Here is a 57,671-nt window from a genome sequence, read left to right on the forward strand (position 1 = left end):
AAGCGGGCAGCTTTGTCTCGCCACATCTGGTGCCGCAAATGGCCGACTCCGCGGTGGTGGTGAGCAAAGCACTGGCCCTGCCCGGGCTGCAGGTCTACGGTCTGGCGGCCAATCTCAGAGGGGCCATGGCGGCCTATGAGGCGGGTGCCCATGTCATCGTGATCCCGCTGTCGGTCAGCGACCGCCACAGCCGCGCCAATGTCAACAAGGGCACGCTGGAGCATATAGCCGCCATCGGCCAGATCATCGACTGGCTGCGCGCACAGCTCCGCGCGGTGCGCATCGACTGCGTGGCCGCGTCGGCCTTTGGCTGCTCCATCAGCGGAGAAGTCGCCCTCACCGATGTGGTGGACGCCGCCAAAGCCCTGGCGCTGGCCGGCGCCGACCGCATCACCCTGGCCGACACGGTGGGCTATGCCCACCCGGCCCTGGTGCAAAGCACCGTGCGTGCCGTACAAGATGCCGTGGGCCAGCGCCTGCAAAAACTGCATTTGCACGACACCATGGGCCTGGGCATTGCCAACGCGCTGGTGGGATTGCAGCAAGGCATTCGCGAGTTCGACGCCTGCCTGGGCGGTCTGGGCGGCTGCCCTTTTGCGCCCGGGGCTTCAGGCAATATCGTCACGGAAGACCTGGTTTTCATGCTGGAAAGCATGGGCTACAGCACCGGTATAGACCTTGCCAAGCTCTTGTCGGCACGCCCGGCCATTGCCCCTTACCTGCCCGCAGGGACACTGCGCGGCGGCGTGCCGGCAGCGGGCATTCCCGCAAGTTATCGCCCTGCAACAGCAGCTAAGCCCGGAACCGGCCCCAAGCATTGATAATCTGGGCGCATGAAGACTGCCCCGCTGCCCCGCCTTGCGCTCTACGAAGAAGTGGCCGAATTGCTGCGCCAACGCATTTTCAGCCACTTGCTGGAGCCTGGCAGCTGGATTGACGAGCTCAAGATCGCAGAGGAGATCGGCATCAGCCGCACACCGCTGCGCGAAGCGTTGAAGGTACTGGCCGCCGAAGGCCTGGTGACCATGAAGCCACGCCGTGGCGCCTATGTGGCCGAAGCCTCGGAGGCCGACCTCAAAGAGGTCTACCACTTGCTGTCCCTGCTGGAAAGCGATGCCGCCAGCGTGGTGGCAGCGCAGGCCACCGATGCCCAGTTGGCCGAGCTGCGCGCCCTGCATGAAGCCTTGGAAGCGGCCGTCGACCATGCCGAGCGCTTTTTCTCCATCAACGAAGGCTTTCACATGGCCTTGCTCACCATGGCCAACAACCGCTGGCGCAACCAGGTCGTGGGTGATTTGCGCAAGGTGATGAAGCTCAACCGCCACCAGTCGCTGTTCAAGACCGGCCGCATCCATGACAGCCTGAGCGAGCACCGCGCCATCTTGCAAGCCCTGCTGCAACGCAACCCCGAAGCCGCACGCCTGGCCATGCACACCCATTTCGCCAACGGCTTGCAGGCTGCGGCCTGAGAGCACTACTGGATCAGGCCTGCACGCCTGCCGCCATGCGCGGCGCCTGCTCCTAAAATAAAGGCATGGACGCTGTGCCTTCCTCCCCTTCCCAGCCCGAGCTCGCCCCTGCCCCGCCCCTGGGCATGGAGGCTTTTGCGCATTGGCTGGATGCCTGCGGCCAGCACCACTGGATGCCGCTGTCCCCGGCCGCTGCCAGCCCCTATCGCTTTATTTGGGGGGCTTGGCTGAAATTCATAGCAGCGCAAGCCGATTCCGCCAGCGCTGAAGCTGATGCCGGTATCTACAGCGATGCACTGGAAGAGCAGCCCTGGCTGTCGGCCACACCCGAGCAGGTGCTGCAGTTTCTGACCCAGGCCACCCGCAGCCAAAAACAGCTGAGCCAGCCCAGTGCCATCACCCAGCGCCGCTACTGGCGGGTGCTGGACCGCATCTACCAGCATGCCCAGCTCCACGGCTGGGTGGAGCACAACCCCGTGCAAGGCCTGGCCGCCCAGGACCGCCCGCCCAGCGAAGACCCGCAGGGCGCCATCCTCAGCCCCCGCATGTGGCGGGCGCTGCAGCAGCAAATCCCCACGGCCACCGACCTGATCAGTGCCCGCGACCGCGCCGTGCTGCTGGTGTTGATGCAACTGGGCCTGTCCTCCGAAGAGGTGCGCAGCCTGGTGCTGGAAGACCTGGTGTGGCAGGAAGAGGAAGCAGCGCTTCAGCCCCCTGCGGTCGGCACAGCAAGCAAACTGGAAGCCAAGCCGCAGCAAGCCCGCATCACCGCCCTGCGCATTAGCGGTACACGCGCCATGCAGCCACGCACGCTGGAGGTGGCCCCGCTTCTGGCAGAAGCCCTGCACAGCTGGCTGGCCTACCGTGCGGGCTACGCCCCCATGGCCCAACAACCTGCACTTTTCTGCACCCGCAAGGCACCGGCGCTCTCCACCCACACCGTGCTGCACCTGGTCAGCAAAACCCTGCAAGCTGCTAGTGCCCTGCATCCGCAGGAGTTACCCCCTCGCATGGGCCCACAGGTGGTTCGCAACACCGTCATCGTGCAATGGCTGCAGTCCGGCATCAGCGAGACAGAGGTGCTGCAACGCGCCGGATTGAAGACCCCGCATGCCTTGGGCCACTTGCAGCAGTTTGTGGACTGGGAATAAAGCACGCACCCTTTTATCTGGCGGTATAAAATTTCATGTAAGCTGGATTCAAGTGATGAACTACAGCGCCACATAAGAATGATGCGCGATGCGGTAGCCGCTTCGCGCGGTATGCAAGGTAGAGGTATAGGCTGGCACACAGGTTTGCGCGTATGGACAGACCTATACCAGTTCACAGCGGTGACCTGGCCAGAGCAGGCAGCGCCTCCCCCGGCACTGCACAGCCTACGGCGCGGCACGCATGCCGCCATCCAAGCTCAGCGCTGGGCCAAGGCCTTTTGCGCTGGGGCATAGCCCTGGTCTGCGGCACGTTGCAGCCAGCGCTTTGCCTCTTTGGCATTCTTCTTCACGCCCTCTCCATCCCGGTACAAGGTGCCCAGCGCGTACTGGGCTTGCGCGTCCTGCTGTTCAGCAGCCATGTGGTACCACTTCACGGCCTGGGCCATGTCCTGGGGCACGCCCTTCCCGTTCTCATACAGCGTGCCCAGGTTGTACTGGGCCTTGGCATAGCCTTGATCGGCTGCACGGGTGAACCATTTGGCTGCCTCGGCGTAATTGGGCTGGGGAAAGCCTTTGCCCAGGTACTGGAAGACGCCGACGTTGTACTGGGCCAGCATATTGCCGCGTACTGCGGAGTCGAGATTGGCCATGTATTCCATGGAATGCACCGCCTCGCCCGCGCTGGCGGACGCCGCCGAAAGCGCTGCCAGGCGCTGTGTTGCCCCTGCATGCTGGAGCTTGGCAGCCTGGGTGTAATAGGCAATCGCTTCTTTTTCGTTGCGGTACTCGCCTTCACCCTGCTCGAACAGCCGTCCCAGCTCAAAAAAAGCCTGGCCCGAGCCACGGATGGCCGCATCGTGCAGCAGCAGCACGGCCTGTTTGTAATCCGGGGTCACGCCCTGGTCTTCAAAATAGATCTTGCCCAGCAGCAGCTTGGCGCTTTGCGCGCCTTTTTCCACCAGCGGCGCCAGCCATTTCACGGCCTCGGCATGGTCTTGCGCCACACCTTCGCCCAGGTAATACATCTCGCCCACCAGGAACTGGGCCTGCATGTCGGACTGCTCAGCAGCGGCCATATTCCAGCGGAACGCCGCCTTCAGATCCTGCGCGACCAGCTCCCCTTGGCGATAGACAAAGGCCAGGGTTTTTTGTGCCTTGACCGATCCCTGTTGTGCTGCACGCTCCAGCCACCCCATGCCAGCCGCCACGTCACGCGGCACCTCCTTGCCTTGCAAATACAGGCTGGCCAGCATGTTCTGGGCATCCGCATGACCCTGGGCGGCCGATTTCTGCAGCCACTCCACGCCTTGCGGCAGATTTTGCTCCACGCCCTCCACCCCCAGCAGGTGGAACAGGCCCAGCATGTACTGGGCCTGGGGCTGATCCTGCTGCGCAGCCAGACGGAACCAGCGCAAGGCCTCGGGTGCGTTTTTTTCCGTACCCTTGCCAATGAGGTAGGCCGAGCCCAGCTCGTACTGGGCCGTAGGCTGACCGGCTTCTGCGGCGCTGAGCAGCTCGCTGGGCTGGGCTTGCGCACCTGTTGCAACCACCCAAGCAGACAGGGCCCAGACATGGAACCATCGCACGCGCATTTTCATCTTTCGCCACCCATAAAACCTATAGCTTATATGAAGTGCAGTGCTTATCCAGACTACATGAGCAGCTATCAAAATTAATACATCCTGCGCAACTGCGTCCTGCAAGCACCAATACCGCACGTGCCCAAACCAAGCGGGCCGTCAACCATCCGCACAAAGCCTTGGCCCTGAAAGCCCGGGCCGCAATGGGCACAATAACGCCCTGCTTTGGGATGCCAGCTCGCCCCTACACCACAGACCGGCGCTGCGCCCTCCACGCTTTCAGGCCCATGAACCTCCAAGAATCTCCACAGACCCCGTCAGCTGTCTCGCCCTGGCGCATGTCGGTTGCGCCCATGCTGGACTGGCTCTACAAAATTTCAGTGTATTGATTTCAAAGGGATTTCCTACTCCCGCAAGATGATACGTAGCACTTCTGTAGCACCATCAATAAAAATGCCCCGACACCAACCAAGATGCCGGGGCATTTTCAATGCACAAGGAATGACGGGATTCGAACCTGCGAGGCGCTACAGCGAAACCATGCGACCTCTTCTGCCACATGCTCGGGAGTCGGCTTTGCCCATGAAAACCCCCTGCAGATTTTCACCTGCAGGGACTCTCAATCAAGTACGCGCTGCGCTTTAGAAGGCCCAGCGGACCTTCACGTTCGCAGCATGATCACGCTGGCCACTACCCACCTCACCGCGGTAGCCCACCACCAGGGCGGCGCTGCGACTCAAGGCCATTTCTGCTTCCAGGCCAAGCAGCGCCGTGTTGCGCGCCAGCGGCGCGCCGGCCACGGTGAAGTTCTGGCCGCCTTCAAACGCCATGGTTTTTTGCGGGTTCACGTCGCCAAAGGCGTGGCGCCAGCCCACGGTGGCACGCAGACGGCTTTCCTTGCCGGCCAGCTCAAAGTCGCTGTGCATGCGCAGGCCCAGCGTGGTGCTGGTCAGGTCGTCGGTATTGCTGCGCCCTTGCAGTGCGGCAAACCCGCCGTGCTCCTGGAAGCTACCGGTGCGCTGCTTCCCCAGGCTCACACCCACAAAGGGCTCAAAGCCAAACTTGTCGTACTGGCCGATGGCATAGCCCACTTCGGCAAACAGCTGGGCCGTGTGGGCGCTGTAGTCGGACTTCAAGGTTTGGCCCAGGCTGGCCACGTTGCGGCTTGTCTGGATGTCATGCCAGGTATAGGCCAGGCCACCCAGCACATTGATGCGCGGGCCGCTGCCTGTGCCCAAGCTCTTGCCGCCGTAGACGGCTGCGCTGTAGCTGTCGACCTTGGAGGTGGAGGCGCGATCGGCTACGCGGCCATCGGCATGGGTATAGCCCAGCGAGCCACCCAAACGCCAGCCGCTGCCAGCCACTTCCTGGTCCATGCCCACAAACAGGCCTGCGGTGTTTTGCTTCAGGCGCGCGGCATTGCCGTCGCCGTTATAGGCTTGCCAGTGTCCCACCACCTCGGCCCAGGCCGGCAAGGCCTTGGACGAGGGCCAGGCGGATGCCGGCAGCGAACCACTGCCTTGGGCAATGGGTGCACCAGAGCGCATGCCTGCGGTCAGGTTGCTGTACAGGTGCTGGCTGCTGATGCGGGGCGCACGCGCTCCCAGGCTGACCAGGCTGCCAGCGACGCTGGCATGGGTGTCGCCAGAGAGGCTGCTGAATGCCTCTGCAGGGGTGCCCTTGGGCAAACCTTGCACGTACTGGTACAGCGGGTGACTGCTGGGCAGGCTTTCAATACCGTTGGCCACAGCAGCCTGGTTGCTGGTGTTGGCCAGCTCTGCAAATGCGGTGTCGTTGCGTTGCAGCTTCAGCGTCACATCGGTGGCGCTGTGGCCCAAGCTGGCGTCCAGGTAGGCGTAGTTCGAGGTGACAGTATCAAACGCACCAAGGATATTGCTGGCTTTCAGGATGGTGTAGGTCTGGCCCACCCGGAAGTCGGTGCTGGCGTTGGACTCACTGCCAACATGCAGCACGCTGCCAGCCAAGGTAGCCGTGCCTGCCACCTGAATCAGGCTACTGCTGGCAGCGTTGGGGTCGGCCTTCACCTGGTAGGTTGCGCCTTGTTCCAACTTCAGGTCGCCCGCCACATGCAGCGTTCCGTAGGGTGTAGAGGCGTCTCCTGCCGCAATCACCGCACCACTTTGCACCGTAGTTGTGGTGCCTAGGCTGCCCACCGTGCCGGAGCCTACTAGAGTGGCGCCGCTGGCGACGGTGACGGTACCGCCCAACTGGCCGGTGTTGGCCAGCAGCAAACTGCCTCCTTCGACCTGGGTGCTTCCGGTATAGCCGCTGCTGTTGCCGCTCAGCGTCAGTGCACCCGTGCCGGACTTGGTCAGCCCACCTGTGCCGCTGATGCTGCCCGCGTAGGTGGTGGATTGGTTGTTTCCACCAGCGTCCAGCGTGAGACTGCCCAAAGCCAGCGCACCCGCGCCGGCCAAAGAGCCCACCGCTTGGTTGCCGCCCGACTGGCTGATGTCAAAAGTGGCACCACTGCCCACGTTCAGCGCGGTGCTGGCGGACAGGCTGCCACCGCTACCCAAGGCCAAGGTGCCGCCGCTGACAGTGGTGCTACCGGTGTAGGTGTTGATGCCGGCCAACACCAGCGTGCCTACGCCGGTCTTGGTCAGGCTACCGGTGCCTGACAAAGCGCTGCCCAAGGTAAAGCGGTTGGCTGCATCGGCAATATCGATGCCGCCACCCGCATTTCCCAGCATCCAGTTGCGGTTGCCATTGCTGGTCAAACCCGTGCCGGTAATTTGCAAGCTCCCCCCATCCAGTGCCACGCCCTCACCAGAGCCCCCTAGGTTGGAATCTTGGCTCACCGACAACGTGCCTGCGGCCACCGTGGTGCCACCGCTGTAGGTGTTGATGCCGTTCAACACCAAGGTGCCTGCGCCCGTCTTCTTCAAGCCATCGCTGCCCGCGATCTCATTGTTCAGCGTGGCAGTCCACCCGCTGCTGGCCGCGCTGCCGTCGCCGACCCGTATTTCCACGGGCGCGACGACGGTGCTGGTATCCGCCACCAGGGTCAGTGCATTGCCCGCCAGCTGGTAACCGTCACTGGCAAATTGCAGGCCGGTGGTTTGAACGGGCCCAGCGAAGTTGTTCACCGTGACAGTGCCTGCAGCGCCGCCAAAAATCGCAAAACCCGGCTGAGGCGACATGGCGCTCATGACCGAGCCCTGCTCGTCACTCCAGTTCAGTGCTCTGGTGCTCCAAGTGCCCGAGCCACCACCCTGCGCCGTACTGGAGGCCAGGCCATCGGCGTTCCAGAAACTCAACGTCTGGCCCTGGGTGCTGACCAGATTGATCTGCTTGTCGTTCGAGAGGAACTGCAACCCAGTACCGACCGGTATCGCCGCAAAGCCGCCATGGTTCAGCGTCAGCTTGCCGCCATAGTCAAACAAGCGGTACAAACCGGGGCCAAAGCCTGCGCCCTGAGACACGCGCAAGCGGACACCATCCAACGACAAATCGCCTGCAACGCTCACGCTGGTGCCTTGACCTGGGGTTTGAACGTTGGCACCAGGCACCCCTGCCGTGATAGCCAACGTACTGCCATTGACCATCTGCAGATTACCACCCACGGTCAATGTGCCCACACCGCCGATGCCAGGTTCCAAAATAGCACCATCTTGCACGGTCGTGGTGGTACCCACGCTGCCCACACTGCCTGAACCTGCTAGCGTGGTACCTCTATCCGCCGTCACAGGGCCTACAACTTGCCCCTTCACAGCCAGCTTACCGCCCTGGATGGTGGTGCCGCCGCTGTAGTTACTGGCAGCATTCAAGGTCAGGGTACCAGCCCCAGCTTTGATCAGCGAGCCGCCGCCAGAGACAGTACCGTTCAGGGTCAGCTCGAAACTACCACCCATAAACAGCATGCTGTTGAGCTGGATGTTGTTGGCGAGCGCCATCGATACAGCGTTTTGCAGGAGGGAAACGCCGTTGACGGTGACCTCGCCGCTGCTAAGCGCCCCGGCGTTGCCCAGTTGTGTGACACCGCCCGCGAGGGTAGTGGACGCGTAGCTATTCGAGCCATTCAGGATCAAAGTGCCGGTGCCGCTCTTTTTTAGTGCTCCGCCGCCAGTGATTGCTCCGTCCAGGATCAAGGTGTTGCTGCCAGAGACGTCCAGGCCGATGCCGGTGATGCTGATGGCGTTGTTCAGCGCCACCGTTGAAGCACCGGCCTGCAGGTTGCCGCCAGTGCCAGCGCTGGTGATGGCTCCGGAACCCAGGGCCGCATTATTGTCGACCGACAGGATGCCGCCGTTGAGCACGGTAGACGTGATACCGGTCAGCACCGCACCGGACATCCGCCAGGTACCAGCATCGACGATCAGGTTGCTGAAGTTGGTGAAGTTGTCACTGGAAATACTTCCGCTGCCGTTGGTGCCTGTGCCGCCACCGACATCGTTCTGCAAGGCCAGGGTACTGTTGGAACCTGAGCCACCGTCGACGACACCGGCCGCGGCGAAGTAGGCATCCTGGCCCGATATCAACAACTTACCCGACGTGCCAGTGCCTTTTTCGACCACTGAGCCAGTGATCGCGTTGAAGCGGTTGGAACTCAAACCGGAGCCCATGGACAGGCTGCCGGTCAACCTGCCCTTGTTGGTGAAGATATGACCCTGCGGCGCGGCAGAGAACGAAATCCGGCCGGTGATCGTGCCAGTGTTGGTCATCACCACCTGACCACCTGTGACCCCCACCACCGGTATGTCTGCCGGTTGGATCCCGGCAATGCCAAGCAGCGGCGAGCCGGAAATGGTGCCGTAATTGGTGATGGTGGTGGTGCCATAGTCGCCGTTGCGCACCTCCACCGCCATGCCGGTCAAGCTGGGCAGCGGCGTCAGCAACGATCCGACGGTGCCCTGGATCTCGTTGTTGTTGGTGATGGCCTGGACATTGTTGTTGTTGTTGCCGACGAACACGCCAGAGGACAACGAACTGATTGCGGAAAAAGTGGAGGGGTTAATGATGCCGTGGTTGAGCAGCTTCGTGTTGTTGCCAGTGAAGGACACTGAAGCCATCCCATTGATCACCGAACTGATCCTGGCCGTGCTGTCGAAAACGGCAGTCATGTTGTTGGCCGAGGAGGTCACGCCGGTGATCGAACCATTACACGTCACTGAAGAAGCGGGTATGAATGCGCCACACACCGCATGGGCGCTTGGCAACACCCCACCCACCCCCCACACCGCAGCCAAGGTTGCCGCCATATGACTTAGGCGCAGTGTGCGGCGTTGAACAGACTGCCCATACGCACTACTTTCGCTGGCACAGCCCGCACCAGCAGAGCGTGCAATTTCAGGTGCGGCCACCCAAGCGTCCAATGCAACATTCCAGATAGAGCGGTAAATACAGTTCACGCGATCGCCTCCAAGCAGTGCCCGTTTTTCTTTGTAAAAAGACCTGCTCAGAACAGCCGCAAGCCCAAAAGAGCTCGAAATGTAACCAAATTCAACCTGACTGCATATCACTGGTTCTTGGTATTTTCAGCACTACATATGATTCAACTGTCTAAAAAACAAAATAAATAGACCGATTTCATACAATAGATCGTGCACACACTCCTGCGTCAGCGCGCATCTTTGCTGTAATGCAAACCTACTACTGCCGCTCCAGCAGCAGGCGATCTGCCACCGCCTGGCCGGCCAGGTACCCTACTTCGGCATCTCGCTGCTGGACCATGCCTGCAAGTCCTGCAACCACTGCTCCGCCCTCTGCAACCAGGGCTGCGAGCTTTTCGTGTCGATCTGCGAGATTTCTGCTGGCAGCGGCATCACCTGCAGCTTGGGCGTGGCGGGTGGCGGCGGCACGTAGGTCGCGCTGCAGGCCTGCAATGCGAACAGCGTCAGCAGCGCGGCCAGCCTCAAGAGCCTGGAGCTTTTGCGTGTAGTCATGGGTGTTGTCCTGTTGATCGCGGCCGTGCTGCAGTAGCGCACCCGCTTTGTTTTCTATAGCATCCGTCGCTTGTTTGGCATGCGATGCATCCTGTTTTGACTGCTTTGCCTGCACCCGGGCCGCCGCGGCATCCGCGCGCCAGCCCTGGGCAGTCCAGCCGGCGGTGAAGACCCCGGCCAGGGCCAAACCGGCCAGGGTGGCTTTGCCGCCGCCCGTCATGCTGCCAGCTCCACGCGCCAGGTGCAGATCTCGCCGTTTGCATCGCCGCGCAGCTGCAGGCCGGGCAGCACCTGCAGCACGCCCTTGACCGTGCCTTTGTTCCAGCGCGGATGCTCCGCACACGCCCCAGCCACATCGCCGGCATTGAGCTTACGCAGCAGCGTGCTGGTAGCCAGCGCGCCCGCCCCCTTGTTGTGGATGAAGTCCAAGACCACGGCCTGGGTCATAACGCCCAGGTCACCCCAGCCGCGCACCAGGCGCTTAGAGTGGCTAACACCACCGATCCACGAAGCGCGCGCAGATGATCGCTGCCGCCAATTTCAGCAGCGCTTCGTGGATATCCAGCCGTCGTTCAAAGCGGATTCGCAGCTTGCCAAAGCCTGCAAACCAGCTGTGCGTCCTCTCCACCACCCACCGGTGTTTGCCCAGCCGCTCGCTGCTCTCAATGCCTCGTCTGGCAATTCGGCCCATGATGCCCCGCTGCCTCAGATGGGCTCGGCATCGCTTGAAGTCGTAGCCTTTGTCGGCGTGCAGCTTGGCTGGCCTTTTACGGGGACGTCCTGGCAGGCCAGCAATCGCAGGAATCGCGTCCACACACTTCTCGAACATCTTGGAGTCGTGCCGGTTCGCGCCGCTGACCAAGATCACCAGCGGGATGCCTCTGGCATCTACGACGATGTGCCGCTTGGAGCCGAGCTTGCCTCTGTCCGTGGGGTTTGGGCCCGTTTCCTGGCCCCCCGGGGGCTTGGTACCGAGGAGCCATCAATGCTGGCCCGGCTCCAATCGATTTGGTCATGTTCACGCAAGCGAGTCAGCATGGCTTGGTGCAGCTGCTCCCAGACACCAGCGGCGTTCCAGTCGCGCAGGCGCCGCCAGCAAGTCATGCCGCTGCCGTAGCCCAGGGATTGGGGAAGGTCTTCCCATGGAATGCCTGTTTGCAGCACGAACAAGATGCCGTTGAGGGCAGCTTCATCGCTGATTGCGCGTTTGCGCGCACCGCCTTTGGCAGAAGGCACGAAGGCTGGGATCAGGGGTTGTAGCTGTCGCCACAGTTCTTTGCTTACGGGTCGTCGTGCCATGAGGGCAGCGAGCATAACCGCTCTGCGAGGCCCTCTGGAGAAGTGGTGTTAGCCACTCTAAAGGAAACCCACCATGCCGACCACCACGCGCACCCACCTCGTCACTGTCGTTACCTCGCACGGCGCAACCCGCTACCCAGCCATCCAAACCGGTGCAGCAGAGGCCATCCAGCAGGCCATGGCCCTCTTCCCCAGCGCCCGCACCGTGGGTGCCAAGCCCATGCGCACCAGCAGCGCTGGATAGCCTGCTGACGGCGATGGCCAGCCATGACCGCCGCCGCAGCCAAACCCTGCGCGCCATCGAAAAGAAAGCCGCCAGCGAACAGCGCGCAGCTCTTTCACTGCAGACCTACTTTCAAAACGCAACCCCACAAGCCCGGCCACCACGCCGGGTTTGATGTTTCTGGAGCCCGCAATGCGCCACACCGGAATGCTTTTCCTCAGCCGCCAGCGACCGCACGCAGCGCCTGCGCGTTGCGGCATTTTTCAACTGCAGTTGCATGCCTACGACCGCATAGGCCCACATCAGGCAGAGCCATGGCGCATGACCTGGACAGGCCCTGCAGCCCAGCGCTTCTGGCAGCAACACGAAGCCGAGCTGCTGCCCGGCGCCGCACTCATCGTCGAGCTCGAAGCCGCGCGAACCCACACCCTGCGCACGCGCCCTCCCATGGCTGAGTTGCAGGCCCGCGTCATCAGCATGGCACTGGTGCCCAGCCACGCCGTCAGAACCCAGTAAAGGAAACAGCATGTCCTCCGAGCCCCAAAAACTCCCTGTCAACTTCTGGCGCAGCCGCCGCAAAGAACTGACCATCATGGCCAAAACCATGACTGCCGAGCAGATTGCCATGCACTTTGGCAGCACCACCAAGCGCGTGCGCGATTCACTCTCTGCCCTGCAAATCACCCCCGCCCAAGCGTTCGTGCCGCTGCACGTAGGCCGTGAACATCAGCTGCGCGAAATGGCCAAAACCATGACCTTCACCGAAATAGCAAAAGCCATGGGAACACCACCCAACACCATGTACAGCATGCTGAGCAGACTGAAGATCAAGGCTTTGGCCAAGAGCCTCACCCCTACCCTTCAAGATCGACTCGAGGAGCTGACCCGCCTGGCACCAACGATGAGCCTTGAGCAGCTGGGCAAGCACTTCGACCGTGCACCCAAGACCATCCAGAAGGAGATCTACAAACTGGGCATGAGACCCCTCACCACACACCAAAGCCTATGGTCAGCACGAGCCGATGAATTGCGGGCCATGGCCAAAACCATGAACCCCACGGAGCTGGCAAAGCACTACGGCTCCACGCGCAACAACATGTACCGAATCCTGCAGCGCCTGGGCATCCAGTGCCAGCAGCAGCCTGCCACCGCCACCGCAAAGGCAGCGCCCAGCAAGCCAAAGCCCGCACCGACCAAGCTCACCCGGCTCGAAAGCCGCCCAGCCACAGTGCCGCGCAGCACCGCCGCCCGCAAAGCGCCAGTGCAAATCGTGATGCCCGCCGGCCTGAAGGTAACGCACATTGAGCTGCAGCTCCCCACCTCGGCCCGCATCTGCAACGGCACATCGCGCGAGCCCTACCGCCCGCACAGCGATGTGATCGCAGTGGCTCGCGGCACCGCCTACGGCCGGCTGCTGGAAGCGCAGCATGCAGCCAGGCAGTGAAGCAGCATGCCCGGGCTACTGGGCCGCAATAGCCGAGGCATTCAAAGTGCGCAGCAGCTGGCTTAGCGACCCGCAGCGGCTGCACATACAGCACCACTGCCTTGGCCTGTGGAACAGCCAGGACGAAGGGCTTTATCGCCATGTTTTCCTGCAGGTGCGCCACACCGAGGGCGCCCGCTGGCTCACCAACGACCGCACACCAGCGCAATTGCTGCGCTGGTGGATTGAATGCAAGCATCCGTAGGCCTGAGCACAGGCTTCAGCCTGTCCTTATTTCCTTGATCAGACAGCCAGCGGCACCCGGTTTCCATCCTTGTCGACCAAGAAATTACCGTCATCGACAAGCGCGATCTTGCAGCCCTGGAACTCACTTTCCCAGCCTGGCGCGAATTGGAAGTTCATTGTGTTGATGATCAACCTGCGGTCATCCACCAATTTTTTGTTCGTTTGAGCATCGAGCTCAAAGCGCTGCGGATATGCGTTGTTGTGCGCCTTCCAGTGGTCCTGGAGCGCTTTCGTCATTGTTTCGTAGATGCTGGCCATGGCCCGAGTTTACGACCCCACCCAGCCCGCCCAGACCAAGCCGCGGCTCCCGCCCCTGCGTTGGAGCGCAAACACGCCAACGACACCGAAGGCGACGACCTCGATTAATCACCACCACTAGGAAACACCATGAGCACCTACAAAGAACTGCTGGCCCAGCGCGACGAGCTGGAAAAGAAGATTGAAGCCGAGCGCGCCGCCGCGCGGGCTACTGCCCTGGCCACTGTGCGCGAGCTGTGCGCCGAGCACGGCATCACGGCCGCCGACCTGGTGCCCAGCGCCAGCAAGAGCAAACCCCGTGCCGTTGGCACCGTGCCGGCCAAGTACCGCAACCCAGAAACCGGGGACACCTGGACTGGCCGCGGCAAGGAGCCGGTGTGGATTCGTGGCTTGGCCCGCGAGGCCTATCTGATCACCCCGGCCGCATAACAGGGGCATGAGCACAGGCCTTGCGCCTGTCCTGATTTCCTTGAGACTGTTTTTTCTTAAAAATCTGCGGCGATTTTCATTGTGAGCAAAAAAATTACTTCCAATTATTCAACAATTCCTATATATCTCTTCGTTGGCCGGCAAAACCTCATCTAAATTTACTCGTTCATCAACTAAATGATTAACTGTTCTTAGAATATCCGCTATTAAAATAAGTCCATCCTTCCATTCACTCAGCTTTGATTCAAATCTATTGTTATTTTTCTCATAAAAATCCACACTAAATCTTGAAACATCCAACTGTATAGATTTAAATTCCCCAATTGCATACGATATTCTTTGTCCAATCAATTCGGGAATAATTGCAAATGATTGGGCCGGCAATGAATCATCTAAGAAATTATCATATTGTTTTAACCACTCTCTGAATTCAGAGAACAATTTCACAATGTCATTTTCTTGCATGCCAACAGGATCCAAAGCAAAAACATATCTATAGCCACATGTTCTTACATCATCTTCAAAATCTCTGAGAATTGGTTTTATTCGAAGCAAATATAGTATTGCTTCTTTCTCTTTTTTACTCAATTCGTTATCCGAAGCAATTTTGTTATGAATTACCGGGAATAACGCCGCACCTAATATTGCAAAAATTGATCCAATTGCTTGGACCCAGCCGGATAGATTGTCTTTTCCTCCAATTGCACAAAGAATATCGCTCCAAAAATAAGCATAAACAAACCAACAAATAAAAAAGCCAATAATAAATACCCCGCCAATTGCAGCTTGATTGGAAGTCATCAATGGCGAACGCAGACGCTTTATAGAAATATTCATACTCCTCCTTCGTTTTTACGAAGGTAGGTTACCTCATAACCCCAGCCCGCCCGGCCCAAGCCGCGCGGGCTTTGTCTTTTCTGGAGCCCTGAATGCTGACACCCCAGTTTGTCCTCGCCCTGTCCGCCAAGCTGGTGGTAGACCTGTTTGCCGGTGGCGGCGGCGCGTCCACAGGCATCGAGCAGGCCATCGGCCGCCACGTCGATATCGCCATCAACCACGATGCCGACGCCATCGGCATGCACGAAATCAATCACCCGCAGACGCGCCACTATCAGGCAGACGTTTGGGAGGTGGACCCGGTGCTGGTCACGGCCGGCATGCCTATCGGCCTGCTGCATGCATCGCCAGACTGCACCCACCACAGCCAGGCCCTGGGCGGCCAGCCGCGTAGCCGCGAGATACGCTCGCTTGCGTGGATCGTGCACCGATGGGCAGCCCGCAAGCCCGACGTGATCACCCTGGAGAACGTGGAGCAGATGCTGCAATGGTCGCCCCTGGTAGCCAAGCGCGATCCGGCCACAGGCCGCGTCATCACGCTGGACAAAGTGCAGGATGCCAGCGGCAAGACGGTCTATCGCGTGGCCGATCCTGGCGAGCGTGTGCCGCGCCACCGGCAATTCCTGGTGCCCGATAAAAAGGCCATGGGCCGGAACTGGAACCACTTTGTGCAGGGCCTGCGGGATATGGGCTACGTCGTGCAGTGGCGCGTCATCTGCAATGCGGACCTGGGAGCACACAGCACCCGCACCAGGCTCTATATGGTGGCCCGCCGCGATGGATTGCCCATCGTGTGGCCCGAGCCCACTCACACCAAGAAGCCCTCCGGCCAGCGCAAAGCCTGGCGCCCGGCGGCTGACTGCATCGACTGGAGCATCCCGGGCGCCAGCATCTTCGGCCGCAAGAAGGATCTGGCCGAGGCCACGATGCGGCGCATTGCCCATGGCATGCAGAAGTTTGTGCTGGATGCAGCAGAGCCATACATCGTCAGCCAGCAAGATCGTGCAGCATTCATCACCAAGTTCAACACCGGCTCAACCGGATCGGACTTGCGCGACCCGGTGCCCACGGTCACCGCCGGCGGCCACCCCGTCCGGCCCGGAACTGGCACCACCATCGGCTTGATGTCTGCATGCCTGGTCCAGGCCGGCCACGGCGAGGGCAAGGGAGGCGGCAAGCGCTGGAGCCATGGCGCCAACGACATCACGGGCCCGCTGGGCACGGTCACCGCCAGCGGCGGCGGCCAGAGCCTCGCCACGGCCTTCATGGTCCAAGCCAATGGCGGCTTCAACACCACGCCGGCCAGGGATCTGCAGGAGCCGGTTTCCACCGTCACCACCAGCGGCAGCCAGCAGCAGCTGGCCGTGGCCCATCTGGCAACCCTGCGCCACCACAGCACTGGGCGCGACCTGTCGGAGCCGCTGGCGACTGTGGCCGCCGGCGGCGAGCACCACGCCCTGCTGCAGTACCAGCTCAGCCAGGACGACCAGGCCGGCGCGCTGCGCTGTGCCGCCTTCCTGATGCGCTACCACGCCAACGGCGGCCAATGGTCAGACCTGCGCGACCCGGTGACCACCATCACCACGCGCGACCGCCTTGCCATGGTGACCATGTGGCTCAGGGGCGAGCCCTGGGTAATCGTGGACATCACGCTGCGCATGCTGGTGCCGCGCGAGCTCTACAACGCCCAGGACTTCCCGCAGAGCTACGTCATTGACCGCACGGCCACGGGCAAGGCCCTGACAAAAACCGCCCAGGTCCGCATGGCCGGCAACAGCGTCAGCCCGCTGCCCATGCGGCTGATCGTGGAAGCGAACTACACCGAAATGGCCATGCCGCAGCGCAAGGTCGCATGACAACCCAGGCCCGCACACCGCAGGCCTTTCTCACAGGGGCACCAGTACAGTTTTCGACTTGAAGCTAACCATTGCGAATCTTGATATAGCTATGCCTGCGAGCTGTACAAAAATACAGTAAAATGAATTACAAACAATTAGCCGCGCAAGAAATCCAGCAACACGAAACTTTTTCCATTAAAATTCCGCACATACGCAACTCATTGAAAGAGTGTAAACGTGCCTTCCTTGTCCAAACTCGGTCCTCCTGAACTGGAGCAGCTCATCAAAGAGAACATCCAGCGCGATGCCCTCATGGCTCTTGATGACGCATACAAGTCAGGAGATGACAAGTGCGTCGCCCATGCAACGTTGTTCGCACGGACTCATCGCTCTTCGGGGGCAGGACAAAACAGGCACTTTTTCACCAATGAGACGTTCCATGAGGCCCTCACCGTTCATGGTGCCAAGCCTTCTCCGCTCTGTGGCACAAAGCTGGTGATCGGCAAGCTCGGCATCTTCAGCATTGCCCGTCTCAACGTGCCGGGCCACAAGTGGGTCAACCTTAAAGGCAGCAAAACCCGCAAACAGCTCGCTCAGCTCAATACGGCCATCGAACGCACCTACGTCCAAGGCGATTTGTTTGATGCCGACAGGCCCGTCTCTGCGGGAACAATTTTTATTCTTGGTGTGATGGATGGCCTAGACATCGCCACAGGCGTTGCAAAATTGACACAAGTCATGATTGCACTACCTGCGCCAGATATGAAATCCTGGCTCTACATCAAGCCCCTAACCGAATTCCTTAAGTTGTACGACCTGCCCGAAAACAACAACCAGTACGACGGAGCAGTGCCAACACTTAAGGCGCAACCCAAGAAACTTACCGGAAATGACCAAGGGTATTAACGACCTGCAACCAGCGCGCCTTGAACAAGCGCTGGTTGCCCGCGGCCTCACCAAAGGCCAGCTGGCTAGCCTTGTTGGCGTAGCGGCATCTACTGTTACCAAGTGGTGCAAAGGCGATCAGTTTCCTGAAGCAGAAACCTTTGACCGCCTTGCATCCACATTGAATGTAGAGGCCGAGTGGCTGACCCGTCCGACACTCCCTGCGGTCTCCGCCCCCCTGTTTCGCAGCAACGCCCTCGCCCTTAAAGCAGCTCGCGCCAAGCTCAATGAGCGCGCCAACTGGGCACAAGACTTAGCAGCCCTGTTTGCCCTGCATGCAGACTACCCAGCCCTCAACCTGCCAGAACGCGACTTTCTTGCCCCTGAAGAAATCACTAACGCAGACATTGAAGCTGCTGCGGAGGAATGCCGCCAACGCTGGAAACTGGGTCGCACGCCCATACAAGACTTGGTACTAGCCGCAGAAAGCGCTGGCATTCTGGTTGTGCGTGAAGAGACCGACATCGCCACGATCGAAGGACTCTCCAGCTGGAGCTCGGTACTGGGCCTACCTATCGTCCTGCTATCAGCCGACAAGGCCAATGGCTTCCGCAGCCGCTTTGATCTGGCCCATGAAATTGGCCACCTTGTGCTGCACAAGCACATTCCGCCCTCGCCAGACCGTGACCGCTACAAACTCATGGAAAAGCAGGCCCACCACTTTGCCGGCGCACTACTCCTACCTGCCGAAACCTTTGCCGACGACGTGCGCGTTCCCATCAACCTGGACAATCTGCTCATCCTCAAGCAACGATGGGGCGTATCTGCTGCAGCCATGCTTATGCGCCTGCACAGAATTGAATTGATTACCGATGAAGAGAAAGACACTCTCTTCAAACGCCGCTCTGCCCGATGGGGGGCCAAGGCGGAACCATTTGACGAAAAGTGGGAGCCTGAAAAGCCTCGCCTGCTGCGCCGCACGATGGAGTTGCTCATCAATGCAGGCTTATTGACGACCGAGAGTGTTGTGCGATATATCGGCCTCAGCGCGCGCGATGTCGAGCAGCTTTGCGGCCTTCGCGAAGGCTATTTCTCCAGCCCACCACAGGTGGTGGAACTTGCGACATTGCGTCACAACAAGACAGCAACGCATGCTGGTCAGAAAGTCGCAAATGGCGAGAGTGCGCAAGTGATGTCACTGATGGATTTCAGACGCTGACATCCTCCTATGACCCACGCTTGTGGGCCTTTCTTTTGAAGCAGCTCAAATCGCAGCTCATCTCGCCCCAACAACCCAGGCCCGCCCAACAGCGGGCCTTTCTCTTTCTGGAGTGCCCTATGGCCACCACCACACCCTACACCTCAGTCACAGCGGCGTAACAACTGCACGCCACCGTTGCTGCAAGCCAACCCCAGCATCTGCGGCATTCAACGCGCCAATGCCGCGGCATAAGCTCAAAGGAGAACCATGCGCAGTCCAAAGAAAGGCCGAGCCCCCATGCGACTTCAAGACCTCGCTAACACCATCGATTGCATTCAATGCAGCAAGAAAAAACCGGCCTCAGGATCTCGCCTTTTTCATGCGTGTCATGTTTGTAGTGACTGCTCTCAGAAACTGGCCCAGTTGCCCGCAACTCAGACTCAAATGAGCTGCCCAGCGCACTGATCCGCCTCACCTACACATCCAGCCCCGCCATTGAGCGGGGCTTCTTTTTTGGAGCCATTTATGAGCATGACCCACTTCGCCCTGCTCGCTAAGTTCGGAGACACCAACATTCCGCTTGAAGCATGCTGCATGGACTTTTTCGGCATCGCGCCGCGCAAGGCCAATGAGCGTGCGTGCCTGCAGGATCTGCCTGTGCCCGCATACAAGCTGGGCGGCCAGCGTAGCCCCTGGTTTGTGGATGCCAAGGCACTGGCAGAACACATCGATAAGAAGAAGGCCGAGGCCGAGAACGACTGGGGGCGCCTGCGTGCGTAACTCAGCGCTCAGGGACGTTCTCTGGCCTGAGGTGGGTGTACCGCTTCAACGTGGCCCAGCTGGTGTGCAGCGTGAACTGGGCCACCTCTTGAATGCTGTACCCCTTTTCAAACAGGCGGCTGGTGGACTCGTGTTCTACCAACATCTAAGTGTTGCTGAAAGATATCTTTTGGAAGCAGCACATTAGCATCATGATGCTGATGAAGGGATAAGTGTGCATTTGTTCTACACAGATAAAAGTTTCGAGCTGAATGGCGTGTCTTTGCCTGGGATTCCGTTCCTAGCCAACGCCGATGCAGAGTTGATCGAGTCCGCCAATCGCTACCTATTCCACATCGCGGTAGTGCGAGGGCGCACTCGCGCTCCCGCCACCTGGCGAACCTATGCGAACCATCTATACGAGTTTTTCTCTTTCCTCGAAGAGAACACATTGTTCTGGAGCCAAGTGAACCAGGAACACATCGCTGTCTGGCGCAACTCGATGCTGGATCGTGACCTTTCCCGCTCTACGATCAATAAGCGCCTTTCGACCACCTGTGCGTTTTACACTTGGTGCGCTCGCCAAGGTTTGACCGAACAGCGGCCATTCGAAACTCAGGAAGTGCTTGTGTCGAAGTCAAAGGGGTTCTTGGTTCACGTTGATGCTACCGGGAGTCGCGTGCAGGCTAATGAATTGACTTTGCGAACTCAACCGCAACTTCCCAAATTCCTGAGCATCCCAGAAGCCCTTCAATTTATCGAAACACTGTCGCCTCGCCGGACGCAACTTTTGGCCTACCTAATGCTGTTGTGTGGTCTACGTCGTGAAGAGGCTTGTGCCCTCGATGTTCGGGTTCTGCCAACCCCGGCCGGACATTCTTCAGGTAAGGCCATCAAGATGACACTCGATCCATGTCTTACGCCAACCAAAGGTTCCAAAGAGCGCTGGGTGATGGTTCCATATGACCTCGTGGGGCACCTGTTTGACTACATGATGCGGGTACGACCAAAACTCGTCAGCATGCACCGCAAACGCCATGGCAAGGAGACAACCAAGCTATTTCTGACACGTGATGGCGCAGAATTATCGTTGGACGGACTGGATGTGAGCTTTCAACGAGCATCAACCAAATCTGGGGTGAAGTGCACACCTCATCGCTTGAGGCACACCTTCGGCACCTACGAGTTTTTACGAGTTTCAGAAAAGTGGGGAACTGATAGTGCATTGCACTGGGTTAGAGACCGTTTAGGACATTCATCTATCGCTACCACTGAGGTTTATGTGCATGCGGCTGACCTACTAAAACATGACGAGGTGGATGGCTACGTGGAAGAAGTTCTACAACTCGTAGCTAGGCCATCATGATTGGTAAAAAACGAGTTATTCGGAAAGTTACGGCTGTAACGCTGGAGGGCACTGTCGTAGATTTACCGCCATCATGGTGCTTCACTATTCGTTGTCAGCATCATGGCGAAATTCGCTTCGATTTTCCCCCCTGGCGCCAAGGTGGCCGCGAAGAGCTAGCGATTCATGTGCGAGATGCAATTTGGTCGATGCGGCATGAGCTGGTTGGAATCACCCTGCAGGGGATTTTCCAGCAGCTATCCACTTACTTCTGGCCATTCTTGGATGAACTCGAGAAGAGTAACTACGCTGTCTTCCGCTTAAGCCAAATTGATGAGGCGACTTTCAGAGAGTTTCTTGCGTGGCTCGAGCGACGTATCGCCACTGTGGGGAAAACAGCAGGCCAACCGCTGTCACTCTCCGCGAAGAAAAATGCCTATACGGCGCTGAAGACTGTACTGATAAATAGAATGAAAAAGGAACCAGATTCAGTCAACACACAGTTACGATTTCCCAAGTCGCCGTTCCCCAATATCAATCGGTTAGTTCCGAAGCGTACGTCATATAGTAAAAGTGAGCAGAGTAGAATCATTGCGGCTTGCAATCAAGACTTGAAGCGAATCCACAGCCCGCAAAGCGGCGAATTATTGCCACCGGCACAAGTTTTGGCCGTGCATCTAATAGTATTGGCATTGGCCACAGGTCGGAACTTTCAAGGCCTGCTTGAGCTTCGACGAGATAGTTTAAAGCCCCATCCTCTCAAGGATCGTGAAATCCTCATCACTGAAAAGCGCCGTGGCGGTTCCACACAGGTCACCTCATACCGAGCGCAGGAGGTCAATCAGAAGGCAGAACAAGATCAGGTACTCACGATCCCCACCACCGTGGGCAGCCACTTTCGCTGGCTTGCTGACTTCACCCGCTCAGTAAGTGATGAGGCCCTCTTCGAGGATCGCGACTTAGTATTCCTGTGGCGGGTACCTTATACAGGACGTCATCCCAAGTCCACTCGTCAGGGACGGATTAACCGTTTTACCCAGGTGGATGCTCGAAACGCCATCGCGGATTTTGTTGTACGCCATGAACTGGTTGATGACCATGGGGAGCGCCTTCTCTTCAGTGTCGCCCGTTGTCGCCCAACCTTTGGTACGAACCTGTATGCACTAACACGAGATATTCGCAAGGTCCAACTTGCGATGGGTCATGCATCCGCCGAGACCACTGCACGTCATTATGTGTCGCTACCAGCAGTCGCAGAGCGGGATCATGTCTTTGTCGGCCAAGCGATGGTGGGTTGGGTCACTTCGGCCAGTGAGGCTAAAGCCACGGCACTAGCCGCCGATGGCAAGATACCGCTTCAGAATGTACGCGAACTCTTGAGCGGTGGATACAACACCGCCGTTGCTCGCTGCATGAATCCATTCCGCGAGGGAGAAGAGGTTTGCGGCAAGTACATGGTTTGTTTCAAATGCCCGCAGATGGTGGTTTTCGAAGACGACCTCTGGAAAATGTTCAGCTTCTACAACAAGCTGCTTGCCGAAAGAAACAAGATCGCCCCGCATCACTGGGTCAAGACATACGGCTGGGTCATAAAAACCATCGACAACGACATAGCGACTCAATTTCCGGCCGACATAGTCGAGGCTGCAAAAAACAAAGCCAAGGTGACACCTCACCCAGCTTGGCTGAGTGCTGGAGGGTAATATGATCCCGCTGATGCTTGAAGTTAATCGGTTATCTGGCTTAGCTTTCACTCAAAAAGCACGCCTCCCTGTTTCGGTCAGCATTGATACAACAGGCTCGCAGACCGTAATCAGCCATTATGAAGATGATATCTGGAATTTCTGGCCGTATATCTCGCGCGAAAATGCCAAGGATGGGGAAAAGCGAATCATCTGGGGGATAGCGTTACCGGATGGCACATCGCTAACCGACGTAGTCCATCGCAGCTTGTTAACTTCGGCCAAGGATTTTATTTGGTCGCTTCATCTTGATCCCATCGAGGGTGGGAAGCGCCCAGGGCTAAAAACATTAATATCCCAGATGGCCAACCTAGCGTTCCTACTGCGATGGATGGTCAGCAAAGGCATTACAAAGTTTGCGCAGTTGGAGGGTAGGACGCTTGAGTACGTCGTGGCTGCCAAGGATGGGAAATCCGCAACAAGTACAGTGATGAAAAGATTACTGTTAATCGAGAAGTTGCATGCACAAGCAGGAAAAATCGATGACTTTTTGCCGTCTCATCCTTGGCCCTTTGAAAGCGCAGCCCTGCTGGCCGGCATGGATCAACGCATGGCTCATCGAGTACCGAAGACGCCTGTGATTCCCGAATCGGTGTTCGTTCCGCTTGCTCAGAAAGCCATTGAGTACCTTGAGCAACGAGCACCGGCGATCTTGGCCGTTCATGCAGAGGCTGAGCAGGCAATGGAGGCAGCAGCAGCGCGCGGTGTGAAAGGGCATGCTTATCAGCATGTCTTTGGTACAGAAGTAGCTAGAACACATGGCTATGCAGGACTCCGAGAGCTTCATGCCGAAGTGGCATTGCTTAGAACTGCAACCTACATCTGCATCAACATGTTCTCTGGCTTACGCAACTCTGAAATGATGTCTCTAGAGTCCGGATGCATCACAAAGGAATCCGGAATCGATGGCAGCTACGAGTGCATCTGGTTGCATGGCACTATCTACAAGACTGGCGAGCGACCACACAAATGGTTAGTCCCGCCGATCGTAGCGCGTGCTGTAGATCTTGCAGAACGCATGATCAAGCCTTTCCAATCGATGCTTCGTGACGAAGAGCGGAAGCTTCGCAAGCAGGAAGCCCATGAGTCGAGGTATGCAAAGCGCTTGGCTGAAATATCCAGGAGCATGAACAAGTTGTTTCTAGCAACACACTATAGCCAGCAGGGGCCAGTAGCCGTGATGCCGGGCAGCGCCGCTGTTAATAAATGGCTGAAGGACTTCTGTCAGAATTTCAAGATCCGTGACGTAAGTGGCAACGTTTGGGATCTTGCTTCTCACCAATTCCGGCGCACATTCGCCTACAACTATGCTCGCTCTGAGCTGGGGGACCTGCTGTACCTGAAAGAACACTATGGGCACTGGAGTCTCGACATGACCATTTTGTATGCTGACGGCGCGGCCGACGAATACCAGATCGATAACGGTTTGCTGGATGACGTAGTGCGTGCTAAACAGGAACGTCAAGCAAAGATACTAGCTGGTTATCTCGACTCTGATGCTCCTTTGGCCAAAGGTGAGGACTGGCTGGGCACGTGGCGCCCCATAATTCGCACTGCCAAAAATAAGGGCGAATTAATCAATGAGCTGAGCAGCACGATCACCCTCAACGGCACCGGGCATAGCTGGTGCGCCGGTAATGCCAAAGGGGGAAATTGCGGTGGACTGTGCTTGTTTGAGGCTGATATGTGTGTCGACTGCAATATGGCGCTGATTGGTCCAGAGCACCTTCCTGTTTGGAAAGAAATTGCAGGGCAACAACTGATGGTACTGCAACTACCCGATATGGGCGTCCCGGCCAAGAACCGCGCTATCCGCATTCTGGAAAAAGCGAATCAGGTAATCAACAAACTTCATAGCAGTGGGTCAGACGCATGAGCAGTGTGAATACGGCAGGCAATCCCGAAGCGTTGAAGGCACACAAAGAAGTGTCGCAGCGGCAGACCCGACAAGAGCTAGAGTTGGCGTTCGCTCGCCTAAGAAATGGCAATCCGCGCCGTGTCAAGCGCGACACAGCTATCAACGCGACAGCAGTGGCGACCGAGGCGGGTATAGATCGCTCCACGCTTTATCGTTTCCATGAACCCATCCTTACGGCTATCCGAAAATTCAACGAGGCAACGTCGAAGCAAAAGTTAGAAGCTAAGCAGGGAGAGTTAGGGGAAGCACGGACCAAGGCTCGCGAATACCGCGAAGCACTGGAGCTGGCGCGAAATGAAATGGCAGCATGGGCTCGTCAGAATTATGAGCTTGCCCACCATGTACAAGACCTAAAGGCTACTGTTAAAAACCAACACAAAATAATATCAGAGTTACAAGCTCGGTTAGATAAATTGAGTCGAAATAAGGCGGGTCTGCTATTCACTGCACACAGTAACCGTTCCGAATAACGAAAAAACAAATAATATATATTATTGCAGTTTTAGACTACTCTGTTTTAAATCATTCCGTAATTTAGCTGCCATCCTCTGTTATTTTCAGCCTGTCCCTTTCATATCAAAGAAATAACCTATCACTCAATGGCCGCGCTTCCAGTACCATCTGCCAAAATACTCCAGTAGGCAAAGCAAGGCGCACCATATCCGTGATAAAGCGTCCATCCTGACTCAGGGACCTGACACTTCGCTTCAAGATACTGTGCAAATCCGAGGTTAAAAACATTAGAAACTACCACAGCTTGGATGCCTGGCATCTTTGATATTCCCTGTACAAGCTGTGTGAAAATACCTCGCCTTCGAAGCTTAGGTTCTAGTTCGATAATTTCAATCGCAGGGAATGCACGTGCTGCCTCTGTCGTTCCCAGCTCTTTAACAATCTTCTCAGGAATGCTTGGAGGCATCCTGATTTCTAGCTCCAAATACCCTTCAATATCTATATACAAAGGGAAGCGAGGGTAGCCGCAATCTCGGAATGCTTGAAGCAAAGATAAGACAAATTCATCAACCTGTGCCTGCTCGAAAGATGTATTGGTTTTTCGAAATTTCATTCTTCAATATTTGAATATTGGATGAAAAAATTATCACTCTTAGCACCCCATCCTGCTACTGGCATGAACTGCGAGCAACATATGCCTCCTGTGCAGCGGTTGCAGTCCTTCAGGCTCACACCCTAAATGTCTGTTTTGAACTACAGAGCAGTCATCTTCAAAGATTAATGGAGGAAGTTGCGTGAAACCGACAGTTATCTAGCGAAAGCTGGTCGATTCATGCTGAGCCAGCTCAGCGACGGTGCGACTTTGGCTTTGAAGGCAGCGCTGTGCTTGCGTCTTGATTTGATGGTCATAGATTTCTCCAGGTTCGGCCTGCTGTCAGGCCGTTTTTACGGGAAGAAATCTCGCTTAGCCAACTGTTCAAAAAACCGGGGCCACTTCTCACTTCTATCATCAGGGATGCGACATGAAGCTATCTGATTTTTGGAGTTGTTTTTGCGGCAGCCCCCTCTAATTATCTAAATAATTTAGAAAAAAAACTATTTAAAGGAGGCTTCCAACCTGGAGATAGAAAATCATATACTTCGTTATATTTAGCGATGGGGAGGACAGGCATTAAATCCATTGGGATACGATCATTTTCAATGAAAACATTTAATCCCTTTATCCAACACAGCTTACAACAAATCACTGCCCATTTCGCTAAAAATTTATCATCCAGATGATCATCAAATCTTATTTTTGTTAAGCTTTCTATATGAGAAGATAGTTCAGTAGTATTTTTTTCAAAAAATAATCGAAAGAAATCATTTATTTCAACATGAACACCATTATGTGAGATTTTTGATTTTTGATTTTTGATTTTTGACAAACCTTCAACACCAACATAATCCCCTCTAATTATTAATTGCAAGGCATAGAAATAGTAATGATAGTGATTAGGGCTGTCCTTAAAAACCAAATCTTCATTAGCTATAGAACTAATTAATTTTTCTTCATCAGAGAGCAATGCATATAAAAATGCATTAAATGGCAAGTTTTCATTGCAAAAACTCTTATTCATTCCATGCTCTCTAGACTTCATACTTAATAGCGATGAGGTATAAAAATTCTGTTTCATAGAAGAAATATTATTGCTAATGAAAAAATCTTGAATTCCTTTGTACTGATAATAATTTGAAATACTGTTTAGCAAAAAACCTTTATTTACCTTATGAAATTGTTTTTTATATTTCTCGCTATACTCAAAAATATTAATTCCTGAAGAATTGAGGTAGTTTTTCAGCTGTTCTTCCTTGGTCATATCTCACCTGCCTAATTTAACAAAGGTCATGCCATTTTCATTGACGCCTGAAACAATTTTTACTAACTTCCCTTCCATCATAGCTTTTTCAATAGTATCCGCAGCGAATATTTTTGCAGAATCTCCAGAAGCTCGTAATTCTACTACGCGACTGGCAATCCAATTGTCTGACATTTGAACGTCAATGTTATTAGAAGATTTTGCATTGTCATTTAACTTGATTGTATTCTTACTTGAAAGCGGCTTTACTTCATTGATTACTACTTGATCACCTCTAATATAAACACCATCAAAACAATTGACACCACACTTACCATTAAGAGCCGTAAACCCATTTCTCTTAAAATATTGATCAGCAACAACCTCTCTAAGAGCTCCTCCTGCATCTTTATCTAGATTATTAATAGTTCGCAGACTCAAAATCTCGGATTCATTTAAAAATGCAGGGACACCAGATTGTGTGATTTTTTGAGCAGATATATTCCCAGCGGCTGATGTAAAGACTCCCTCAGCTGTAAGAATCTTGCTAGCTTCCCACTGCCTAGCCACCGCTAAAGAAATTAACTCTGCCCCCTTCAGAGCACCCGCCACCACTTGATTCCCCATCTCCAGAAGAATTGCCTCTGAGGTGCTTTTGGCCAGTTTTTCATGGAAACTGTTAAGAGAGGCAACCTCTCCAATAGTTTCTGTATTCAAATAACGTATTGGACCGTACTCCAAGCTGTTGGCGTAAACAAAACTGCCAGTCGCTCCAATTACAATATTTCCCATAAGAATGGCTTCTTTTGCCTTTTGGTGGCAATAATCAGAATTTCCGTTACCACAAGCTTGTGCTAAATCTCTGTCTCTTGTTAATGAGAGCTGGGCTAAAGATTCTTTTTCTTTGCAACCGGCAGGATCTCCTTTGGAGCAAGCCTCATAAGCATTCTCATATCTTTCTTTTTCAGAAAGTCTTAGCATGGAGGGGCGGTTATGGTTTAAGTAATTATTCACCACCTCATTCCCTGCCGCTGCCGCCCCACTGGTACCACCTGCCACCGCACCCGCAGCCGTGCTGGCTGTAGCCGTTAACACATCGGCCAAGGTGCCGGTGATGCCGGCCTGGCTCAGCGCATCCGCCACTGCTGGAGCCGTCACGGTGCCCAGCGCCGCACCGGCAGCACCTGATGCGCCACCCGTGAGACCGCCTACCACGGTGTGGGCCAGCAAGCGCAGCGTGCCGTTGTCGCCCCAAGCGTCGTTCAGCTGCTTCGCTTGTGCCTCCAGCTCGGCTCGGCGCTGCGGGTCACTCTCACCCTTGGCTTGCTCCAGAAGTCGCTTGGCTTCTTGTGTCTGTATTTGGGCGTAGTCACCAATAGCCTTGCTCGCCTGCTTCCCAAACTCCGCCGTGATCGCCACCTGGGCGTCGATATCCTTTTGGACTTTTTCCTTGTCAAATATCCGCTGAATGCCGGTTTCGGCATCGGTGCTTCTCACCGCTGTGTCGCCAGCCATGCCTGAGATACCTGCAGTGGTGGTGCTGTCTGCACTGCCACTGTCCTTGCCTACACCAGCGCCCACGCCCTTGACGCCGAACTTGCCGTCATCGTTGCCCACGCTGGCATTCACGCCCACGGCCTTGCCTTCGTAGTGGGCGCTGTTGTGCAAGTCGCTGGTGGTGAGCTCACCACCAGTGCTGAAGCGGTTTTTCTCTTGCTCCACCGCAGCCTGGTTGCTGGCGATGACTGCGCCTTTGAGGTCGGTATCCCCCTTGACCTTGACATCAAACCCGCCATCTCCGGCCTTGATACCGCTTTGCTCGGTGACGCTTTGGTAATCGCTGTTGACCTTGCTCTTGGAGGCGTTGATGCCTCCCCCTGTGGGCACACCCGCAGGGCTGAACGTGATGCTGCCGCCCATAGATTTATTTTGGCTGGCATAGGTGCTGCTGTCTTGCAGGCTTTCTATGTGCAAATTGCCGCCAACGTCTGCCTTGACGCTCTCGCCCTTGACCACGGCGCCTTGCAGCGTGGTGTCCGCACCGCTTTGCAGCGAGACCTTGTTGCCCGCCGTGATATGGGTGTTGCTGTGTATGAGGTCGTCCCCGGCCTCATTGCCCCGACCTTTGCTGGCACTGACGGTGATGCCGGTTTGCGCCCCCACGCTGATGCCTATGCTGCCCGAGCTGGAGCTGTTGCTGCCGCCCAGGCTGGCCTGGTTCTGGGCTGCTTGCAGGCGGATGTCGCCCTCGGCCTTCAGTGCCGCATCTTTGCCGGCGCTGATGTCGGAGCCTCGGATCAGAATGTCACTGTCCTGGCCCGCACCTTGGGCCACCAGGTTCACATTGCCACCCGCCACCACGGTGCTACCGCGTGCACCGTCGCTGCTTTGCGTGCTGGTGCTTTGGCTTTTGCTGGTACCCAGGCTGATCGATACGGAGACCCCCTTGCTGACATCACCGTTGGCCAGCCCTTGGGCTGCGCCTTTGAGGTCGTCGGCGCTGTTGTACACATTGAGTGCTGTGGCAGCTGCAGCCAGGGCTTGCATGCGTCCACTGCTGGTATTGCTGGCCGCCTTGGCCATATTGTCCGCTGTCTGCACGGCGCTGATGACGGGACTGCTGATGCTGACACTGACCCCGCTTTGCTTGAAGCGCGTCTCGGTGCTAGAGCCACTGGTTTCGCGGGCCTCGGTAATGGCAATGTCCTTGGCCAGCACATTCACATCACCTTGCGGTGCGACCACATCGCTGCCTACCTGGCGGTATTGGTTCCCCGCCACGATATTCACATCGCCATTGACCGCCCCCACGGTGGAAGCTGCGGCCGTGGTCTGCTTGCCCGCTTGGTCGGTGCTTTGCTGCTGCTTGCCAATGGTGAAGCCCATACCTCCACTGCCAAACACGCCAGATTTACGAGTTTCCTGATAGTGGGTGGAATGGTGGGTTTCTGTCGCTGCTTGGATGGTTACATCATTCCCCGCGACCAAGGTTGTGCCTGTATCTGAGACAACATTACTTCCTGTGACTGCAATGTCCTTGCCTGCCTGCATTTGCACTGTGCCGCCAGACAAAGTACTGGATACAGCGGTATTGCTGTTGGATGTGGATTGGTAAACATAGGTCTTTTTGCCCAGAAGACCACTCTTGGTTTCCTTCGAAGCAAAATCATGGGAGCTCGTTGCCTCACCTGCCGTGATGTTGAGGTTGTTACCTGCCGCCAGTTGGAGCTCTGAACCGGCTGTAACTTGTGCTGCTCTTGTATTGACGTCATGGCCGGCGCTGATGGTGACGGCCCCCGCACCTTGTACTTGCGTACCTATTTCCGTGCTGCCTGCCCTTTTCTGGTAGTTTCCAGCGTCCCACACCAGTGATTGGCTTTGCGCTGTCTGGACCGTGGTGAAGTTCGCATCGCGCTCTGCGGAGAGAATAGTGGTGCCGCCGCTAGGAGCATCAGAAGCAAGCGAACCATTGATGATTTCTGCACCTTGCAGGTTCAGATCTCTTCCCGCTTTGGCTTGAAGTGCTGCGTCTGCCCCTGTGACATACAGGCCTGCGACCCGATCGATCGTCTTGCGACTGTAGGCTGCAGAGCCAACTGTGTTGCTCACCTCCGTTGTCGTGGTCACGAGGTTGATATCCCGTCCAGCCTGGATGTTCAAGGCTTTGTCTGCATCAATGCGGGCACCGATGTTGTCCACATCCAGTGCGGCAGAAATGGCAACCGTGCCGCCTGTAATTCTTCCGGCCAGGTTCTGCACGTTGTGTGCATCCAGTACGACAGCCTGACGCCCCGCGATGGTGCCGGTATTGAGAAGGCCCCCTTCAGCCTTTATGTTGACTTGCGCTCCAGCCAACAACGTGCCCGTGCCATCCAGATCGCCTTCCTGGACGCGCATATACACCTGAGGCACCAGAGCACTGGTGGTACTGCCATCAGGCAAGACCACGGTTTTCTCAACCAACCACACAATGTCGCTGGTCAGCTGGGCCATTTGCTCGGCAGACAAAGCGACCCCAGGTATCAAGTCCCACTTACGAGCGAAGGTTACGCCCGACTGCATCAACGCTTGATACTGGGCTTCGTCATTGGCATAGCCATCGATGAATCTGCGTCCCGTCAGCTCGGCCACCTGTTCACGCACCAGGCGCTGCTCGTAGAAACCATCGCCAAGGCGCTTTTGCAGCAGTGCAGGATCTTGGTTCAGGGCGCTGAGCAGATAGTCCGAGCCCAGCCACTTTCCACGGTTGGTGAACTGCGGGTCGGTTTCGATGAGATAGCCTGCAGTAGACGCCGCCGCATGGTACAGGCTAGAGGCAGGCACTGCCGTATTAGGCTGCGTGGTGCGGATCACGGTATGTGCACCAGAGCCCGACGATGGTCCCTGCAGGTTGACCTGCTGCACATTGCCCTTGACGTTCACCACGGGGGTGCCTGTCGTAGAGACGACGGCGCTTACCGGGGTGACTTGCGAAGGAGCCGCAATAGACCCTGAGACGGCCCCTGCCGTGTTGCCCAGAAAGCTAGTGACGGAAAGATTAACGTTCTCAACCTGGGCCCCAGGGTCATAGCCAAGCCAGTCAAGCCACCAGTCAACGCCGTGGGCATGTCCTCTTCCGTATGTGTGAGCCCGAACACTGCCTTTGTCGATGATGGTCCTCGTCCCGACGGCATCTATATTTTTGACGCTGGCCCCTGAGACATCCAATATCTGGCCGGCAATCACCTGGCTTTTGTCATTGACAAGACCACCACGGACAACGAGGTTGCCACCCGACGTAATCCGTCCTGGCGCAGAGCTGGCTACGACATCGGTAGTGGTGTAACGCGTATAGGAATACTCCTGCCAATCAGCTGAAAAGGGGCCGGGAACCAAGCACCAACAGTCACCCATGGCCATGTAGATATGCTCGCCGTCGCTGCGTTCCACATGGGATGCCATGGTGGCACCAATGTAGGAGTCATTTTCTTTTTGTCCGTAGAAATACACCTTGCCGTAGTCAAGGCGTTCAGTGAGATAGTTAAGCAAAATTTCATGTTTGCTTTCGGAGACAGTGGTCCCCGTTGCCAGCGAGAAGTTGCTGTTCAGGTTCTCGATATTTTTTGCAGTGAGCTGCAAATTGCCAACCGCCTCGATGCTGGCACCAGAGTTGGTGATGGTGTCTGCCGATCCCGTTGCCGTGCCGTCGGCATTGAGTGCACCGCCGATGGTGGCATCTCCTGCACTGAAGATCAGTGCCTGCTCACTGTTAACGAGCGATACGCTACCTATGTCGAGACGGGATCGGGCGGCGATGCTGGCTGCAGTACCAGCCTCAGCACCGTTGACGATCTCGGTAGCCTGGATCGAGAGCGTATCCCCGTACAAACGCCCTCTCCCCAAGTTCAGCAAGGACCCAGCATCGATACGAGCAGTTTCCCCGTCCACCAGCCCCCGGTTGGTGAAGCTGTTTTGCACTTTGAGGTGGGTGTTGGTCGCTTTAACCTCCGCACCCAAGGCATTGCTGAGATTGCTTGCCGAAAGCGCAAGGTTGCTACCCGCCTGGAGCTGGCCTGTATTAGAAACGTCGGCTGTAGTACGTAGCGTGAGATCTCGGTTCGCAATGACCGCCGAGGTGTTGACGAAATCAGTCGTGAGCGAAATGTCGATATCGCCATGCGACAGCATCTGTCCATTACCCGTCAGGCTTTTTGCGCCGACTTCAAGGCGTTGGCCCGCAATCACCGTCGCCTGCGTGTTATCGATAGCCAACGATTTCGTAGATGAATCATCAAGAAGCGCCACGTTACCCGTAGCGCTGATCAGCCCCTGGCTATTGAGAAGCACTCCAGAGCTTTGAAGCACGATAGCATCGCCGGCGCGAATCGCGCCGTGCTCGTTGTTGAGCAATGCTGTCTTCAAGGTCACAGCATTGCCCTCAATGCCTTGATCGACTCCGCTGGTGGTGGTGTTGGTGATGGAAGCCGCTTGCAAAGCAAGCGCATCGCCCGAGCGGATAAGCCCTTCTGTGTTGGTCAGTGCTTGGTCAACGTGCAGCGTTTGGCCACCTTGACTTTGAATTTGCCCACCACTGTTATCCAGTGAATCGGCTGTCACGGAGAGACTATCTGCACTACCAATCTTGCCGCTGGTGTTGGACAGCGCATGCGCATCAATTGCGAGGGCCCCGCCAGTGCTGATGAAGCCTTGTTGGTTGCTCAGGTCTCCTGCATGAATGGTGAGCGCATCAGTTGCAGCGATGGTGCCCAAAGCGTTATCGAGCAATGTGCCATCCATGTCCAGAACAACTGTTGTCCCCGATATGGCTCCACCGTCCGCCGCACCACTTGCTTTGCCGTTGCGCAGACCTTGGGAGCGGATCTGCACACCAGCACTCGCTTGGAGAACTCCACTGTCATTGACGATCTCCTTCCGAGAGGTCAAGTGAAGATTGCCTTGCTGGGTCCCAATGGCTCCGGAGGAATTTTCTAGTGAGCCGACAGATGCCGTGATGTCTTTCCCCGCCGCAATGCTTCCATGCTGATTGACAAGGCGCCCATCCACTGCGAGCGCAAGACTCTGTGTCGCTGCCAGTTGCCCCCCCAGGTTAGCAAGAGCCCCTGCAGAGAAGCTTGCATCCGCATTGAACCAAACCAGGCCGTTGGTGTTGTTCCAGTCTCCAAACACTGCAACCCGGCCTAGCAACTGGCCTCGCTGAATAATTTGAGCGCCTTGCGTTGTCAGAGACGCAGCTTCAAAGTTCAGTTGTTGTGCATCAAGCTTTGCCTTGTCCAAATTGGCATCTGCGACCCTAAGCTCAGCCGCGCCTTGGCTTTGAATGACCCCTTGCCTGCTGTCGAGCGCTCCGTCAATGGCAATGGCAAGCGTGCCGCTTCCCGCATGCGTAATCTGGCCTGCGGCATTGCTTAGCTGGCCGGCTTGAATGGATAAATTCTTCGCATTGGTGGAAATCGTTCCAGCACTGTTATCCAGTGACTGCGCCAGATGCAGCGACATGTCGTTCACACCCGTCTGCAGCAACACACCTCCTGCATTGTTCAGACTGGTGGCTTGGAGTACCAGGTGATCGGCCACAACCTTCCCGCCACTGGTACGCAGCTGGCCTGACGCACTGCCTTCGAAGGTGTCCAGCACATTGATGGAGGCACCGCTTGCATTCAGGTCTCCACGACTGGCACTGATGCGCGCAGACTTGGCGCTCAAATCTGCACCAACCAGCGCCACCTGTCCGGCTTGTAGTTCTGCGGCACCTGCAGCCACTATCTGCCCTTGCAGATCGATGCTGGTCGCAGCCGCAAGCAGCAAGTTTCCGTTTTGTCCTACATTGCCTTGGGCATCCACTCCTGCGGCCATCAATGAGCCGTGCTTGGCATCGACCGCTGCCGCTGTAATGCTCAAATCAGTGCCGCTGATGATTGCGGCATCTGCACTCGCATTCTGAACACTATCGCGGGCTTGGATAGTCAGGCTGGTAGATGCCTGAACCTTCCCCACATTCAGCAGCGTGCCATCTGTTTGCAGCAGCAAGCCTTCCCCCTGTGCTGCCAGAGTTCCTGCATTTCTGACGCCCAACCCTGCTTCGGTGCCCACAATGAAAATTTTGCCGGCGTACATGCCGCCCAGTTGGGCCACGTCCAAAGCAAATTTCGGCTTCTGCGAAGCATCCATCCCTTCGCTGGAATGACGCTGCTGCACATTGCCGCTGGCGTCCGTCTGGTTCACGCCAGTGGCTACACGGAGGTCCTTCGCCCACAGCCCCGCATTCACGGAAATGGCCCGTGCCAAGATCGTGGCGTAATCGGCCTTGGTGGCATCCATGCCACTACCTTGAAAGCCGATCTGACCTCCTTGGATATTGAAACCATCCACGCTGCCATTGACGCCATACAGAAGACGCCCTGTGCTCAACGTCACACCGGCTGCGTTGATAAAGGACAGTCCGTCAACGACCAAGCCAGAAGGGTTGGCAATGATGACGTCAGCGCGCTGACCCGCTACCTCCAACGCGCCCATCAACTTGGACTGTGCTGCTGAATTGACTTCGTTGACGATGACCTTGGCACTACCGTTGGCAAGCCCAGCGTTACCTTGAATCCATCCTCCAAGCTGAGTCTGTACGTCGGTACGACTGTTGTTGAGGATGGCGCCCTTTTGCCCGATGTCGAACTGCTGGTAGGTATTGCGGCTCACACCTGCTGCCGAAGGCGTCTGGATGTTCACCGTGGGTGTGCCGTTGGCCGACTCCAGCACCGTGGGCCGTTGACGGCCTGGTGCTGAAGGGTCTGCAATGATTTGCGCCAAACTTGTATGCGAGCCCAGCAACAGCGCTGCAGCTACGGCTAAAGGCTTGAGTACCAGCCCTCCCAGGCCAGTGGCAGCGGCAAAGAGTTCTGAAGGTGCACTGCCGGTTTGGGTGTGTCCGCTGCTGGCCTTACCCACGCTGGAGGCCGTCTCCTGCACCACCATGCGAATGCCACGAGACTTGTTAAAAATAACGCGGTGAAGATTCTTGTTCATGACAGTCCCTCAGAAGCTGTAAGCGAGGTTCAAAGCAAAGTTGGAATGGGAGGTGCGAAAGTGCTCGGGCTTTTGAATGGGTGTGGCCCAAGAGACTTCATAAGAGAGGCCGCGCCAGGCACCACGCACACCGATGGCGGCGCCTGTTAAAGATTGACCCACGAGATATTGGGCCGAAGGCCCGCTGACATGGCCTGTGTCCAGACCAATGAAAGCTTCAGCGCTTGCTCCCAATGGCATGCCGAGTTCATTGCGCCAATACCAACCACGCTCAGCCATCAAGGAACTTTCGCCATCAAAACCACGCACGGTGTAGCGGCCGCCAATAGCGATGCGATCCTGTGGCGTCAGCGGAGTCTTGTTCCACTGCCCATGCCATGTGGAAGAGAACTTCAAGCGCGTGCCGGCCAGCTCGAAAGGCTGCGTCAACGCCAAATCCGCGATGAAGAGCTTCATCCGCGAAGTGCCCTCACCCCATGGCTCTTCCGGTGCAGCCAAAGCGTCAAATGCACCTGTTCCGCGCTTGAATGCCAAATTGGCATCCAGCACTGCCGAGCCTAGGTAGCTGCGTTGACCAAGACTGAGTTCATAGCCGGAGGTGCGGCGGCGCTGCACTTCCACCTCTGTGTCGTCGATGTAGTTAGAGGCAGTACGGTGGAAGACCTTGAAGCCCGCAGTCGTCTTGGATGACGCGCTGCGGAAGATGACCCGACTGAGCTTGAGATCCAGATTGCTGGATTCGCCGCTGTATGTGTAGTTCTGGACGGCACCCGCCACGCCCTGGTGGTACTTGTTTTGTGAGCCTGTCAGAGCGACTTGCCAGTAGCCAAGTGGCAAGGAGTAATGCACAACCTGGCTTTTAGTACCTCGGTCACCACCATTCCCCACGCCACTGCCCAAGCTCAAATACATCAGGTCATTCAGACCCAATGGGTTGTCCCACGAGAGAGTGGCGGTTCCCTGCGTCTTTCCCGTGCTCTTGGAGCCACCGTTGTCTAGCGCGAGATTGAAACGCAAGGGAGTAATGCTCTTGTAAGAAATAACAAGATCACTTTGACCAGGCCCTGCATCAACCCCTTCTGCTGGCACGATCTGAATATCTGCATCTGCGGTCGGAATGCGCTTGAGATTTTCTAGGCCCTGCTCAATATCTCGAAGCTGGAGCAACTCACCACGCTGGGAAGGGAGTGCAGTGAGGATAGAAGTTGAGCTTGTACTTTCCTGACTGAACCGTATTTCATGCAATACGCCAGGAATGAATTCAACCGCTAATACCCCTTGCTGCAAATTCTGGGGAGCCACCATCACCCGCGACGTCACATAGCCACGCTCCAGGATGGCTTGCTGCATGCGCTCCAAGATGACGCCGACCCCTTTCACGCCGATACATGGATTGCTGGCGAAATCAACCGCCGCAGCATCTTGGAGCCAAGGTACTTGCTCCGACTTTTCCCCAGTCAAACGCAATGCCTGCAATGGAAAGCACGGCTTCTCATCTGCAGGAAGCTCCAGCGCAGCGCTTTTTTGTGCAGGCCTTAGGGTCTCAATCCCTGGGTCTAGGCGCTCTCGTAATGCCCGTTCACGCTCTTGCTGTCGTTGCAATTGCTGCTGGTCAATGACTGTGCTTTCGTTTTGCTGCGCATTGACGACACCCGAAGGAAAAGGAGCAAAAAGCACCAACAATCGAAAGCAACTGTTAAAAAAAGTCTTTCCGGAGATATATCTCTTCATTTTCCCTCAGCACTTTTATTTATGCGAAATATTTTATATTTTCAAATAAAAAAAGTGCAGCAACTTTATTGACCTATGTTAAATATTGTCAGTGCAGATTTCTCCGAAATTAATTCTTCCATTTAAATCACACCTCTGTCAGATGCCTGCGACATCCATTGCAAAATGGAGCATCCAGGATGTAAATAATCTCCCCGGCAGGAGCCTTTGCATGAAGAAATCCAGATTCGTTGGAACGCAGATAGTCAGCACCTTCAAGGAGATCGAGCTCGGTGCGAAGACCAGCGAGACGTGCCGGCCAAAGGAAGCACGGCATCAATGTGTCGACCGATTCCAAGTGGAGGACCCCGTTCTCGGGGGGCGGTCAGTCACTCAGGGAGCGAAAAGCCCAATGATCAGAAAAGGTAGCAGCGGTCATAGGTTAGTCAAAACGGGATGACGGCTGCCAGCCTGGCCGGGAGCGCCATTTCGCTCATGCTCCCGAAAGCAGTCGCTGCCTGATTAGGTTCACGCTGTAAGTGTCTGCTCTTGGGAAGGATACCGATGGCGTGCTTCAGGCTGAAAGCGGTCTGTCGCCGGGCGGCAGACTTGATGGAGCAACGCGATAAACCGGGGGTAACCATCAGCGGTCGTTCGTGTCGGCCAGCAATCGCCCCAAAGCAGCCGCCGCTTTGCACAAATCGTTCGCTCGTCTATGGAGGAGCAAGTCGCGGGGAGGCAGCAAGGCGTGGCTGTTTACTAGTTCCCCGTAGAGCTGAAGAAGTTTGCTCTCAGCAGGCCAACTAACTTCGCACGATTAAGGTCCCACGGCCGCGGATCCTCGGATAACCGGATGTAGGCTACTTGGCGGATGCGGAGCTTGGTGTCAGTCATAAATTTCTCCTGCTGGTGTCTTGAGGAATGGGAACGCAGCTGTTTCTCCGAATCCATGCCCTCGCATAGAGACCCCGAAGAAACCTGGGGGGGGGGGTAAGTAACGGCCGGGATTAATAAATTTTCAGCCGCGAGGTCACGCGGCCCCTTTCCGCGCAGAAGACTCCGCCAAGCGCGCCTCGGAAAACGCATTTTCGGCAGAATGGTGGGATGGAGATCTCAAACCTCGCCGAGCCGCCGGCGCGCCCGCGGAATACAGCCCTGCAAAATCTTCAGGAGGACTTGGACCGGCAGATGAGGCCGTTCCGGGGCATCCATAAGGTGCTCAACCAGCGTAAGCGCCAATTTCTACCCCTAGTGAGGTCTTGGTTCCGGATATTCCGCGTTTACAAGCAGCAGCCTTCGACCTTGGTCACTCAATCAATCCTTGCTCAAACAGCGCCAAGACGGCATTGATAAAACGAGACGCTGAGTTCTCGTAGAGCACCACCAATCGAGCAACAAAATTACCAAGTCAGCTAGCAATACTAGACAATCAGATGCATGTCAGGCGCTTCCCTCATTGCAAACCATATGAATGTTCCATACGGACCCATCGTAAGTTCGTCGGATGTGATTGCATCGTTTTGCAATGGTCGCTTAAGTGGAAAAAATGAATGGGTGAATGGAGTTTTAGCTCCTTTTTTTAACGAAATTGAGCCTAGTTTGATCTTGCGTTGCGCGCGCGAGGTCAACGCATCTTTGGATATGGTCAACAGCCTGTACGCGCACACATTAAGCTTAGGTTTTATGCCATCGCCCGAATGGGAAAAGGCCGTAGCCCTTCTTCAAGGACAGCTTTAGTTTAGGGTTGTGAGATACCTGCCCGAAGCTCCCCCAAAGCACGGCTCGAGCACGGCCTGAGGGCAGGTGTCGCACAAGCCTCGATGGAGGAAACCGCGGAAAACGCCAGCGCTGGTGTTCAGGGCGCACAGGCTATGGGGATTTGGGCTTTTCCCCTGTGATCTTGGCGCACACGTAAACATTGCTGCAGCGCCGATCTGCTGGAACGGCGTGCCAAGTAATGTCCGCGATGCTCAGATACTGGCTGTCGTTGAACGTGGCGCAGGCCCTGCCCAGCTTTGGGCAACGAGATGCACAAGCTGTCCCAGTCGATGGCACTGCAGACCTCGACATCGCACGCAAAGATGGGGGTGGAAGATTGCTCATGATGCTGTTGGTGGAGCACGGATGGCCTACCCACACGCAAAGCGCTGCAAGACGATCATCGTGCGGCCGCAGTGCCTGCACACGAACACTAGCGGGGTGACATCGGGCTGTACGCCGCTGTGTGTTTGAGCTGGATCTGCGCCGTCAGAGGCTGCGGGCATCGCAGCGGCCTGCAGCAGCTCGCGCACCAGGGCGAGGCTGTTCTTGCGAGCGCTGTTGGCGAGCAGGCCATAGTGGCGTATTCGGTGGAAGCCGCATGGCAGCACATGCAGCAGGAATCGCCGCATGAACTCCTCGGGCGTGAGCGTCATGGTTTTTTTGCGTGTACGTCCCTTGGCGCGATAGTCCTTCCAGCGAAAGCGCACGCCGTGCTCATCCATGGCAATCAGTCGGCCGTTGGAGATGGCGACACGGTGGGTGTAGCGCGAGAGATAGGCCAACACCGCCTCAGGCCCAGCGAATGGCCGCTTGGCATAGACCACCCACTCACATTGGCGCAGCGGGGCCAGCCACTTCCTAAAGCAGGCTGTATCAGCCAATGCTGCGAGCTCACCAAAGAACTTCAAGCGCTTGCCTTCGTGCAGGAGCCACAGCGCTTCAAGAAAGCGCCGGCGCATCAGTCTGGACAGCACACGTACCGGCTGTGGATTCAACCGATCAATGCAACGCATTCGTTAAACAGCTCAGCCGGGGTCCTGTACCCCAAGGTTTTTCTGGGCCGTTCGTTCAGTTTCCTCGCAATCGCATCCAACTCATCTTGCGAGTAGCCTGAGATGTCGATGCCCTTGGGAAGGTACTGCCGGAGCAGGCCATTCGTGTTTTCGTTCGTTCCGCGCTGCCATGGATTTTGTGGATCGCAGAAGTAGACCTGGATGTCGGTGGCTACGGTGAATCGTTTGTGTCCCGCCATCTCCGATCCGCGATCCCAGGTCAAGGAACGATAGAGCTCTTGTGGCAAGGTCTGCGCATGCTTGGCCAGCGCTGCTGCCACGGTGTACGAATCCTTGTCCACCAATTTGACCAGCATTACGTAGCGGGTGTGGCGCTCCACCAGCGTTGCAACCTGGCTGCAGGCATCGCCGAACAACAGATCACCTTCCCAGTGGCCAGGCACTGCCCGATCCTCGATACAGGCTGGACGCTCGCTGATGGGCACTGCATCGACGATCCGGCCATGGATGGGCGTTTTCTGCGTGTAATGGCGTGAGCGACGCATCCCTCTGGTACGCCGCAGATGCTCCAGAAGCTCTTTCTTCAAAGCCCCGCGTGTTTGAACAAAAAGCGTGCGGTAGATGGCTTCGTGAGACACCTGCAAATCCTTCTCGCCCGGGTAAGTGCGTTTGAGCCACCCTGCTATTTGCTCAGGCGACCACTGACTCTGCAATTTACCTGCCACGGTCTGTGCCAGTTCAGGATTACAAGCCAGCTTGCATGTCTTTGGGCGACGTGCTCGCTCCCAGGCCGCCTCGTCTGCCTTTGTAGCTCGGTAGGAAGTCTTGCCGCCGTTACGTAGGAGTTCACGGCTGATGGTGGACGCTGCTCGTCTCAAACGCTTGGCTACACAGCGGATGGACTCACCTGCAGCCAGGCTGCGCGATATCTCCTCACGCTCAGCCAGAGACTGGGCCAAACGTGCCCGATGCCTTGCGGGTGGCCGGATACCCCCTGTCGCACTCAGGATGGTGGGAATGGATGTGTGCGGTCGGTCAAACAGCTTGCCGATCTCGTGCAAAGTATCGCCAGCTTTCCAGCGATCCCACATCAGTGCCTTCTGAGCTTCGGTGTAGTAAATCCGCGGTCTTTGCTTCATGCCAACACTCCTTGCGCCAGAGGCAGTCATTGTGTTGCATTGACCAGTTGAATCCGCAACCTAGAGGCAGCCAGCCCAGAAAGCAGCGGCCGATTGATGCAAAGTTCGCCTGCCTAGTCATTACGGGCCGGCGAGGTCGTGCCCGTTACCTTGCCTGCGAACAACAAGAGGCGTTTGCCGAAGCAGATTCATCACAACTAGCGAGGTCAGATTGCAGCCAACTGCTTGTGGCTCCGTGCCAGCGCTTCGCGGAGTTGCCAATGAGCACTGCAGTATCATCGTGCAAAAATTATGGTCATCAAGGGGGGTGTGATGGGGACAAGCCTGCTCCAAGAATTTCTGAATTTGCGGCTTCTGGATATCGGGGCCGAGGACGCTCGCCTTGACAAGCTCGAAAGCACCTGCGCCGAACTTGCTCTTTCGTACGCAACCAATCCTCAAAACGCTCTGCCACCGCTCCTAGCAGCGTGGGACCCGAATGCTGAAGCGGCCCCCGCGCTGTTAGAAATTGCTACGGTCCTCCAAGGACACTGGCCAACATTCCGGGGGGCGTTTTCCGGTGAACCGCTGACACTGTACCGAGCGGTGGTGCTCGAGTCGGTCATGCGGGCGATGAACTTGCAGTCCTCGCTTGCAGTCGCAGTGAGCCTAGTTGCCGCCAACGTCCTCCCACAACTGAAGGTTGGGCAAGAAACTCCCATCCTCAAGATTCTTGTTGGACGAGCAGAAGCCCTCACCTCTGTTCGGCTTCAACAAGCTTGGCCGCAACAGGATGGTGCGGGGACTAACCAGGCATCTATGGCTGTGCCGCCTATGAATAGCCTGAAGAAAATTGACGAGAGCACCTGGTTCGCGCAGGTAGCCGCTGCGGCTGGCCCAAGTTCAAACCAAAGTGGCGTGAATCTCAACAGTCCGAACCCACACTGGACGAATAATGCAGGGAGCTGGTCATATGAGTTTGCTGACCGCATGGCCCCGGTACTTGCGGACGTGCATGACAAGGCCGCCGGAAATGCGCTGCGAGTCGCTGGGACGGCTTTCAAAGCTCTGGCGGATGCTGTAGCAGCTAAGCTCAACGAGTTCGTAGAAGCGGAACAGGCACGCAGCAATCAGCGAGAAGCGGCCAGTCGCCTCCTATGGTGGCGCCAAAGCCTCTACTCCGAGACTGCGGAGAAGCCGTACCGCAAACTGCCCGTGGCGCTTGTCGTCTGGCACATGGCACTGGACATCTCCGGCCTCCTGCCTGAGGTGTACCCGCGTGCCGTTGAGTCACTTCTATTCGAGTCGGTGCTCGCGGCCACGGAAGCTCAGGGCAACGTCGAGGTGACTCTGAAAGAGCTGCTCCAAGTGGACGGAGCGACCTCGCAGCTGGCACAACTCCATTGGCTCATGGAGCAGCGAACGTCCGCCTCAAGGACTCTTCTGGTTCAGGCACTGGCGAACTCCTATGCCGCACGAAATCCCGAGTTGGCCAAGCTCGGGGTGGACGCTGAACTCAAAATGCTGCCGGGCGATTGGGCGATTTGGCTCCTCCGTGAAATCAAAGCGCTCGAAACGCTGGCATCTCCCGATGCAGTCAAACAGCCCGCGGAGGCGGCATGAGCCGTCAGTGTTCGTCCTCCGCGTGCCTTGCCCCAGATGAACTCGGGTGCCACATGGGAGAGAGCTCCCTGCACCAGTGCGAGTACTGGCAGAGCAGCCGGGATGTGCAGGAACAAGCTGCTGCAACTGAGACTGACGATAGCGCTCGGCTTCCCTGGACGGGCAATGCCATGGGCGCGGGCGACATCGGCTTTCTCGCTGGCGCCTCTCGCACACGGTTGGTGGGTGTCTTCGGGGTTGCAGAAAGCGGCAAGACTTCTCTTTTGGGTGCGTGGTACCTGCTCTTGGGTCGCGGCATCGGCCCCAAGGGCATTTCTTTCGCCGGCTCACTGACCCTTGAAGGTTGGGAGAACATCGCCGGAAATCTGCGCTGGAACGCCGCGCATGGACCATCGTTTCCGCCGCACACGTCCAGTGGCAGTGGCCGACATCCCGGGCTGTTGCACCTGGATTTGCAGGTCAATAGCGGCCGGCATGACCTGCTCTTTGCAGACGCCCCCGGCGAATGGTTTAGCCGCTGGTCGGTCCGCCGCGATGCGGAGGACGCCACTGGTGCTGCCTGGCTATCGGGCGCCGCGGACGTACTCTTGGTGATTGCTGACTCCAAAGAGTTGGCCGGAGAGCGGCTTGGGACAGCCCGGGCGAACTTGCTCAGTCTGCTGCGAAGGGTGGGCGCTGAGCGGCGTGGTCGCCCCGTTGCACTCGTCTGGACCAAGTGCGACGTTGCGGTCGGCGAGCAAATGCACAGCGCCGTGAAGCATGCGGCCGATTTGGCGCTGGGCACTTACGAGACGTTCAGTGTGAGCATGCAAGCTGCCCCCGGGCAGGAGCCGTATAACCGCGGCCAGGGCCTGCTGGAATTGCTCGATTGGGTTGTGCGCGTAAGTGATCTTACGTTCCCCAAGTTGGTGTTGCCGCATCCGGAGCAAGACCTGCTGCGCATCGTCGGAGGCGTCCATGCTTGAGACTACTCTGAAGATTGCCGTATTCGGTGAGTCCAACGTAGGCAAGAGCCACTTTGGCGCCCAGCTCATTGGGCGGCTGAATGCAGAGAGCGGGTCGTTACGGATGCGCGGCGCTGCTGCAGACCTGGGTGCATTCGAGGAGGTGCTCCAGTCGCTCAGCAGCGGGGTGCCCGGCGCCCATACGTCCGCCGGCACTTACACCGAAACACTACTTCCTGTGCAAGCTGCCGACGGCATCGCAATCGATTTGAATTGGCCTGATTACGCGGGTGAGCAAGTCAGCCAGCTCCAGGAGGAACGGCGTGTTCCAGCTTCCTGGCAGGAACGGGTGGAAGCTGCCGATGGGTGGGTGCTCATGGTGCGGCCCAAGCACGTCCCATTGGGCCATGACATCTTCTCCAAGCCACTTAGCGACTTGCAGGCGTCGTGCGCAGGCGGCGCCGTCGAGTGCTCGCCGCAGGCGCGGCTGGTAGAGCTTCTGCAGATGCTGGTCTACACCTCACGTGCAAGAACCGGCAGGCGCAAGCCCGCACTAGCAGTCCTGCTTTCGTGCTGGGACGAGCTTAAGGAGCCGCAAGGAGTCACTCCCACCGCAGTGCTGCGCAAGAACTTGCCGATGCTGGCCGACTACATTAGCAACAACTGGAGCGAGCAGCGCCGAATTGTCCTGGGGTTGTCAGCAACAGGAGTTGCGCTCTCCAAGGCGGCGCCCAACCAGGATTTCATATACAAGGGCGCAGAAGTGATGGGCTGGATTGTTGACGCGGATGGCGAACACTCCCCGGATCTGACGCTGCCTATCGCCAAGCTCGCTGTGGCAATCCAGAGCTGATGCGCATTCACAAGGCCTGGTATGGCCCCAAGGGCGGACACGCGCTGCTGTACTGCACAGACCCAGGCATGCAGTCGACGTTCAGACAGGCTGCTTGGCTCACGGACTTACCGGGCAACGCTCCGGCCGGGCTGACCTGGGCTCCCTACTTTCGCACCGCAATTCACGAGGACTACTTCGTGCTGGTGCATACGCGACCCAGCCAAGCCTCGGACAGAGCGGGTATGGTCGACTCGGTGGCCGCATTCGTGCCACTGAACGAGCTACCCCAAGTTCCCGACCTGAGGGCGGTGGCTGCAAACGTGCAGGAGTCTCACAACAGCCAAGCGCAAGACCCCTTTGAGGCGACCGAAGACACGCAGGAGGTGACGAGCACGCCGCAACCAATGCTTCTGAGCATTGCCGACGCGCTGATTTCGGCAGCCGCGCGGCCGGTGGTGCATGTCGGACAAGAGGGGTTCGATGACATCATGATGGACCTTCTGCATCTGGTGCCAAGGCAGCTGCGCCGAGAGGTTCTGTTCAGCCTCAGTTTCTCCCCGGGAGAGCCTGGCTCGCCATTCGCCGTAGCCACACCGCGTGAGCTGGTATCGCGCTTTGCGCCTGCGCAAGTGCTCAAGCCGTCTGAGACGGGCCCGACAGCGCGTGTGGCGGCTCTTCTGAACCTGCAAGAAGGCAGGCCCTTGCTGGAGTTCGGACAACAAGCTGGCTTTGACTTGCAGTCACCTGGCGCGCTTGTCCTGTTGGAGCGGGCCTTCCAGCTCTGGACGGATGCGACGAGCGTAGAGAACGGAATCACCTTGGTGCGCCTCTTGGCAGCCAAGTCGGCCGACGTGCCGACAGCGCGCGAGCTTCGGGGAGCAGCGCTCGACCGGCTGACATCGACTGCGGAACAGTGGACGCCGACGGACGTTCTTGCAATGCGCAACCTGCAACTCGAGCGATTCGAATCCGGCGCGCTGGCCCAAGCACTGCAGGATTGGGTAGCGCGAAGGGCGGGCAACATGCGTGCGCCGCTGCCTGAAGACCATCAGCTTCTGGCACAAGCGTCGCGCGCGGCGGCGCAGCAGGATTGGTGGAACCGGCGGGTTCAAGATGGGTTTGCGGTGGCGAGCAAGGCTACGCCGGCCGCAGTGAGCTCTCTCGCATGGGGCACGATTGCGACTTTACCGCAAGACATCGAGCCGATTCTCAGCTTCCTTGAAGAGCAGAAGTTGCTGACTGCGCTTTCGGAGAACGCGCCGCCCACTTTAGTCACTGCCGTCGCCCTGACGGTGGCGCAGGTCAGCGCAGGTCGCCAAGCGTGGGAGCTGTGCGGCGCAGCTTTAGCTGTTGCATATCCCCCTGACAAAGCCCTGCGCGAAGTCCTCAAGGTCGCTACGACGAAGGGTGCACGGCGCGCAGCCATCAAACAGGCACTAAAAAACGCTACGCCTGCCGAACTTCTGGCACTCGCTGTAAGCGAGGACCTTGAAGAGGTTACCTTCCTGGCCGCCAACGCCGTGGTGAACCGGCCCAGCTTGATTGGGGATTTCGAATGGACCTCTCCCGTCTGGTTTGACATCCTGCAGCGTGTTGCCGACAAGCGCCGCAGCGCCGTGGCCGAGGTGCCCAACCGCATAAAGGGTCTTCAGAGCATCATCACGGCGAGTTTGACTTCCGAGCGCATCTGGTCTCCTCTGGTCAGCACGGGCCTGGCAGACCTCTCGAAGGTGCCTAACCGAGCTGAGGCTTGGGCACTCATACCCAACGAGCTCCAGAGGGACGCGATCTCACTAACCGCCAAGGGCTGGATTGCCTCACTGCTCGATGGCTCCGCGCCGATGACAGCGCTGGAGGAGCCGCTAGGTAGCGAAGCGCGAATGATGCTTAGAGGTTCCAATGTGCTGGCAACGGTTGCTCAGAAACACCCCTCACTTTTCATCAGTGTTATCAAAGAAGTACATCCGCGCAGCGACCACGACTGCGTCAGCCTGCTCGACTCCTTTACGAGCAATGGACAATGGCTGCCACCTGTGCAGGCTGCGGCTGTTGGGGCTCTTATCAGGGAGCGATTCTGGCATTCAGCAGCTTCGCGCGCAGCGAGTCTGGCTAGAACGCGCGATGAGTTCCTTGCAGTTTGCAGAGAGTGCTTGGACGTTATGTCGTTGTTGGACAGGTTTTCGTTGTCTCTGCGCGTTGGCAGAGTCTTACAGATCCCTCCGGACGAGGCCTGGAAAATTTTCGAGGAGACGCTGGCGAAACTGTATCCCGGCGGCCCTACCGACCAAGAGGTCTGGAGCAGAAGCGGCGGGCGCAACGAGGAGCTAATTCAAGAAGGGAATGGCATCGCACAGTGGCATCGCTGTCTCAAGCAAGTGCGCTCGGGAAATGGGCCGCTGTTCTCTAAGTTGCTGAACACGGCTCTTAAGGACTTCAGCGGCAACGCTGTACTGCAGGTTTTGCGCGACAACCGCGCGTTAGGCTAGGAACGTGAGCAAGTTTTTTCACTCGGGTCGCGCTTTCATCGTCGGGATCGGCGACTACGACAATCTTTCAGACCTGGGATTTACTCCCGTTTACGACGCTGACGACGTCGAGAAGCTGCTGGTTAGCCCCAAGCACTGTGGTTACCCCACAGCCAATGTGCGGACTCTTCGCAATCGTGAAGCATCCCGCAGCGCAATCATCGCCGGCCTCGAGGACTTGGCAGCCCAGTCTCAGCCCAATGACACAGTCGTCGTCTACTTCTCGGGCCACGGGGCGCAACGCACGGCAGGCCCAGGTGTGGGGACGTACCTGTGCCCGCCCGAATTCGACGGTATGCGACCGCGCGAGACAGGCATCGAAGCAGAAGAGCTCTCGGATCTGCTGCAGGGAATCAAGGCCGAGCGCCTGCTTGTTCTGATAGATGCCTGCCGCTCCGGAGCGGTGGCCCGCATCAAAGGCGAGGATTTGTTGAAGTGGGAGTTTGGCGGCCAGCGGCTTGACAAGCTCGCTGTTGGCAAAGGGCGCGTCATCATCTCTGCAAGCGAAGCACACCAGAACTCGATGATTCTCGGGCGCTACCGTAACAGTCTATTTACCCACTTTGTGCTCAAAGGCCTTCAGGGCGGCGTTGATGACCGCTCCGACGGCCTCATTCACGTCCTTGACCTTTTTCACTATGTCGCACAACAGGTCACTAAAGAGCGTGGCGACCAGAATCCAGTGCTGACAACGAGGACGCAAGACAACTTCCCGGTTGCACTGCGTAAAGGAGGTTTCCTCAAGTCCGAAGAAGGGTCTGGCGAAGACGCCAGTGAGCAGGAGTCTGGCAATACGGGGGCGGCCCCAAAAGAAGTCGAAGACCTGATGGTGGTCCTGTATCCTCAGGGACCCACTGACCGAGAGATTTGGTCGCGTGCTGACGGAGACCTTGCAAGCCTACGTGCAGGCAGCACAGGGCGTGCCGCCTGGCATGCTGCACTGCGTACGCTCGCCCTGGGTGGTGGCGGCGCCATCACGATGGACTCCCTCCTGAAAGAAGCAGCTGCTGAATACGGAAACAATCCTCAATTGCGCAGCCTGCTTGACGCCCGGCGATCTTGAGCACTAAGCGGTAGCATGAGGGAATAAAGTCAAGAACCGCAGCATTCCAGCGATAGGGGAGTTGTAGCCGAACGGAGGGCCAAAGCCAAAACGGCTGCTACGTAGCGATTCTGCTGCCCGCTGCCGTAGATGGCTGCTCTCTGCCACTGTGCGGTCGGCTGCTCGACGTTGTTGAAGGACTGCAACCGCTGCGCAGCAGACATTGGTCACGGCCGCAAGAGAGACAGCAACAGGTCGGCATGAGCCTGCCACAAAATGCAGAAGCGGTCATTCGTGTTGATATACGGTGGAGCGCACATTCGAGTGGCCGGTTCCGAGCGTGAAGCGCGCCTCTCAGGACAGGCTACGTTCAACGTCCGGTGTTGACAATTCCCGTCGCCCAACCAGTGAAACGTGAATGGCTTAGAGCACAGCCTGAAGCCGCCCGTTTGAGGACTGCTCCTGGCCGGAGGCTCAGAGTAGAGGCTGCAGACATCTTGGCGCCACTTGTGCCTCTGGGGACAATGACTACGCCATCGGTTGCAGCAGTCCAAACCAGATTACAGAAGGGGAGCATTACTTTGCGCAACGCATTAAGAGTGGCTAACACCACTTCTCCAGAGGGCCTCGCAGAGCGGTTATGCTCGCTGCCCTCATGGCACGACGACCCGTAAGCAAAGAACTGTGGCGACAGCTACAACCCCTGATCCCAGCCTTCGTGCCTTCTGCCAAAGGCGGTGCGCGCAAACGCGCAATCAGCGATGAAGCTGCCCTCAACGGCATCTTGTTCGTGCTGCAAACAGGCATTCCATGGGAAGACCTTCCCCAATCCCTGGGCTACGGCAGCGGCATGACTTGCTGGCGGCGCCTGCGCGACTGGAACGCCGCTGGTGTCTGGGAGCAGCTGCACCAAGCCATGCTGACTCGCTTGCGTGAACATGACCAAATCGATTGGAGCCGGGCCAGCATTGATGGCTCCTCGGTACCAAGCCCCCGGGGGGCCAGGAAACGGGCCCAAACCCCACGGACAGAGGCAAGCTCGGCTCCAAGCGGCACATCGTCGTAGATGCCAGAGGCATCCCGCTGGTGATCTTGGTAAGCGGGGCGAACAGGCATGACTCCAAGATGTTCGAGAAGTGTGTGGACGCGATTCCTGCGATTGCTGGCCTGCCAGGGCGTCCCCGTAAAAGGCCAGCCAAGCTGCACGCCGACAAAGGCTACGACTTCAAGCGATGCCGAGCCCATCTGAGGCAGCGGGGCATCATGGGCCGAATTGCCAGACGAGGCATTGAGAGCAGCGAGCGGCTGGGCAAACACCGGTGGGTGGTGGAGAGGACGCACAGCTGGTTTGCAGGCTTTGGCAAGCTGCGAATCCGCTTTGAACGACGGCTGGATATCCACGAAGCGCTGCTGAAATTGGCGGCAGCGATCATCTGCGCGCGCTTCGTGGATCGGTGGTGTTAGCCACTCTAAGTTGATGCGCTCAGGCGATTGCATTGCTGAAAGTGGAGTAAATTTTAAGCAACACTTGCGACGTTGGGAGAACTCGTGTCGCAAGTCGTGAAAGCGAAGGTCTTCAATCTCAAGCATATGGCACGCCCTTGTGAAGGCCGCCCCTATGCTCTTGCTGTTGTACGGGAATACCTCGAGTGCCGTGCGCGGCTGGCGCTCGATGATCTCCATGGCAGCCTTGAGAATTCGGAAGCTGCGCCGGTTGCCTATCTTCTGGGTCGGGTGCTTCACGTCATCGACCCAGCCCACCCCCTTCTCAAAGTCCACATCCTCCCAACGAATGCGGCAGATCTCTTCCTGGCGCCTGGCGGTGAGAAGCGCGAACTGGAAAATGTCCAGCATCGGGATCTGGGCCCGACCGTCGCGACTGGAGAAATACTCCGCCAGCAAGCGCTCCTCATCGCCACTCATGCGGCGCGTGCGCTGCATCGGTTTTGCAATCACCTTCGTGCGCATCAGCTCCTGCTTGGCTGCATCCACGGCAAGCAGCGGCTCCTTCACATCAAAGTTGGTGGCTGCCGACAAGAACACCTGCCGTAGCCACACCACATCATTGAGCACCGTCGCAGGCCCCGCGCCATCCTCCAGGCGCCGACGCTTGCAGTGCTCTATCAAATCAGCCGCAGTCAACAGGCGCGCGTCCTTCTGCGCAATCCCGGCTTCACGTAGCCGGCGTATGTCCGCAGTCTTCGATCTTCCCCAATTTGTGATTCCATCGGCCTGGGCTGTATAGCTATCCAGCAGCTCGCCGACTGTGACCTTTGCAGAGCGCAGCGCACCCGTAGCCCTGGCATTTTCCAGCTCGGACTCTCTGCGCTTTAACCACACCTGAGCCAAAGCCTTGCGGGTGAAAGTCTGTGCCTCACTGTGCACAATAGCGCCCTTGTCTTTTAGACGGATCTGCGCTGTATATGCAGTTGTGCCGTCCGCCCTTTTTCGTGCGGTGATTGTTCCCATTGCTCCGGTGCTACACGTCGTTTTTGTAGCACTGACTGTAGCACTGCACAGCAGAAATCGGGGTTTTTCGGTGGTTTTCGGGGTGCTACCTCGGTACTACAAAGCATCCAGAATTCACAATGAACGCTGAAATTTCAAAGCAAAATCAACAAGTTACCTCACCATGGCGCATGAGCGTTGCGCCCATGCTGGACTGGACCGACCGGCATTGCCGCTATTTCCATCGCCTGCTCAGCCGCAACGCCCTACTCTACACGGAGATGGTCACCACCGGCGCATTGCTGCATGGCGATGTAGCGCGCCATCTGCGCTTTCACGCACAAGAACACCCCCTGGCTCTGCAGCTGGGCGGCAGCGAGCCCTCCGACCTGGCCCAGGCGGCCAAGCTGGGCGCGCAATGGGGCTACGACGAAATCAATCTGAACTGCGGCTGCCCCAGCGAGCGCGTGCAGCGCGGTGCCTTCGGCGCCTGTTTGATGAACGAGCCAACTCTGGTGCGCGACTGCGTCAAGGCCATGGTGGATGCGGTCGATGTGCCAGTCACCGTGAAGCACCGCATCGGCATCGACAAGGAAGAGAGCTACGGCTTTGTGCGTGACTTCATTGGCACGGTGGCCGAAGGGGGCTGCAATGTGTTCATTGTTCACGCCCGCAATGCCTGGCTCAAGGGCTTGTCGCCCAAGGAAAACCGCGAGATCCCACCGCTGCGCTACGACATGGTGGCCCAGCTCAAGCGCGACTTCCCCCAGCTCACCATTGCCATCAACGGCGGCATTGCCAACGATGCCGTGGTGCAGGACTTGCTCGGCCAGGTGGATGGCGTGATGGTGGGCCGCGAGGCCTATCACAACCCCTGGTGGCTGGCCCGCTGGGACGCGCTGTACTTTGGCGCCGCGCCCAACGAACTCTCCCACCTCGAAGTGGAAGAGGCCATGGTGCGCTATATGGAGCAGGAAGCGGCCGAGCACGGCACGGGCTGGTACGCCATTGCACGCCATATGCTGGGCCTGCGCCACGGACTGCCAGGGGCACGCCGCTGGCGACAAGTCTGGAGTGACCATCGGCTGAAACATTTGCCCGCTCGCGAAGTGTTCACCATCGCCAATACCAAGACATAAAAAGTGCAGCACATGGGCCCAGCTGTCATTCTTTGACAAACATTTCGTATCTACGGAGATAAAAACTGGGGATATTTCCAATCACACGGGCTTGCAAGTGCTGATATATTGCACTGCAACATATCTTTACCCGCGACCTCCCCATGCTCTACCAGCTCTATGAAACCCAACGGGCTCTTGTCGAGCCCTTTGCTGACTTTGCGCGTGCCACCGCAAAGCTCTACAGCAACCCCATGCTGCCATTGAGCAAGCTTCCCTATTCCCAGCGCATGGTCGCAGGCTTCAACCTGTTCTACCGCCTGGGCAAGGACTACGAAAAGCCGGAGTTCGACATCCGTTCCGTCAAGGTCAACGGCGTGGATGTCACCATTCGCGAGCGGGTGGAAGTTGACAAGCCGTTTTGCGAGCTGCGCCGCTTCAAGCGCTTCTCGGATGACCCCGCCACGCTGGACACCTTGCTGGACCAGCCTGCCGTGCTGATCGTCGCCCCGCTGTCGGGCCACTACGCCACCTTGCTGCGCGACACCGTCAACAGCATGCTGGGTGACCACAAGGTGTTCATCACCGACTGGAAAAATGCCCGCCTGGTGCCGCTGTCCGAGGGTGAGTTCCACCTGGACGACTACATCAACTACGTGCAGGAATTCATCCGCCATCTGCAGGCCAAGTACGGCCACTGCCATGTGGTCAGCGTCTGCCAGCCCACGGTGCCCGTGCTGGCCGCTGTCTCGCTGATGGCCACCCGCGGTGAAACCACGCCGCTGACCATGACCATGATGGGCGGCCCCATCGATGCCCGCCGCTCGCCCACCTCGGTCAACAACCTGGCCACGCAGCGCAGCTTCGAATGGTTCGAGAACAACGTCATCTACCGCGTGCCTGACAACTACCCAGGTGCCGGCCGCCGCGTGTACCCCGGCTTTTTGCAGTACGCCGGCTTTGTGGCCATGAACCCCGACCGCCACGCCACCAGCCACTACGACTACTTCAAGGACTTGATCAAGGGCGACGGCGCCAGCGCCGAGCACCACCGCAAGTTCTACGACGAGTACAACGCCGTGCTCGACATGGACGCCGACTACTACCTGGAAACCATTGCCACCGTGTTCCAGGACTTCAAGCTGGTCAACGGCACCTGGGATGTGATCAACACCGCAGGCGAAAGCGAGCGCGTGTGCCCTCAGGACATCCGCCGCAGCGCGCTGCTGACGGTCGAAGGCGAGCTGGACGACATCTCCGGCTCCGGCCAGACCCATGCCGCCCAGGATCTGTGCACCCAGATTCCCTCTCATATGCGCCAGCACATGGACGTTCCAGGCGCGGGCCACTATGGCATCTTCAGCGGCCGCCGCTGGCGCGAGTTTGTCTACCCGCGCCTGCGTGAGTTCATCCTGCAACGCCACACAGAAGGCCAGCCCAGCCAGCGCGCGGCCGGCCCTGCAGCCACCGCCGATGTACAGGAAAGCCCTGCAGCCTTGAGCGTGACCGCCACCCCGGCACACAGCAAGCGACGCACGCGCCGATAATACGGGCCCATGGCCCAGCCCCTACCGCCACAGGCACCCCAGCCAGCCCTGCAAGGACTGGCTTTTTTGATTGACCAAGCCCTGCCGCAGACCCAGTGCACACGCTGCGGCTACCCTGACTGCGCCCATTACGCCCAGGCCATTGCCGAGCAAGGCGCTCCCATCAACCAATGCGCGCCCGGCGGGCAGGAAGGCGTGGAGCGCCTGGCAGCCCTGACGCACCAGGCAGTGCTGCCACTGAACCGCAGCTTTGGCGTGGAAGGGCCGCTGACCGTGGCCCGCATCGACGAGGCCTGGTGCATAGGCTGCACGCTGTGCATCAAGGCCTGCCCCACCGACGCCATCCTGGGCGCGAACAAGCAAATGCACACCGTGCAGGCCGTGCATTGCACCGGCTGCGAACTGTGCCTGCCCGTGTGCCCGGTGGACTGCATCCAGCTGGATGTGGTCAGCGGTGATGCCACCGGCTGGCAGGCCTGGTCCGGCAACCAGGCCGAACATGCGCGCGCGCGTTATGCCCGGCACCAACAACGCCTGACCGCGCCGCGCCGCGTGCTGCGCAGCACCGCAGCACCGCAAACTGCGCCAGCAGACACCGACAGCCAGGCAGACAAGCCGCTGCAGCAGCCTGCAGCCCCCGCCGCCGTCGACCCCAAAAAAGCCGCCATTGCCGCCGCCCTGGCCAAGGCCCGCGCACTGCGCAACAAGGCCTAGACGACGCATTCCTGCTTGCAATAGCCAGAGCAGAGGTGCCACTCTCTTGGAATGGGGATGCCGTGTCCACAGGGACTTCAGCAGCGTTTCAAAAACTTGGTTAGGCCCAGACCGCATCAAACTGGCACAGCCCATGTCAGGGCACCGCGCAAGGGCCGCCCCGCAGCGCTGGTGCCGTCCCCCTCCGGCGAAGCCAGAGAGGGGGAAGCGGCGCAGCCGCTCAGGGGGAGCCCCCATTCACCCCCCCGCAAACTCCTTGTAAATGCCGCAGCCCAGGTAGACGCCATCCTGCTTGCAGACAAAAGACATCTTGGTCAGCACGCTGCCGGTGCCGGGGTGGAGGTAGGCATATTCCACCCAGCCCGGGCCTTGCTCGGCCTGGCCGATGATGCTGCTCAGCAGCTGCTCGCCATCCACGCCCTTGGCGTCTTGCACGCGGCTGCCCACACGGGCGGGGTTGCCGCCAAAGGCCAGGTAGCGGCCATTGGCATCCAGCACGAACACATACATGTCCCGGTCGTGAAAGGGCTGACCCGGGTCAGTCAGCGAGGCCCAGTAGCGCTCCAGCGGCATGCCCATGCGTCGCAGGGTCTGGGCCCGCTCCACCAGGGCCACGGCCTCTTCGGCCGTCCCCTGCTGCAGGCGAAAGCGCGAGACGGCGCGCGTCAGCGTCACCGCACGCTCCTCCAGCGTCTGTGCGTGGCGCACGGCCTGGTGCACCATCTGGGCATTGTCCTGTGTTACCTGGTCGATTTGGTGCACAGCCAGGCTGATCTGCTCCAGCCCCGCGCCCTGGCTGGCTCCGGCCTGGGTGATGGCCGTCACATGCTGGGCCACGCTGCGCACCCCCTGGGCAATCTGGGCCATCTCCGTGCCGGCGCGGCGAATCATCTGCGTGCTGTCGCCCACCTGGCGTACCGAATTGCCAATCAGTTGGCTGATTTCCTTGGCGGCTTCCGAAGAGCGCTGCGCCAGCGAACGCACCTCCGAGGCCACCACGGCAAAACCGCGGCCTTGCTCACCGGCGCGGGCGGCCTCCACGGCCGCGTTCAGCGCCAGGATATTGGTCTGAAAGGCAATGCCATCGATGACGCCGATGATTTCATTCATGCGTCCGGCGCTTTGCTCAATGGCCTCCACCGAGTGCACGGCCCGCTCCATGGCCTGGGCGCCATGTTCCACGGCCTGGCGCACCTGCAGGGTCTGCGCATCAGCGGCCTTGGCCATATCGGAATTGTTCTGCACCGTGGCACTCACCTGCTCCACGCTGACCACGGTCTGCGCCACGCTGCTGGCCTGCTGCTCGGTACGTACCGACAAGGCATGCTGGTCTTGCGTGAGGTGGTGCCCCGCCTGGGCCACCAGGGCCGCATTGCTGCGCACATCGGCCACCATGGCGGACAGCGACAGCACCATGGCATCAAGCTGCGCCCCCAGCGCAGACAGCTCGTCATGCCCGGTAAAAGCGGCGCGGCTGGTCAGATCGCCTTGTGTGGCCTGGTGGGTCACCTGCAGCAGGCGACGCAGCCCCTGGGCCAGGTCTACATAAAGACCACCCACGCCATAGAGGAACAGAAAAATCACCACGGCCGGCGCCGCCAGCTGCAGCCAATACGTCTCCAGCCAGGCAGCGCTCCAATGCATCACGGCCAATGCTGCTGCACCGCACAGCGCCAGCACGGTGAACTTGGCGCGCATGCCCATGCGCCGCAACAACCACAAGGCCGGCCCAAAAAAAAGCTGGCTAAACATCTTGTCTCCCCGTCTCTTGCTGTCTTGTTTTCATTCGCTGCCGCCCGTTGTACGCGAGCGGGCGCCCTCACGCAAACCCCATCACACCGGGGTTTTCATCAATAGCTCTGCGCTACCACGACAAAAAGACGAAAACCCCGGTCAGATTGGGAAAAGCCCATGCCCCACGCCAAGGCGACCCCGATAATGCGTGCACCATGAACCCCCTGCTCTCCCAACTGCAGCCCTATCCTTTTGAGCGGCTGCGCCAATTGTTTGCGGGCGTCACCCCGCCCGCCCAGCTCCCTCACATCAGCCTGGGCATGGGTGAACCCCGCCACCCTACGCCAGCATTCCTACAGCAAGCTGTCACGGCCAATCTGGCGGGCCTTGCCAACTACCCGGCCACGGCAGGCGACATTCGATTGCGCCAGGCCTGTGCCGACTGGATGGGCCGGCGCTATGGCGTGCAGCTGGACGCCGCCAGCCAGGTGCTGCCGGTCAATGGCTCGCGCGAGGCGCTGTTCTCGTTTGCGCAAACCGTGATCGACCCCACTCTGGCAGGGGCCACCGTCATCTGCCCCAATCCCTTCTACCAAATCTACGAAGGCGCCACGCTGCTGGCCGGGGCCACGCCCTATTACGCCGCCAGCGAGGCTGCACGCAATTTCGCCGTGAACTGGGATGCCGTACCCGCCGAGGTCTGGCAACGCACCCAGCTGATCTTTGTCTGCTCCCCCGGCAACCCCACGGGTGCCGTGATGCCGCTGGCCGAGTGGCAAAAACTCTTCGAGCTGTCCGACCGCTACGGCTTTGTGATTGCCTCCGACGAGTGCTACAGCGAGATTTATTTCCGCGATGAGGCCCCCCTGGGTGGCCTGGAGGCGGCCAAGCAACTGGGCCGCAGCGACTTCCGCAATCTGGTGGCCTTCACCAGCCTGTCCAAGCGCAGCAATGTGCCGGGCCTGCGCAGCGGCTTTGTGGCGGGCGACGCCCATCTGCTCAAGTCCTTTTTGCTCTACCGCACCTACCACGGCGGCGCCATGAGCCCCACGGTGCAACTGGCCAGCATCGAAGCCTGGGGCGACGAGGCCCATGTGGAGGACAACCGACGGCTTTACCGCGAGAAATTCGCTGCCGTCACGCCGCTGCTGGCGGAAGTGATGGACGTACGCCTTCCCGATGCCAGCTTTTACCTGTGGGCCGGCGTGCCTGCCCAATTGGGCATGAGCGACGCCGAATTCGCCCGCGCCCTGTATGCCGAGCAGCATGTCACCGTGCTGCCGGGCAGCTATCTGGCGCGCGAAGCCCAGGGCCACAACCCCGGCGCCGGCCGTGTGCGCATGGCCCTGGTGGCCGAGACCGCCGAATGCGAGCAGGCCGCGCGCCGCATCGTTGACTTCATTCACACCCATACCAACTGAGCCCTTGCCATGACGCAACACATCCAACAGATCATCGATACCGCCTGGGACAACCGCGCTTCCCTCTCCGCTGCCACCACTCCCAAGGAAATCGTGGACGCCGTGGAGCATGTGATCGTCGAGCTGAACAACGGCCGCCTGCGTGTGGCCACCCGCGAAGCCGTGGGCCAGTGGACCGTGCACCAGTGGATCAAAAAGGCCGTGCTGCTGTCCTTCCGCCTCAAGGACAACGCGCTGATGCAGGCCGGCGCCCTGAACTTCTATGACAAGGTGCCCACCAAGTACGAAGGCATGAGCGAGGCCGAAATCGCCGCCACCGGCGTGCGCGTGGTGCCGCCCGCCGTGGCCCGCCGTGGCAGCTTCATCGCCAAGGGCGCCATCCTGATGCCGTCTTACGTGAACATCGGCGCCTATGTGGACGAAGGCACCATGGTCGACACCTGGGCCACCGTCGGCTCCTGCGCCCAGGTGGGCAAGAACGTGCACCTGTCCGGCGGCGTGGGCCTGGGCGGCGTGCTGGAGCCGCTGCAGGCCAACCCCACCATCATCGAGGACAACTGCTTCATCGGCGCGCGCTCCGAAGTGGTGGAAGGCGTGATCGTGGAAGAGAACTCGGTGATCTCCATGGGCGTGTACATCGGCCAGTCCACCCCCATCTTCAACCGCGAAACCGGTGAAATCAGCTACGGCCGCGTGCCCGCAGGCTCGGTCGTGGTCTCGGGCAATCTACCCAAGCAAACC

Annotated in this window: 42 protein-coding genes and 3 pseudogenes (2 of these 45 cut by a window edge); 28 read left to right on the forward strand and 17 right to left on the reverse strand. The window is 58.1% G+C overall.

Annotation, left to right across the window (positions count from 1 at the left end):
- The 3 genes from ACA027_RS11855 to ACA027_RS11865 form a co-directional block, all read left to right on the forward strand.
- Positions 1-821: the 3' portion of a hydroxymethylglutaryl-CoA lyase gene (locus tag ACA027_RS11855; protein WP_370678440.1), read on the forward strand. It extends 130 nt beyond the left edge of the window; the window shows 821 of its 951 coding nt (coding positions 131-951); the start codon falls outside the window, past its left edge; the stop codon is at positions 819-821.
- A gap of 12 nt (positions 822-833) precedes the next feature.
- Positions 834-1,469, forward strand: a complete 636-nt coding sequence (locus ACA027_RS11860; RefSeq protein ID WP_370678441.1) for a GntR family transcriptional regulator — start codon at positions 834-836, stop codon at positions 1,467-1,469.
- A gap of 65 nt (positions 1,470-1,534) precedes the next feature.
- Positions 1,535-2,620: a tyrosine-type recombinase/integrase gene (locus tag ACA027_RS11865; protein WP_370678442.1), complete on the forward strand. Its 1,086-nt coding sequence runs from the start codon at positions 1,535-1,537 to the stop codon at positions 2,618-2,620.
- Between the two features lie 257 nt (positions 2,621-2,877).
- Here ACA027_RS11865 and ACA027_RS11870 read toward each other — a convergent pair whose 3' ends face one another.
- Both ACA027_RS11870 and ACA027_RS11875 read right to left on the reverse strand, forming a co-directional pair.
- Positions 2,878-4,212, reverse strand: a complete 1,335-nt coding sequence (locus ACA027_RS11870) for a tetratricopeptide repeat protein (protein WP_370678443.1) — start codon at positions 4,210-4,212, stop codon at positions 2,878-2,880.
- A 629-nt stretch (positions 4,213-4,841) separates the two neighbouring features.
- Positions 4,842-9,134 (reverse strand): autotransporter domain-containing protein, encoded by a 4,293-nt coding sequence (locus tag ACA027_RS11875; protein ID WP_370682569.1) that lies wholly within the window; start codon positions 9,132-9,134, stop codon positions 4,842-4,844.
- Between ACA027_RS11875 and ACA027_RS11880 the strand changes: the two genes are divergently transcribed.
- Positions 9,097-9,426, forward strand: coding sequence for a hypothetical protein (locus tag ACA027_RS11880; RefSeq protein ID WP_370682667.1), 330 nt, complete (start codon positions 9,097-9,099; stop codon positions 9,424-9,426). The genes ACA027_RS11875 and ACA027_RS11880 overlap by 38 nt on opposite strands.
- Before the next feature lie 74 nt (positions 9,427-9,500).
- Here ACA027_RS11880 and ACA027_RS11885 read toward each other — a convergent pair.
- The 4 genes and pseudogenes from ACA027_RS11885 to ACA027_RS11900 all read right to left on the reverse strand — a co-directional run.
- Positions 9,501-9,683, reverse strand: a pseudogene (locus ACA027_RS11885) (ESPR-type extended signal peptide-containing protein); the annotation flags it as partial.
- A 130-nt stretch (positions 9,684-9,813) separates the two neighbouring features.
- Positions 9,814-10,326 carry a hypothetical protein gene (locus ACA027_RS11890; RefSeq protein WP_370678444.1) on the reverse strand — a complete coding sequence of 171 codons (513 nt, stop codon included), beginning with the start codon at positions 10,324-10,326 and terminating at the stop codon, positions 9,814-9,816.
- Positions 10,323-10,553, reverse strand: coding sequence for a glycoside hydrolase family protein (locus ACA027_RS11895; protein WP_370678445.1), 231 nt, complete (start codon positions 10,551-10,553; stop codon positions 10,323-10,325). The genes ACA027_RS11890 and ACA027_RS11895 overlap by 4 nt, the downstream gene beginning before the upstream one ends.
- Positions 10,554-10,596: 43 nt before the next feature.
- Positions 10,597-11,405, reverse strand: a protein-coding gene (locus tag ACA027_RS11900; protein WP_370678446.1) for an IS5 family transposase whose coding sequence is annotated in 2 segments (ribosomal slippage) — positions 10,597-11,075 and positions 11,075-11,405 — 810 coding nt in all. Because the reading frame shifts where the segments join, the coding sequence is not laid out codon by codon here.
- 73 nt (positions 11,406-11,478) lie between these two features.
- Between ACA027_RS11900 and ACA027_RS11905 the strand changes: the two genes are divergently transcribed.
- The 4 genes from ACA027_RS11905 to ACA027_RS11920 all read left to right on the forward strand — a co-directional run bounded on the left by ACA027_RS11905 (position 11,479) and on the right by ACA027_RS11920 (position 13,316).
- Positions 11,479-11,649 (forward strand): hypothetical protein, encoded by a 171-nt coding sequence (locus ACA027_RS11905; protein ID WP_370678447.1) that lies wholly within the window; start codon positions 11,479-11,481, stop codon positions 11,647-11,649.
- Between the two features lie 171 nt (positions 11,650-11,820).
- Positions 11,821-12,144, forward strand: coding sequence for a hypothetical protein (locus ACA027_RS11910; protein WP_370678448.1), 324 nt, complete (start codon positions 11,821-11,823; stop codon positions 12,142-12,144).
- Between the two features lie 10 nt (positions 12,145-12,154).
- On the forward strand, positions 12,155-13,072 hold the full coding sequence (locus ACA027_RS11915; RefSeq protein WP_370678449.1) for a hypothetical protein: 918 nt from the start codon (positions 12,155-12,157) through the stop codon (positions 13,070-13,072).
- Entirely contained in the window at positions 13,056-13,316 is a 261-nt protein-coding gene (locus ACA027_RS11920) for a hypothetical protein (protein WP_370678450.1), read from the forward strand. The genes ACA027_RS11915 and ACA027_RS11920 overlap by 17 nt, the downstream gene beginning before the upstream one ends.
- 38 nt (positions 13,317-13,354) lie before the next feature.
- Here the strand turns inward: ACA027_RS11920 and ACA027_RS11925 are convergent, their stop codons facing one another.
- Positions 13,355-13,615, reverse strand: a complete 261-nt coding sequence (locus ACA027_RS11925) for a hypothetical protein (RefSeq protein ID WP_370678451.1) — start codon at positions 13,613-13,615, stop codon at positions 13,355-13,357.
- A 129-nt stretch (positions 13,616-13,744) separates the two neighbouring features.
- On the opposite strand from ACA027_RS11925, the gene ACA027_RS11930 reads away from it, so the two are divergent.
- Entirely contained in the window at positions 13,745-14,044 is a 300-nt protein-coding gene (locus ACA027_RS11930) for an H-NS family nucleoid-associated regulatory protein (RefSeq protein WP_370678452.1), read from the forward strand.
- 108 nt (positions 14,045-14,152) lie between these two features.
- Here the strand turns inward: ACA027_RS11930 and ACA027_RS11935 are convergent, their stop codons facing one another.
- Entirely contained in the window at positions 14,153-14,881 is a 729-nt protein-coding gene (locus ACA027_RS11935) for a hypothetical protein (protein ID WP_370678453.1), read from the reverse strand.
- Positions 14,882-14,973: 92 nt separating this feature from the next.
- Between ACA027_RS11935 and ACA027_RS11940 the strand changes: the two genes are divergently transcribed.
- The 4 genes from ACA027_RS11940 (at position 14,974) to ACA027_RS11955 (ending at position 19,585) form a co-directional block, all read left to right on the forward strand.
- Positions 14,974-16,737, forward strand: coding sequence for a DNA cytosine methyltransferase (locus ACA027_RS11940; RefSeq protein ID WP_370678454.1), 1,764 nt, complete (start codon positions 14,974-14,976; stop codon positions 16,735-16,737).
- Between the two features lie 219 nt (positions 16,738-16,956).
- On the forward strand, positions 16,957-17,625 hold the full coding sequence (locus tag ACA027_RS11945) for a hypothetical protein (RefSeq protein WP_370678455.1): 669 nt from the start codon (positions 16,957-16,959) through the stop codon (positions 17,623-17,625).
- Positions 17,609-18,823 (forward strand): XRE family transcriptional regulator, encoded by a 1,215-nt coding sequence (locus ACA027_RS11950; protein WP_370678456.1) that lies wholly within the window; start codon positions 17,609-17,611, stop codon positions 18,821-18,823. The genes ACA027_RS11945 and ACA027_RS11950 overlap by 17 nt, the downstream gene beginning before the upstream one ends.
- Positions 18,824-19,330: 507 nt before the next feature.
- Positions 19,331-19,585: a pyocin activator PrtN family protein gene (locus tag ACA027_RS11955; protein ID WP_370678457.1), complete on the forward strand. Its 255-nt coding sequence runs from the start codon at positions 19,331-19,333 to the stop codon at positions 19,583-19,585.
- A gap of 1 nt (position 19,586) precedes the next feature.
- Here the strand turns inward: ACA027_RS11955 and ACA027_RS11960 are convergent, their stop codons facing one another.
- Positions 19,587-19,730: a hypothetical protein gene (locus tag ACA027_RS11960; protein WP_370678458.1), complete on the reverse strand. Its 144-nt coding sequence runs from the start codon at positions 19,728-19,730 to the stop codon at positions 19,587-19,589.
- Between the two features lie 69 nt (positions 19,731-19,799).
- Between ACA027_RS11960 and ACA027_RS11965 the strand changes: the two genes are divergently transcribed.
- The 4 genes from ACA027_RS11965 to ACA027_RS11980 are packed head-to-tail and all read left to right on the forward strand — an operon-like array spanning position 19,800 to position 25,039.
- Positions 19,800-20,930 (forward strand): tyrosine-type recombinase/integrase, encoded by a 1,131-nt coding sequence (locus ACA027_RS11965; RefSeq protein WP_370678459.1) that lies wholly within the window; start codon positions 19,800-19,802, stop codon positions 20,928-20,930.
- On the forward strand, positions 20,927-22,612 hold the full coding sequence (locus ACA027_RS11970; protein ID WP_370678460.1) for an integrase: 1,686 nt from the start codon (positions 20,927-20,929) through the stop codon (positions 22,610-22,612). The genes ACA027_RS11965 and ACA027_RS11970 overlap by 4 nt, the downstream gene beginning before the upstream one ends.
- 1 nt (position 22,613) lies before the next feature.
- The gene (locus ACA027_RS11975) at positions 22,614-24,527 is read left to right on the forward strand and encodes an integrase (protein WP_370678461.1); all 1,914 of its coding nucleotides are present in this window, start codon (positions 22,614-22,616) and stop codon (positions 24,525-24,527) included.
- Positions 24,524-25,039 carry a TetR family transcriptional regulator gene (locus ACA027_RS11980; protein WP_370678462.1) on the forward strand — a complete coding sequence of 172 codons (516 nt, stop codon included), beginning with the start codon at positions 24,524-24,526 and terminating at the stop codon, positions 25,037-25,039. The genes ACA027_RS11975 and ACA027_RS11980 overlap by 4 nt, the downstream gene beginning before the upstream one ends.
- A 122-nt stretch (positions 25,040-25,161) precedes the next feature.
- Here ACA027_RS11980 and ACA027_RS11985 read toward each other — a convergent pair whose 3' ends face one another.
- The 6 genes and pseudogenes from ACA027_RS11985 to ACA027_RS12010 form a co-directional block, all read right to left on the reverse strand.
- Positions 25,162-25,635, reverse strand: coding sequence for a hypothetical protein (locus tag ACA027_RS11985; RefSeq protein WP_370678463.1), 474 nt, complete (start codon positions 25,633-25,635; stop codon positions 25,162-25,164).
- 457 nt (positions 25,636-26,092) lie between these two features.
- Positions 26,093-26,881: a hypothetical protein gene (locus tag ACA027_RS11990; protein WP_370678464.1), complete on the reverse strand. Its 789-nt coding sequence runs from the start codon at positions 26,879-26,881 to the stop codon at positions 26,093-26,095.
- 3 nt (positions 26,882-26,884) lie between these two features.
- Positions 26,885-35,377 (reverse strand): hemagglutinin repeat-containing protein, encoded by an 8,493-nt coding sequence (locus tag ACA027_RS11995; RefSeq protein ID WP_370678465.1) that lies wholly within the window; start codon positions 35,375-35,377, stop codon positions 26,885-26,887.
- Positions 35,378-35,386: 9 nt separating this feature from the next.
- Positions 35,387-37,108: a ShlB/FhaC/HecB family hemolysin secretion/activation protein gene (locus tag ACA027_RS12000; RefSeq protein WP_370678466.1), complete on the reverse strand. Its 1,722-nt coding sequence runs from the start codon at positions 37,106-37,108 to the stop codon at positions 35,387-35,389.
- Positions 37,109-39,216: 2,108 nt separating this feature from the next.
- A pseudogene (locus ACA027_RS12005) lies at positions 39,217-39,831 on the reverse strand (transposase); the annotation flags it as partial.
- Positions 39,832-39,839: 8 nt separating this feature from the next.
- The gene (locus tag ACA027_RS12010; protein WP_370678467.1) at positions 39,840-41,000 is read right to left on the reverse strand and encodes an IS30 family transposase; all 1,161 of its coding nucleotides are present in this window, start codon (positions 40,998-41,000) and stop codon (positions 39,840-39,842) included.
- 312 nt (positions 41,001-41,312) lie between these two features.
- Here ACA027_RS12010 and ACA027_RS12015 point away from each other — a divergent pair, with 312 nt between their 5' ends.
- From ACA027_RS12015 to ACA027_RS12040, 6 genes are all read left to right on the forward strand, one after another.
- Positions 41,313-42,602, forward strand: coding sequence for a GTPase-associated system all-helical protein GASH (locus ACA027_RS12015; RefSeq protein WP_370678468.1), 1,290 nt, complete (start codon positions 41,313-41,315; stop codon positions 42,600-42,602).
- 53 nt (positions 42,603-42,655) lie between these two features.
- Entirely contained in the window at positions 42,656-43,567 is a 912-nt protein-coding gene (locus ACA027_RS12020; RefSeq protein WP_370678469.1) for a hypothetical protein, read from the forward strand.
- On the forward strand, positions 43,560-44,399 hold the full coding sequence (locus ACA027_RS12025) for a hypothetical protein (RefSeq protein ID WP_370678470.1): 840 nt from the start codon (positions 43,560-43,562) through the stop codon (positions 44,397-44,399). The genes ACA027_RS12020 and ACA027_RS12025 overlap by 8 nt, the downstream gene beginning before the upstream one ends.
- Positions 44,399-46,867, forward strand: coding sequence for an effector-associated domain EAD1-containing protein (locus ACA027_RS12030; RefSeq protein WP_370678471.1), 2,469 nt, complete (start codon positions 44,399-44,401; stop codon positions 46,865-46,867). Before ACA027_RS12025 ends, ACA027_RS12030 begins: the two co-directional genes overlap by 1 nt.
- Before the next feature lie 4 nt (positions 46,868-46,871).
- A complete protein-coding gene (locus tag ACA027_RS12035; protein WP_370678472.1) occupies positions 46,872-47,969 on the forward strand; it encodes a caspase family protein in 1,098 nt (365 codons plus the stop codon).
- A 634-nt stretch (positions 47,970-48,603) separates the two neighbouring features.
- Positions 48,604-49,412, forward strand: a protein-coding gene (locus ACA027_RS12040; protein WP_370678446.1) for an IS5 family transposase whose coding sequence is annotated in 2 segments (ribosomal slippage) — positions 48,604-48,934 and positions 48,934-49,412 — 810 coding nt in all. Because the reading frame shifts where the segments join, the coding sequence is not laid out codon by codon here.
- A 132-nt stretch (positions 49,413-49,544) separates the two neighbouring features.
- On the opposite strand, the pseudogene ACA027_RS12045 reads toward ACA027_RS12040, so the two are convergent.
- Positions 49,545-50,417 (reverse strand): annotated as a pseudogene (locus ACA027_RS12045) (tyrosine-type recombinase/integrase); the annotation flags it as partial.
- Positions 50,418-50,587: 170 nt separating this feature from the next.
- On the opposite strand from ACA027_RS12045, the gene dusA reads away from it, so the two are divergent.
- From dusA to ACA027_RS12060, 3 genes are all read left to right on the forward strand, one after another.
- Positions 50,588-51,535, forward strand: a complete 948-nt coding sequence (dusA, locus tag ACA027_RS12050) for a tRNA dihydrouridine(20/20a) synthase DusA (RefSeq protein WP_370678473.1) — start codon at positions 50,588-50,590, stop codon at positions 51,533-51,535.
- A 143-nt stretch (positions 51,536-51,678) separates the two neighbouring features.
- Positions 51,679-53,061 carry a polyhydroxyalkanoate depolymerase gene (locus tag ACA027_RS12055; RefSeq protein ID WP_370678474.1) on the forward strand — a complete coding sequence of 461 codons (1,383 nt, stop codon included), beginning with the start codon at positions 51,679-51,681 and terminating at the stop codon, positions 53,059-53,061.
- 9 nt (positions 53,062-53,070) lie between these two features.
- Complete coding sequence (locus ACA027_RS12060) at positions 53,071-53,775, forward strand: RnfABCDGE type electron transport complex subunit B (RefSeq protein ID WP_370678475.1); 705 nt, start codon at positions 53,071-53,073, stop codon at positions 53,773-53,775.
- A 237-nt stretch (positions 53,776-54,012) separates the two neighbouring features.
- Here the strand turns inward: ACA027_RS12060 and ACA027_RS12065 are convergent, their stop codons facing one another.
- Positions 54,013-55,527, reverse strand: a complete 1,515-nt coding sequence (locus tag ACA027_RS12065) for a methyl-accepting chemotaxis protein (RefSeq protein ID WP_370678476.1) — start codon at positions 55,525-55,527, stop codon at positions 54,013-54,015.
- A 197-nt stretch (positions 55,528-55,724) separates the two neighbouring features.
- Here ACA027_RS12065 and dapC point away from each other — a divergent pair, with 197 nt between their 5' ends.
- Both dapC and dapD read left to right on the forward strand, forming a co-directional pair.
- A complete protein-coding gene (dapC, locus tag ACA027_RS12070) occupies positions 55,725-56,930 on the forward strand; it encodes a succinyldiaminopimelate transaminase (RefSeq protein WP_370678477.1) in 1,206 nt (401 codons plus the stop codon).
- A 9-nt stretch (positions 56,931-56,939) separates the two neighbouring features.
- A protein-coding gene (gene dapD / locus ACA027_RS12075; protein ID WP_370678478.1) for a 2,3,4,5-tetrahydropyridine-2,6-dicarboxylate N-succinyltransferase crosses the window boundary here: on the forward strand, positions 56,940-57,671 show its 5' portion. 102 nt of this gene lie beyond the right edge of the window; only the first 732 of its 834 coding nucleotides appear in the window; it begins with the start codon at positions 56,940-56,942; its stop codon lies off the right edge, out of view.

The organism is Comamonas sp. GB3 AK4-5, assembly GCF_041320665.1.
Taxonomy (GTDB): domain Bacteria; phylum Pseudomonadota; class Gammaproteobacteria; order Burkholderiales; family Burkholderiaceae_C; genus Comamonas.

Bases quoted from the DNA above. Each gene is read 5' to 3' on its own strand.
- ACA027_RS11905 (WP_370678447.1), top strand. From the start codon at position 11,479: ATGCCGACCACCACGCGCACCCACCTCGTCACTGTCGTTACCTCGCAC.
- ACA027_RS12020 (WP_370678469.1), top strand. From the start codon at position 42,656: ATGGGAGAGAGCTCCCTGCACCAGTGCGAGTACTGGCAGAGCAGCCGG.
- ACA027_RS11865 (WP_370678442.1), top strand. From the start codon at position 1,535: ATGGACGCTGTGCCTTCCTCCCCTTCCCAGCCCGAGCTCGCCCCTGCC.
- ACA027_RS11910 (WP_370678448.1), top strand. From the start codon at position 11,821: ATGCGCCACACCGGAATGCTTTTCCTCAGCCGCCAGCGACCGCACGCA.
- ACA027_RS12000 (WP_370678466.1), bottom strand. From the start codon at position 37,108: ATGAAGAGATATATCTCCGGAAAGACTTTTTTTAACAGTTGCTTTCGA.
- ACA027_RS11940 (WP_370678454.1), top strand. From the start codon at position 14,974: ATGCTGACACCCCAGTTTGTCCTCGCCCTGTCCGCCAAGCTGGTGGTA.
- ACA027_RS12060 (WP_370678475.1), top strand. From the start codon at position 53,071: ATGGCCCAGCCCCTACCGCCACAGGCACCCCAGCCAGCCCTGCAAGGA.
- ACA027_RS11915 (WP_370678449.1), top strand. From the start codon at position 12,155: ATGTCCTCCGAGCCCCAAAAACTCCCTGTCAACTTCTGGCGCAGCCGC.
- ACA027_RS11995 (WP_370678465.1), bottom strand. From the start codon at position 35,377: ATGAACAAGAATCTTCACCGCGTTATTTTTAACAAGTCTCGTGGCATT.
- ACA027_RS11990 (WP_370678464.1), bottom strand. From the start codon at position 26,881: ATGACCAAGGAAGAACAGCTGAAAAACTACCTCAATTCTTCAGGAATT.
- ACA027_RS11985 (WP_370678463.1), bottom strand. From the start codon at position 25,635: ATGAAATTTCGAAAAACCAATACATCTTTCGAGCAGGCACAGGTTGAT.
- ACA027_RS11925 (WP_370678451.1), bottom strand. From the start codon at position 13,615: ATGGCCAGCATCTACGAAACAATGACGAAAGCGCTCCAGGACCACTGG.
- ACA027_RS11975 (WP_370678461.1), top strand. From the start codon at position 22,614: ATGATCCCGCTGATGCTTGAAGTTAATCGGTTATCTGGCTTAGCTTTC.
- ACA027_RS12030 (WP_370678471.1), top strand. From the start codon at position 44,399: ATGCGCATTCACAAGGCCTGGTATGGCCCCAAGGGCGGACACGCGCTG.
- ACA027_RS11880 (WP_370682667.1), top strand. From the start codon at position 9,097: ATGGCCTGGACATTGTTGTTGTTGTTGCCGACGAACACGCCAGAGGAC.
- ACA027_RS12055 (WP_370678474.1), top strand. From the start codon at position 51,679: ATGCTCTACCAGCTCTATGAAACCCAACGGGCTCTTGTCGAGCCCTTT.
- ACA027_RS11860 (WP_370678441.1), top strand. From the start codon at position 834: ATGAAGACTGCCCCGCTGCCCCGCCTTGCGCTCTACGAAGAAGTGGCC.
- ACA027_RS11960 (WP_370678458.1), bottom strand. From the start codon at position 19,730: ATGTTGGTAGAACACGAGTCCACCAGCCGCCTGTTTGAAAAGGGGTAC.
- ACA027_RS11970 (WP_370678460.1), top strand. From the start codon at position 20,927: ATGATTGGTAAAAAACGAGTTATTCGGAAAGTTACGGCTGTAACGCTG.
- ACA027_RS11890 (WP_370678444.1), bottom strand. From the start codon at position 10,326: ATGACGGGCGGCGGCAAAGCCACCCTGGCCGGTTTGGCCCTGGCCGGG.
- dapC (WP_370678477.1), top strand. From the start codon at position 55,725: ATGAACCCCCTGCTCTCCCAACTGCAGCCCTATCCTTTTGAGCGGCTG.
- ACA027_RS12015 (WP_370678468.1), top strand. From the start codon at position 41,313: ATGGGGACAAGCCTGCTCCAAGAATTTCTGAATTTGCGGCTTCTGGAT.
- ACA027_RS11950 (WP_370678456.1), top strand. From the start codon at position 17,609: ATGACCAAGGGTATTAACGACCTGCAACCAGCGCGCCTTGAACAAGCG.
- dusA (WP_370678473.1), top strand. From the start codon at position 50,588: ATGAGCGTTGCGCCCATGCTGGACTGGACCGACCGGCATTGCCGCTAT.
- ACA027_RS11870 (WP_370678443.1), bottom strand. From the start codon at position 4,212: ATGCGCGTGCGATGGTTCCATGTCTGGGCCCTGTCTGCTTGGGTGGTT.
- ACA027_RS11955 (WP_370678457.1), top strand. From the start codon at position 19,331: ATGAGCATGACCCACTTCGCCCTGCTCGCTAAGTTCGGAGACACCAAC.
- ACA027_RS12010 (WP_370678467.1), bottom strand. From the start codon at position 41,000: ATGAAGCAAAGACCGCGGATTTACTACACCGAAGCTCAGAAGGCACTG.
- ACA027_RS12065 (WP_370678476.1), bottom strand. From the start codon at position 55,527: ATGTTTAGCCAGCTTTTTTTTGGGCCGGCCTTGTGGTTGTTGCGGCGC.
- ACA027_RS11930 (WP_370678452.1), top strand. From the start codon at position 13,745: ATGAGCACCTACAAAGAACTGCTGGCCCAGCGCGACGAGCTGGAAAAG.
- ACA027_RS11920 (WP_370678450.1), top strand. From the start codon at position 13,056: ATGCAGCCAGGCAGTGAAGCAGCATGCCCGGGCTACTGGGCCGCAATA.
- ACA027_RS11935 (WP_370678453.1), bottom strand. From the start codon at position 14,881: ATGAATATTTCTATAAAGCGTCTGCGTTCGCCATTGATGACTTCCAAT.
- ACA027_RS12025 (WP_370678470.1), top strand. From the start codon at position 43,560: ATGCTTGAGACTACTCTGAAGATTGCCGTATTCGGTGAGTCCAACGTA.
- ACA027_RS11895 (WP_370678445.1), bottom strand. From the start codon at position 10,553: ATGACCCAGGCCGTGGTCTTGGACTTCATCCACAACAAGGGGGCGGGC.
- ACA027_RS11980 (WP_370678462.1), top strand. From the start codon at position 24,524: ATGAGCAGTGTGAATACGGCAGGCAATCCCGAAGCGTTGAAGGCACAC.